The sequence below is a fragment of the uncultured Maribacter sp. genome (genome assembly GCF_947496775.1).
Lineage (GTDB): Bacteria > Bacteroidota > Bacteroidia > Flavobacteriales > Flavobacteriaceae > Maribacter_B.
Genome location: NZ_CANMDU010000007.1, coordinates 1 through 57,671, shown reverse-complemented (window position 1 = coordinate 57,671; position 57,671 = coordinate 1). Strand labels below are relative to the sequence as shown.

At 32.5% G+C, this 57,671-nt stretch carries 53 protein-coding genes (1 of these 53 running past the window's edge); 23 read left to right on the top strand and 30 right to left on the bottom strand.

What is annotated here, in order from left to right:
• Positions 1–2,061, top strand: the 3' portion of a protein-coding gene (locus Q0856_RS12055) for a S8 family serine peptidase (protein ID WP_298505336.1). Its footprint begins 99 nt before the window's first position; the window shows 2,061 of its 2,160 coding nt (coding positions 100–2,160); the start codon falls outside the window, past its left edge; the stop codon is at positions 2,059–2,061.
• Here Q0856_RS12055 and Q0856_RS12050 read toward each other — a convergent pair.
• Both Q0856_RS12050 and Q0856_RS12045 read right to left on the bottom strand, forming a co-directional pair.
• The gene (locus tag Q0856_RS12050) at positions 2,058–2,771 is read right to left on the bottom strand and encodes a 3'-5' exonuclease (protein ID WP_298505333.1); all 714 of its coding nucleotides are present in this window, start codon (positions 2,769–2,771) and stop codon (positions 2,058–2,060) included. The two genes, Q0856_RS12055 and Q0856_RS12050, sit on opposite strands and share 4 nt — an antisense overlap.
• Positions 2,772–2,774: 3 nt before the next feature.
• Positions 2,775–4,571, bottom strand: a complete 1,797-nt coding sequence (locus tag Q0856_RS12045) for a DUF4153 domain-containing protein (protein WP_298505331.1) — start codon at positions 4,569–4,571, stop codon at positions 2,775–2,777.
• A gap of 405 nt (positions 4,572–4,976) precedes the next feature.
• On the opposite strand from Q0856_RS12045, the gene Q0856_RS12040 reads away from it, so the two are divergent.
• Complete coding sequence (locus Q0856_RS12040; RefSeq protein ID WP_298505329.1) at positions 4,977–5,432, top strand: hypothetical protein; 456 nt, start codon at positions 4,977–4,979, stop codon at positions 5,430–5,432.
• Positions 5,433–5,542: 110 nt separating this feature from the next.
• Here Q0856_RS12040 and Q0856_RS12035 read toward each other — a convergent pair whose 3' ends face one another.
• The 8 genes from Q0856_RS12035 to hemB all read right to left on the bottom strand — a co-directional run bounded on the left by Q0856_RS12035 (position 5,543) and on the right by hemB (position 11,241).
• Positions 5,543–5,872: an OmpA family protein gene (locus Q0856_RS12035; protein WP_298505326.1), complete on the bottom strand. Its 330-nt coding sequence runs from the start codon at positions 5,870–5,872 to the stop codon at positions 5,543–5,545.
• A gap of 17 nt (positions 5,873–5,889) precedes the next feature.
• Positions 5,890–6,084, bottom strand: a complete 195-nt coding sequence (locus Q0856_RS12030) for a hypothetical protein (protein WP_298505323.1) — start codon at positions 6,082–6,084, stop codon at positions 5,890–5,892.
• Positions 6,085–6,347: 263 nt separating this feature from the next.
• Positions 6,348–6,971: a hypothetical protein gene (locus Q0856_RS12025; protein WP_298505320.1), complete on the bottom strand. Its 624-nt coding sequence runs from the start codon at positions 6,969–6,971 to the stop codon at positions 6,348–6,350.
• A gap of 217 nt (positions 6,972–7,188) precedes the next feature.
• A complete protein-coding gene (locus tag Q0856_RS12020; protein ID WP_298505317.1) occupies positions 7,189–7,668 on the bottom strand; it encodes a hypothetical protein in 480 nt (159 codons plus the stop codon).
• Between the two features lie 61 nt (positions 7,669–7,729).
• Positions 7,730–8,326 (bottom strand): Crp/Fnr family transcriptional regulator, encoded by a 597-nt coding sequence (locus Q0856_RS12015; RefSeq protein ID WP_298505315.1) that lies wholly within the window; start codon positions 8,324–8,326, stop codon positions 7,730–7,732.
• A 41-nt stretch (positions 8,327–8,367) separates the two neighbouring features.
• A complete protein-coding gene (locus Q0856_RS12010) occupies positions 8,368–8,841 on the bottom strand; it encodes a methylated-DNA--[protein]-cysteine S-methyltransferase (RefSeq protein WP_298474787.1) in 474 nt (157 codons plus the stop codon).
• 1 nt (position 8,842) lies between these two features.
• Positions 8,843–9,964, bottom strand: a complete 1,122-nt coding sequence (locus Q0856_RS12005; protein WP_298505312.1) for a hemolysin family protein — start codon at positions 9,962–9,964, stop codon at positions 8,843–8,845.
• A gap of 281 nt (positions 9,965–10,245) precedes the next feature.
• On the bottom strand, positions 10,246–11,241 hold the full coding sequence (hemB, locus tag Q0856_RS12000; protein WP_298505309.1) for a porphobilinogen synthase: 996 nt from the start codon (positions 11,239–11,241) through the stop codon (positions 10,246–10,248).
• A gap of 134 nt (positions 11,242–11,375) precedes the next feature.
• Between hemB and Q0856_RS11995 the strand changes: the two genes are divergently transcribed.
• Positions 11,376–14,012 (top strand): DEAD/DEAH box helicase family protein, encoded by a 2,637-nt coding sequence (locus tag Q0856_RS11995; protein WP_298505306.1) that lies wholly within the window; start codon positions 11,376–11,378, stop codon positions 14,010–14,012.
• A gap of 1 nt (position 14,013) precedes the next feature.
• On the opposite strand, the gene Q0856_RS11990 is transcribed toward Q0856_RS11995, so the two are convergent.
• The 10 genes from Q0856_RS11990 to hemA all read right to left on the bottom strand — a co-directional run bounded on the left by Q0856_RS11990 (position 14,014) and on the right by hemA (position 22,017).
• Positions 14,014–14,634 carry a hypothetical protein gene (locus Q0856_RS11990; RefSeq protein WP_298474779.1) on the bottom strand — a complete coding sequence of 207 codons (621 nt, stop codon included), beginning with the start codon at positions 14,632–14,634 and terminating at the stop codon, positions 14,014–14,016.
• Between the two features lie 2 nt (positions 14,635–14,636).
• Positions 14,637–15,029: a YchJ family metal-binding protein gene (locus Q0856_RS11985; protein WP_298505303.1), complete on the bottom strand. Its 393-nt coding sequence runs from the start codon at positions 15,027–15,029 to the stop codon at positions 14,637–14,639.
• Positions 15,029–15,187, bottom strand: a complete 159-nt coding sequence (locus tag Q0856_RS11980; protein ID WP_298505299.1) for a hypothetical protein — start codon at positions 15,185–15,187, stop codon at positions 15,029–15,031. Before Q0856_RS11980 ends, Q0856_RS11985 begins: the two co-directional genes overlap by 1 nt.
• Positions 15,188–15,196: 9 nt before the next feature.
• Entirely contained in the window at positions 15,197–16,099 is a 903-nt protein-coding gene (hemF, locus tag Q0856_RS11975; RefSeq protein WP_298505297.1) for an oxygen-dependent coproporphyrinogen oxidase, read from the bottom strand.
• The gene (locus Q0856_RS11970; protein WP_298505296.1) at positions 16,096–16,731 is read right to left on the bottom strand and encodes a hypothetical protein; all 636 of its coding nucleotides are present in this window, start codon (positions 16,729–16,731) and stop codon (positions 16,096–16,098) included. The genes hemF and Q0856_RS11970 overlap by 4 nt, the downstream gene beginning before the upstream one ends.
• Positions 16,731–17,273 (bottom strand): GNAT family N-acetyltransferase, encoded by a 543-nt coding sequence (locus Q0856_RS11965; protein ID WP_298505294.1) that lies wholly within the window; start codon positions 17,271–17,273, stop codon positions 16,731–16,733. The genes Q0856_RS11970 and Q0856_RS11965 overlap by 1 nt, the downstream gene beginning before the upstream one ends.
• Positions 17,274–17,277: 4 nt before the next feature.
• Complete coding sequence (locus tag Q0856_RS11960) at positions 17,278–18,021, bottom strand: EI24 domain-containing protein (RefSeq protein ID WP_298505293.1); 744 nt, start codon at positions 18,019–18,021, stop codon at positions 17,278–17,280.
• 43 nt (positions 18,022–18,064) lie between these two features.
• Positions 18,065–19,087: a uroporphyrinogen decarboxylase gene (hemE, locus tag Q0856_RS11955; RefSeq protein ID WP_298505291.1), complete on the bottom strand. Its 1,023-nt coding sequence runs from the start codon at positions 19,085–19,087 to the stop codon at positions 18,065–18,067.
• Between the two features lie 94 nt (positions 19,088–19,181).
• Entirely contained in the window at positions 19,182–20,765 is a 1,584-nt protein-coding gene (gene hemC, locus Q0856_RS11950; protein ID WP_298505289.1) for a hydroxymethylbilane synthase, read from the bottom strand.
• A complete protein-coding gene (gene hemA / locus Q0856_RS11945) occupies positions 20,758–22,017 on the bottom strand; it encodes a glutamyl-tRNA reductase (protein WP_298475148.1) in 1,260 nt (419 codons plus the stop codon). The genes hemC and hemA overlap by 8 nt, the downstream gene beginning before the upstream one ends.
• Positions 22,018–22,222: 205 nt before the next feature.
• On the opposite strand from hemA, the gene Q0856_RS11940 reads away from it, so the two are divergent.
• Together Q0856_RS11940 and Q0856_RS11935 are read left to right on the top strand one after the other, a co-directional pair.
• Positions 22,223–23,110 carry an AraC family transcriptional regulator gene (locus Q0856_RS11940; protein ID WP_298475146.1) on the top strand — a complete coding sequence of 296 codons (888 nt, stop codon included), beginning with the start codon at positions 22,223–22,225 and terminating at the stop codon, positions 23,108–23,110.
• A gap of 413 nt (positions 23,111–23,523) precedes the next feature.
• Positions 23,524–24,300, top strand: a complete 777-nt coding sequence (locus tag Q0856_RS11935; RefSeq protein ID WP_298474761.1) for a ThuA domain-containing protein — start codon at positions 23,524–23,526, stop codon at positions 24,298–24,300.
• 200 nt (positions 24,301–24,500) lie between these two features.
• On the opposite strand, the gene Q0856_RS11930 is transcribed toward Q0856_RS11935, so the two are convergent.
• Both Q0856_RS11930 and Q0856_RS11925 read right to left on the bottom strand, forming a co-directional pair.
• Positions 24,501–25,343 (bottom strand): N-acetylmuramoyl-L-alanine amidase-like domain-containing protein, encoded by an 843-nt coding sequence (locus Q0856_RS11930; protein WP_298505287.1) that lies wholly within the window; start codon positions 25,341–25,343, stop codon positions 24,501–24,503.
• A 32-nt stretch (positions 25,344–25,375) separates the two neighbouring features.
• Positions 25,376–28,885 (bottom strand): TraB/GumN family protein, encoded by a 3,510-nt coding sequence (locus tag Q0856_RS11925; RefSeq protein ID WP_298505284.1) that lies wholly within the window; start codon positions 28,883–28,885, stop codon positions 25,376–25,378.
• A 195-nt stretch (positions 28,886–29,080) separates the two neighbouring features.
• On the opposite strand from Q0856_RS11925, the gene hemH reads away from it, so the two are divergent.
• The 10 genes from hemH (at position 29,081) to Q0856_RS11875 (ending at position 42,489) form a co-directional block, all read left to right on the top strand.
• Positions 29,081–30,112 carry a ferrochelatase gene (gene hemH, locus Q0856_RS11920; RefSeq protein WP_298505281.1) on the top strand — a complete coding sequence of 344 codons (1,032 nt, stop codon included), beginning with the start codon at positions 29,081–29,083 and terminating at the stop codon, positions 30,110–30,112.
• Positions 30,112–31,503, top strand: coding sequence for an MATE family efflux transporter (locus Q0856_RS11915; RefSeq protein ID WP_298505277.1), 1,392 nt, complete (start codon positions 30,112–30,114; stop codon positions 31,501–31,503). The genes hemH and Q0856_RS11915 overlap by 1 nt, the downstream gene beginning before the upstream one ends.
• A gap of 1 nt (position 31,504) precedes the next feature.
• Positions 31,505–32,602 carry a lactonase family protein gene (locus tag Q0856_RS11910; RefSeq protein ID WP_298505274.1) on the top strand — a complete coding sequence of 366 codons (1,098 nt, stop codon included), beginning with the start codon at positions 31,505–31,507 and terminating at the stop codon, positions 32,600–32,602.
• 110 nt (positions 32,603–32,712) lie between these two features.
• Positions 32,713–35,850, top strand: a complete 3,138-nt coding sequence (locus Q0856_RS11905; RefSeq protein ID WP_298505272.1) for a glycosyl hydrolase — start codon at positions 32,713–32,715, stop codon at positions 35,848–35,850.
• A gap of 155 nt (positions 35,851–36,005) precedes the next feature.
• Positions 36,006–36,557: a CopD family protein gene (locus tag Q0856_RS11900; RefSeq protein WP_298505270.1), complete on the top strand. Its 552-nt coding sequence runs from the start codon at positions 36,006–36,008 to the stop codon at positions 36,555–36,557.
• A gap of 142 nt (positions 36,558–36,699) precedes the next feature.
• A complete protein-coding gene (locus Q0856_RS11895) occupies positions 36,700–38,109 on the top strand; it encodes an ATP-binding protein (protein WP_298474739.1) in 1,410 nt (469 codons plus the stop codon).
• Positions 38,110–38,120: 11 nt separating this feature from the next.
• Positions 38,121–38,903: an enoyl-CoA hydratase-related protein gene (locus tag Q0856_RS11890; RefSeq protein WP_298474737.1), complete on the top strand. Its 783-nt coding sequence runs from the start codon at positions 38,121–38,123 to the stop codon at positions 38,901–38,903.
• Between the two features lie 108 nt (positions 38,904–39,011).
• Entirely contained in the window at positions 39,012–40,565 is a 1,554-nt protein-coding gene (locus Q0856_RS11885; protein ID WP_298505267.1) for a hypothetical protein, read from the top strand.
• A 59-nt stretch (positions 40,566–40,624) separates the two neighbouring features.
• Entirely contained in the window at positions 40,625–41,698 is a 1,074-nt protein-coding gene (locus Q0856_RS11880; protein ID WP_298505265.1) for a PA0069 family radical SAM protein, read from the top strand.
• Between the two features lie 86 nt (positions 41,699–41,784).
• Positions 41,785–42,489 carry a DsbA family oxidoreductase gene (locus Q0856_RS11875; protein WP_298505263.1) on the top strand — a complete coding sequence of 235 codons (705 nt, stop codon included), beginning with the start codon at positions 41,785–41,787 and terminating at the stop codon, positions 42,487–42,489.
• Between the two features lie 46 nt (positions 42,490–42,535).
• Here Q0856_RS11875 and Q0856_RS11870 read toward each other — a convergent pair whose 3' ends face one another.
• From Q0856_RS11870 to Q0856_RS11855, 4 genes are all read right to left on the bottom strand, one after another.
• Positions 42,536–43,135 carry a hypothetical protein gene (locus tag Q0856_RS11870; RefSeq protein ID WP_298505260.1) on the bottom strand — a complete coding sequence of 200 codons (600 nt, stop codon included), beginning with the start codon at positions 43,133–43,135 and terminating at the stop codon, positions 42,536–42,538.
• Between the two features lie 37 nt (positions 43,136–43,172).
• Complete coding sequence (locus Q0856_RS11865) at positions 43,173–43,841, bottom strand: HD domain-containing protein (protein ID WP_298505257.1); 669 nt, start codon at positions 43,839–43,841, stop codon at positions 43,173–43,175.
• A gap of 11 nt (positions 43,842–43,852) precedes the next feature.
• Entirely contained in the window at positions 43,853–44,593 is a 741-nt protein-coding gene (locus Q0856_RS11860) for a lysophospholipid acyltransferase family protein (RefSeq protein ID WP_298505255.1), read from the bottom strand.
• 67 nt (positions 44,594–44,660) lie between these two features.
• On the bottom strand, positions 44,661–45,071 hold the full coding sequence (locus Q0856_RS11855) for a BrxA/BrxB family bacilliredoxin (RefSeq protein ID WP_298474724.1): 411 nt from the start codon (positions 45,069–45,071) through the stop codon (positions 44,661–44,663).
• Positions 45,072–45,218: 147 nt separating this feature from the next.
• Here Q0856_RS11855 and Q0856_RS11850 point away from each other — a divergent pair, with 147 nt between their 5' ends.
• The 4 genes from Q0856_RS11850 to Q0856_RS11835 all read left to right on the top strand — a co-directional run bounded on the left by Q0856_RS11850 (position 45,219) and on the right by Q0856_RS11835 (position 48,714).
• Entirely contained in the window at positions 45,219–45,953 is a 735-nt protein-coding gene (locus Q0856_RS11850; protein WP_298505253.1) for a TerB family tellurite resistance protein, read from the top strand.
• Positions 45,954–45,963: 10 nt separating this feature from the next.
• A complete protein-coding gene (locus tag Q0856_RS11845; protein WP_298505250.1) occupies positions 45,964–46,548 on the top strand; it encodes a HupE/UreJ family protein in 585 nt (194 codons plus the stop codon).
• Between the two features lie 93 nt (positions 46,549–46,641).
• Entirely contained in the window at positions 46,642–47,076 is a 435-nt protein-coding gene (locus Q0856_RS11840; protein WP_298474718.1) for a dCMP deaminase family protein, read from the top strand.
• A gap of 9 nt (positions 47,077–47,085) precedes the next feature.
• Positions 47,086–48,714, top strand: a complete 1,629-nt coding sequence (locus Q0856_RS11835; protein WP_298505248.1) for a S41 family peptidase — start codon at positions 47,086–47,088, stop codon at positions 48,712–48,714.
• On the opposite strand, the gene Q0856_RS11830 is transcribed toward Q0856_RS11835, so the two are convergent.
• Both Q0856_RS11830 and Q0856_RS11825 read right to left on the bottom strand, forming a co-directional pair.
• Complete coding sequence (locus Q0856_RS11830; protein ID WP_298474714.1) at positions 48,711–48,914, bottom strand: hypothetical protein; 204 nt, start codon at positions 48,912–48,914, stop codon at positions 48,711–48,713. The genes Q0856_RS11835 and Q0856_RS11830 overlap by 4 nt on opposite strands.
• A 21-nt stretch (positions 48,915–48,935) precedes the next feature.
• Positions 48,936–49,514: a MarC family protein gene (locus Q0856_RS11825; protein ID WP_298474712.1), complete on the bottom strand. Its 579-nt coding sequence runs from the start codon at positions 49,512–49,514 to the stop codon at positions 48,936–48,938.
• A 96-nt stretch (positions 49,515–49,610) separates the two neighbouring features.
• On the opposite strand from Q0856_RS11825, the gene Q0856_RS11820 reads away from it, so the two are divergent.
• A complete protein-coding gene (locus Q0856_RS11820; protein WP_298505246.1) occupies positions 49,611–50,183 on the top strand; it encodes a DUF3109 family protein in 573 nt (190 codons plus the stop codon).
• On the opposite strand, the gene Q0856_RS11815 is transcribed toward Q0856_RS11820, so the two are convergent.
• The gene (locus Q0856_RS11815) at positions 50,173–52,008 is read right to left on the bottom strand and encodes a tetratricopeptide repeat protein (RefSeq protein WP_298474708.1); all 1,836 of its coding nucleotides are present in this window, start codon (positions 52,006–52,008) and stop codon (positions 50,173–50,175) included. The genes Q0856_RS11820 and Q0856_RS11815 overlap by 11 nt on opposite strands.
• 149 nt (positions 52,009–52,157) lie before the next feature.
• The gene (locus Q0856_RS11810; RefSeq protein WP_298474707.1) at positions 52,158–52,892 is read right to left on the bottom strand and encodes a LytTR family DNA-binding domain-containing protein; all 735 of its coding nucleotides are present in this window, start codon (positions 52,890–52,892) and stop codon (positions 52,158–52,160) included.
• Between the two features lie 305 nt (positions 52,893–53,197).
• On the opposite strand from Q0856_RS11810, the gene Q0856_RS11805 reads away from it, so the two are divergent.
• The 3 genes from Q0856_RS11805 (at position 53,198) to Q0856_RS11795 (ending at position 57,584) form a co-directional block, all read left to right on the top strand.
• Complete coding sequence (locus Q0856_RS11805; RefSeq protein WP_298474705.1) at positions 53,198–53,341, top strand: hypothetical protein; 144 nt, start codon at positions 53,198–53,200, stop codon at positions 53,339–53,341.
• Between the two features lie 637 nt (positions 53,342–53,978).
• A complete protein-coding gene (locus Q0856_RS11800) occupies positions 53,979–54,965 on the top strand; it encodes a ribonucleotide-diphosphate reductase subunit beta (protein ID WP_298474703.1) in 987 nt (328 codons plus the stop codon).
• A 132-nt stretch (positions 54,966–55,097) separates the two neighbouring features.
• The gene (locus tag Q0856_RS11795) at positions 55,098–57,584 is read left to right on the top strand and encodes a ribonucleoside-diphosphate reductase subunit alpha (protein ID WP_298505243.1); all 2,487 of its coding nucleotides are present in this window, start codon (positions 55,098–55,100) and stop codon (positions 57,582–57,584) included.
• Positions 57,585–57,671 lie beyond the last annotated feature (87 nt).

The window sequence follows — 57,671 nt, the reverse complement described above, 5'->3', positions numbered from 1 at the left end:
AAAATGGTTTCTAAATTAGAAAGTCAATTTTCCCAAAAGCAAAAGCAAATAAAATCTTTAGCCCAAAAGAATGGATGGCAATTAAAAGAGGAGTTGCCAAATGGGAGTGCCATTGAGTTATTAGATATAGGAGAAGATGGAACCCCAATATACTACACTACGTTTTATGATCATGTAAGCGCTACTACTAGAGCAAATTCGCTTTATGAAGATGGATTATTGCATTTAGGTATTACAGGAAAAGGAATGCAAGTTGGAGTATGGGATTCTGGTGTTGCCCGTAAAACACATACAGAGTTCGATTCTCGGGTAACTATTGCGGATAAAACTACCAAACTTGGATCACATCCTACTATGGTAATGGGAACGTTAATTGCATCTGGTAAAAAAGATAGGGCCAGGGGGGTAGCTTACGAAGCAACAGGAATTACAAGCGACTGGAGTAGAGATAAAATTGAAGTGGCCGAAGCAGCTGCAAACGGACTTTTATTATCAAACCATTCTTATGGGATTATTACAGACCGTGTACCAGACTGGTATTTTGGCTCTTATTTACGTGTTACCAAAGATTGGGATAATATCATGTATAATGCTCCGTATTATCTTATGGTAACAGCAGCAGGAAATGCTCAGAAATCTGGAGATAATGAAGTACCAATTTCTGAGGCGATAGGCAAAGGTTACGACATGCTGTTAGGTTTTGCTACTTCTAAAAACGGAATTACTGTAGCTGCAGCGGAAGCAAAAATTGATACTGATGGCGCTTTGGTCAAAGCGACCGTAGCGGCATATAGTAGTTTTGGGCCTGTAGATGATGGTAGGATAAAGCCAGACATTGCTGGTCAAGGGACCAATGTTTATGCAGCATATTCTAATAGTGATACGAGTTACAATTCGTCTACTGGAACCTCTATGGCTACGCCTGGAATTACAGGTTCCATGTTATTGTTGCAACAGTACCACAATGATTTATATGGTTCTTTTATGAAAGCAGCTACATTAAAGGGGTTGGTGCTACATACAGCAGATGATGTTAATGAAGCCGGACCAGATTACCAAATGGGTTGGGGAGTAATGAATAGCAAAAGTGCCGCTGAGGTATTAGCAAATAAGGAGTTTAGCTCTATTATAAAAGAAGAAAGTATTGCCCAAGGAGAAACATATAGTGTTACAGTTACCATACCCGAAAACCAAAAACTAATGGCTTCTATCTCTTGGACAGATCCCGTTTCTAGTTTTATTAATAGAGATGTAGTTAATAATACTACTGCAGCATTAGTTAACGATTTAGATATAAGAATAACCCAAAACTTTGGCACATATTATCCATGGAAACTCAGTGCATCAGAGGCAACAAAAGCGGCTAGCAAGGGCGATAACAGAGTAGATAATTTTGAGAAAATTGATATTGAAAACGCCGTAGGAGAGTATACAATTACTATAACTCATAAAGGAGAGCTCACTAATGCTATGCAAAATTTTTCATTAGTTGTTTCTGGTATTTCAGTGACCGAGTGTAAGGTTTTTGCACCGTCTAATTTGCAATTACAAGGGGAGGCAGGTACTATTTCTTTGGAGTGGGATACGATTACAGATGCAATGTATGAAGTACAATATAAACCATCTAATTCCAAGGATTGGATTATAAAATATACCGATAAGAATATTATTGAACTACCTGGTTTAGTGAAGGATATGTCTTATGATGTTCGTTTACGCACCTTTTGTACGGAAAATAAAGCATCGGAGTTTTCTATGGTGTATTCTTTTGTTTTTGCCGGTTTAGAAACTATTTTGGAAGATATTAATGAGGAGAATTCTTTAAAGGAGACACTACCTAGTATATCTGTTTACCCGAATCCTACTACAGATATAATTCGTATTAATGGAGAGAAAGAAAAGGATAGTCATTTTCAGATTATTTCTACATCTGGCTTGGAAGTAGATAATGGAGAAGTGCCAGAAAAAGGTATTCCAGTCTCTAACTTATCCTCTGGGCTTTATATTTTGGTAATAGATACTTCTAAGGGAATATCTACTACAAAGTTTTATAAAGATTAAATACGTTTAATTTCTGAGTCTACCAGAAGGTTATCGTTTCGTAGTCTTAGAAAAACTTGAGCAGTAGTAATAACATCTAATTCGCAATATTTACAAATACGGTCTATATCCTTATCTTCATAGAATACTTGTCTAACCATGCTACCATCTATATCTTCCTTAGGAGAAGGAATACCTAATACATTCGCCATAAGCTTAAGAGAAGTAAAATGCTTATAGTCGCCAAATTTCCATAGTTCCATGGTATCTAAATGCGGAATTTCCCAGGGTTTTTTGCCAAACATATTTAGTTTATAAGGTAAATCTATACCATGTATTATCATTCTACGAGCTATATAAGGAAAATCGAATTCCTTACCATTATGCCCACAAAGTAAATGTTTTGTGCTACTAAAATGAGAGTTTAACAAGTTTTTAAATTCTTTTAAAAGGGTGTCTTCTTCCCCATGAAAAGTAGTAACTCTAAAAGTTCTTATGTCTCCTTTAAAATTAAAATATCCAACAGATATACAAACAATTTTACCAAACTCTGCCCAAATACCTGCACGATCGTAAAACTCCTCTGCAGTAAATTCATCTTTACGTTGGTATCTAGATTTTTGTTCCCAAAGTTCTTTTTTATCGGCATCTAAACTGCCAAAATGTTCTTGCTCAGGAACCGTTTCTATATCTAAAAATAGAATATACTCAAGGTTGGTTTTTTGCAACATAGCTTATTTTTCTTTTATAAATAAAAAGGCTTTAAAAGAGGTAAATGTAATTTTCTTATCGGTTTTAATGTTAAAACTTACCTCAGATAAAAATAAGTTAATTTTCATTGTTTTATTTTCCGTTGTGAAGTTAAAATTAGAGTCATCTAAATTATTTAGGTTGTCCGTTTTTTCAGATAATTCTAATAACTTTTGTTTAATAGGAATCCTTATGTGCTTTAAAGAATCCTTTTTAGTATAAATGTCTATTTCTATGGTATTCATGTCTAAAAGTATATCATATACTCCAGCATCAATAGTTTTATTGGTATTGTAATAATTGAGATAGGTAAAATAATCATAGTCAGCAATAGATGTGGATAGCTTAACATTGCTATAGTTACTTTTGTTATAATATATTCTGTTGCTAGAAGCGTTATTGGTTAGAGAGGCTGAATCAAGTTTAATATCTAGTTTTTTCCAAATTTTATATTTGTTTAAATAGCCAAACGTATTATACTCATAGCCTTCTTCTCTAAAGTCTTCTATATTTAATTGGGTAACGGAGTTTAAGTTTGTTACTTTTTTTCGTTCTTCTAAAAAGGTTAAAATAGATTTTAGTTGGTATAATTCTGATTGACTTGCAGTATTATTATTTTCTTTTACTTTATTAAATATTTCCTCGAATTGCCTTGTTTGGCTAGCGTTAGAGACACTATGCGCTCCCCAAAAACCAAATGAAGAAAAAATTGCAATTGCAAATAAAGAAATAGGAATTGTTCTTAAAGCTTTTTTCTTGCTAAGTAATATGTATGCTATCATGGCAACATTCCAAATAGCAATTGCTAATACAAAATATCTGTTTTCTGTAATTCCATAATCATTAATTCTCCTAAAAATGGCAACAAAGAGTAATATGTTTAACGGAATTAATAAGAGGTAAAACCAAGGAAAAAACCTATTGATTGTCCACGATTTTATACTTTTTTGAATGGGGTTTATTATTATTTGAATTACATATCCTAAAACAGATAGTGCAATTACTAAATAGGAAACCCAACCTTTAGGCAATTCCCATTCTATAACAATTTTGGCACTATATGCATATAATATTAATAGGTAAAGAATAACTAACGGTATTAATATATATTTTACCAATACCTCAATTGCTTTGTTAAGCTGTATGGTGGTATTCTGCATTACATTTTTAGGAAAATCTGCTAAATATATCCACGTATTTACAATACCTAGGCAAAATATAAACAACTGTCCATATCTTCTTCTTTTTATGTTTATATCAAAAAGAGCCTCAATAGCAATTAAGGCTAAAACTAACCCTAAGAAAAGAATACCTGAAAAAAACAGACTTCTAGTTATAGCTACTCCAGTTAGGTTTAAGTAATTCCAATAGGCATTTTTATCCCATTTAACTAGAAATGGAGCAAAAAGAACAAATAAATGCCCTGCAATAAGGTAAAGGAAAAATCTAGTAAGGTATATAGGGTTTTGTGTATAATGGTATACACTAGGGTAGTACCAGTAAAAAAGACCTAATAGAGCAAGGACTACTACTTTTAACCAGAGCCATTTTTTCTTGTTCTTAAATTGTTCTACAAAAAATTGAATGCCAATTAGCCAGCTTATACCCAAGCTTAGCGTGAGTAATACATTTGATTTGTCCTCAAATAAATCTAACGAAGAATCTCCTACAATACTCATACAATATAAAGAGCCTAGAATAGACCACACTAATGTAATAGGAAAACGTTTAAAAGCACTTTCTGCTTTAGTGGTAATTTCTGTTAAAGATGGTATTTTCATTATATTAAAAATAATGGTTTCAGTAACAAATTTACGGTTACTGTTAGGTTTAAAACACCCTGTTTACAGTTGTTTTATGGTACACTTTTAAATACGTTTGTTTATATGTAAATAAACTAGGTAGTCGGTTTTTAGTTTTTTAAAACCTATTGCTAATTACTAAAACTTCTTTTTTTGATGTTTTAGTATCGACGAAAAGTAAAAACTCCATTCTGTATGTAGTTATAAGGGTTTACAACAAACTAATTGGTTTGTAATAATTAAAAAATATTGCTTTCTTTTCTGCTTGTTTTCTATAAAATGTAAGATAAATCTCTTTAATCAAATAAGAAAAAAATATAATTTATACAATAATATGGTTGTAAGGCGTTTTATAGAACTCAATAATAAACCAAAATTATAACCATGAACTATTTTTTTAAATTACCATTAACTTTTTTATTACTTATTCTTTTTACTGCTTGTTCAGAAGAGGATGCAAATGTTGAAGATAAACTTGCAGATGTAGATCTTTTAATTGGCGAATGGAACTTTGTTTCTGAACATTCATATTATTGTGATACGGATGAAATTGAAACTTCAAGACCTGGAGATGTTGGTGTTATTAATACCTATACTTTTAAAGCAGATGGCACTTATATTGAAATAGTAGATGGGGAGTTTTATGAAAGCGGGGAGTGGAAAAAAAATGAGGATGGCACGTATAAAATTACACCTTTAGAAGATGCTTATGAAGATGATTTAGAAGCTTATGATATTAAGTCTGAATTTGATGGAAAGGATGTTTTAAAATGGGGAATGTACGGTTGCGAGGATAATGGTTCGGAAACCTATGAATATGCTAAATACGAAAGAAAATAAGCGTATTTCAGAATGTAAACATCTATACGTTTTATATATAAAGAGTTTAGTTTCTTTTTCTATTTTAATTAGAAAAGTCACTAAACTCTTTTTTTATTTTCTGTTAACTTTTATTTAAGAACAACTGCTACACGTCTATTTAAAGCTCTTCTAGTTTCTGTTGTATTAATGGCTAATGGAGATAGTTGTCCAACACCATGCGCAGATAATTGCGTAGAATTTACATGGTATTTTGATATTAAAGCTTTAGTTACGGCTTGCGCTCTTTTTTCAGATAATTTCTGGTTATTTATTAAAGATCCAATATTATCTGTAGGACCAACAATATAATAGGATTGTTTTTTATTTGAATTTAAATATGTAGCTAAGGTTTCTAATACCTTATAAGATTCTGGTGTAAGTGTATCACTACCAAAATCAAATAGAATATTGTGAAACACTTCTTTACCTTCGTTTTTTATTTTTCTTCTATAAAGGCTGCAGATACCTGTCCAGTTTCCATATCCTCTTTTTCTACAATTTGGGCTTGAACAAAGATGTTATCTTTTAAACCTTTCCAAGAACTTCTATTGTAATGTATAAATAAGGCTAGTGTATAAATTTTACCATCCTTTTTTCCTTGTGCAACAAAATAAGCGTCTATCGGTTTCAATATTACTATTATGATGAGCTAGGGAATATCTAAAGTAACTTTATGGGGTTTATGTGCCGGTATTCTTTTTATCCCAAAGCTTGGGTAAATAATTTCAAAGCCAACAGATTTTAAGGCTTGTTCGTAATTAAATTATACTTCTTATACCGTTGCTCTTCTAATAAATATGGAGTTTAGTTTTTCTAAGTTTATGGAAGCTATTTCTTATGGTATTAGTTGCTATAGCATTTATAATGGTGTTCCAATAATTAGAATTGGTGTACTTATTTTTTTAAATTATTTAGTATAAGTTTTCCAAGTTTTAATAATTCAGCATCGGAACTATAACAAGGATTCTCATTGTTATTTAGTATTTCAATAAAGGCTTGTACATTGCCTATTCTAAAATGTAATGCTTTATTTGTTTTGGCTTCGTTGAAGGTGAAAAAAGCTTTATCTCCTAAGGAAGCATCTTTATAACTAGCAAAGAGTTGTGTGTTTTTTTTACGTTTATCAAAACTATTTTCTATCAATTCTCTTACTTGTTGAGGTTTTTGGCGACCATTAAACCCGCCCGAGTTGTAATCAAAAAAAGTTAGAGTAATAGAAATATTTTTAGAATTTTCACCTGTAGAAATATTGTATTTACAAATATTAGCGGTTTCAGGGCTTTTAAGGTCGTAATCCGGTGTTTTATTTGTAGAAAAACAAAGAGAAGAAAAATCTATAGCATTAATAAAATTGGAGCAACTTGCGTTTTTTTCAAAATAGATATCCGGTTTATCTTGCTCAATATGTAACGTACTTTTTTCTGAGCTAGTTGTTACGTTTTCTTTTTTAGCTTCTTTACAACCAATAAAAAAAGTAGAAAATAAAATGGCTAAAATTAGTAGTTTGTAAGATTTCATATAAAAGTATTTATGTAAAAGTAGGTAAAGTTTCTTTTATAAATAGAAGTGTATGTTGTTGTTTTTAATACTATTAGCTCTCAGAAGTGCTATTCTTATAGACTATAAACCTATTGCATATACCTTTTACTTATAGCTTTAAACTTATATTGCGTTATAAAACTATAAGTAAAAGGGTATATGGTTTTTTTAAATGTTTTGCTAGACTAGTATTACATTAAAGCTCTTTAAATTTAATATTAAATGTACCTTGCGTAATAGTTATAGTAGATGTGTTCGCATTAAAAGTACCTTCAATAGTGTTGGTTGCATCATTAAAAGAAGTTATGGTTATATTTCCGCTGGTTAGGGGTTCAAAACTATCTACTGAAGTTACAGGGGAATAACTGCCTAAAATTTGAGGAGTGTTTAAGAGATCAAAAATTTTAAAAGTACCTTCAGTGATATCTCCTGGAAGAATAAACTGAATTACTTTTGAATCTTTAGACTCCGCCGTGATAGTAATTTTTTTTGAAGCACTTAATTGTACTGCCAGTATATCGGTAGATGTAAAATCTTCACCTTCTACGATAGCTGTAAAAGTGTTTGAATTTAATTCATTGCTACTATCATTAGAATCCTTTTTGCAAGCTGTAGATAATAAGATTAATAAAATTGCAGTAGTTTTAGAAATGTAGTTGTTTAATATTTGTTTCATAATGGTTTATTTGTAAGATGCAAATGTCCATCTATTAAAACAGTAAAACGATAACATTTGTTTAGGTTTTTAAATGTGCCTGCTTTTTTAGCCTGCTTAAATGAACAGAAGTTATATTAATATAGGAAGCTATCATATGTTGTGGTACTTTATTGTGAATATCAGGAAAAATGCTATTCATTAAATCAAATCGCTCTTGAGGTGTATGTGTATAAAAATGTTGCAATCTGTTATCAAAATAATAGAAATATTGATTTAAAATTTTTCGGCCTAAGAGTTCGCCTTCTTTTAAATTAGAATAGAGGTATTGTAAATTTTCATTACTAATTACTATCATTTTAGTGTCTTCTATTGCTTCCAAAGTATACATAGCAGGTAAGCCAGATGCTAAAGCAGTATAATCGGCAATAAACACATTTGGTATTGCAAAATGTGTGGTATGTTGTTTTCCTTTACTGTCTGTAATGAATAACCTTATAAAACCATCTTCAATGAAAAATAATTCTCTATCCGTATTTCCACTTTTTGAAATGGTTTCTTTTTTTTTGAAATGTTTAATTGTACAACGAGATATGGATTCATTTAGAACATTATCGTCTACATTTATTAAAGACTTAATGTATGGTATAATTTTTAAGTTATTACTATCTGTTTTCATAAAAGTTTTGATTGTAGTGTTAGTAATTGGTCTACTAAAAGTTAAAACAACGATTGTTGTTTTGCCGGGCTTTCTAATTCTAAAAGCCATTTTTTTCTATGCAGACCGCCAGCATAACCCGTAAGTGAGCCATCACTACCAATTACTCTATGACATGGAACAACAATCCAAAGAGGATTTTTACCATTTGCAGCTGCCACAGCACGTATTGCTTTTGGGTCTCCTAAGGTTTTAGATAAATCCATGTAGGAAATGGTTTTTCCATAGGGTATATCCTCTAAAGCTTTCCATACGCGTTTTTGAAAATCAGTACCTTCTGGGTTGAGGATTAGATTAAAGTCTTTGCGTTCTTCTTTAAAGTATTCCCTAAGTTGGTAAACGGTATCTTCTAAAACTTCAGGGATGACTTCTGTAATGGGTACGTCTGCATTGAGTACAGTAATCGAGACAATGCCATTTACATCGCCCGCGATTTTTGTTATTCCTAATGGTGTAGCAATGTATGCTTCTTCCATATTACTCTAACTCTGTATTTTCTTCTATAATTCCTAAACGCTTGGCACGTGCTTGCCAATTCTTACGTGCTAAATGTTGTAAATTATCTACCTTATCACTTTCATCTACTATTTCTAACCCAAGTAATGTTTCAATAACATCTTCCATAGTTACTAAACCACTAACAGAACCGTATTCATCGACCACCAAGGCAATATGTTCTCTTTTTTCAATAAGTGTCTCGAACAAATCTGGAATAGGAGTATTTCTATTAGTGATAATTATATCTCTTCGTATAGTCGCAAGGTTAGATTCTCCGTTTTTATGAATCATTTCCTCTAAAATATTATCCTTCAGCACATAACCAGTAATATGGTCTAGCTTATCACTATAGGTAGGAATTCTTGAGAAGCGCATTTTCGGGTTTTCTCTAAAGAACGAATCTATACTTTTACTTTCAGAAGCTGTTATCATTACAGAGCGAGGCGTCATGACATGTTTTACTAAAATTTCATCAAACTTTAATAAATTTTTAATCACTTTAGATTCGGATTCCTGAAAAACACCTTCTTCTTGGGCAATATCTGCCATGGCTGTAAAATCTTCTCTGCTTAAAACACTACCATGGTGCCCTTTACCCCCAACTAATTTTGTGAATAGTTGTAAAATCCAAAGTATGCCAGTCCATTTCAATAGCAATACCATTATTTTTAGAGATTTTGCTGTGAAACCAGAAAGTTGTTTCCAATACGTTGCACCAATAGTTTTAGGTACAATTTCAGAAGCAATTAAAATTAGCAATGTCATTATTGTAGAAACTACACCGACCATTAAATCTTCGGAAAATTCTATTCCAAGGATAGATTGTTGTGTTGCTCCGTACAATTCCTGGTATGCAACTTTGGCTTGTACACCGACTAGAATTGCACCAACAGTATGTGCAATAGTGTTTAAAGTAAGAATTGCTATTAGAGGTTGGTCTACATCTTTCTTTAGTTCTTCTAATGTTACAGCAAAATCTTTGCCTTCTTTTTTCTTAACATTAATAAAGGTTGATGTAACACTTAGTAAAACTGCTTCTAGAATTGAACATAGAAAGGAAAAGAAAATAGAGATAAGCGCATAAAAAATTAAAAGTCCCATGGAAAATGTTTAAAGAACTAAAATACATATAAATTCACAGATTGTATTTTTATTCTGTTATTATAACGATAAGTATTTTTTATAAATAAATCTACCGATTCTTTAAATTTGAAATACTTAAGGAAAATAGCTGTTTTTTAAAATATTGATATACAGTATCTTTTATTTTACAATAATCGTATACGATTATATTTAAATTGCTTATTGTAAGTGTGTTAAATGAATATTTGGCGTTTGTTTCTTTTTTGGATAAGAATTTAAAATAAACTAATAGGTATTCATTATAATTGGCCTAATAATTTAGCTACATCTTTTGCAAAATAGCTAGCTATTATATTTGCGCCGGCCCTTTTAATGGCAATTAGTTGCTCCATCATTACCGCATCATGGTCTAGCCACCCTTTTTCTGCCGCAGCTTTAAGCATAGCATATTCTCCAGAAACTTGGTAAACTGCAATAGGTACATCTACTTCGTTTTTAATTTCACGAACAATATCTAAGTAACATAAACCAGGTTTAACCATAACGATATCGGCACCTTCATCAATATCCATTTGGGTTTCTCTAATAGCTTCAAACCTATTAGCGTAATCCATTTGGTAGGTTTTTTTGTCTTTTGGAATATTTTTATTGTCTACTGGAGCAGAATCTAATGCATCTCTAAAAGGACCATAAAAGGCACTAGCGTATTTTGCACTGTAACTCATTATTCCAGTATTGGTATACCCTTCATCTTCTAAAGCCTCTCTAATGGTTAGTATTCTACCATCCATCATATCACTTGGTGCAACAAAATCTGCTCCAGCTTCTGCATGAGAAACACTCATTTCTGCAAGAACTTCGGAAGATGCATCATTTACTATTTCTCCGTTTTCAATAATACCATCATGACCGTATACAGAAAATGGGTCTAAAGCAACATCGGTCATTACCAACATCTCTGGACAAGCATTTTTTACAGCTTTTACAGCACGTTGCATTAGTCCGTCTGGATTTAAGGCTTCTGTTCCCTTATTATCTTTTAAATTATCTGGTACTTTGGCAAAAAGTAAAACTGAACAAAGACCAAGATTCCAAAGCTCTTTTACTTCTTTTTCTAAATTATCTAAACTTAGTTGAAATTGCCCTGGCATGGATGGAATTTCTTTTTTTATACCTTTTCCTTCCACAACAAATAGTGGCACGAGAAAATCATCCGGAGTTATTATGGTTTCACGAACTAACCTGCGAACAGCTGTATTACTACGTAATCTTCTATTTCTTATAAGTGGGTACATAAAGTTGTTTTACTGAAAATTTGTTTTAAAGTTACAAAGTAAAGAAAATGCACTATAGAAATTGCTTGTAAACCAATATAATTGGTATTTAAAACGTTCATTTGCTACTTTTATAACTTAAAACTATTTCTTTTTTGATTCTCAGCTTTACTTCTTTACGGTTTAAATTTCCTTGGCGTACCTACCAGGCTAAATTTTTAAATCATTTTGTAGAGCACATTAAAGACAATCATTTGCATGTTGTAGCCCCTCCCGGTTCAGGGAAAACAATATTAGGTCTAGAAATGGTTCGTTTGATTGGGAAGAAAACTCTAGTTTTAAGTCCTACTTTGACTATACGCAATCAATGGGAGAATAGGCTACAAGAGTTTTTTGCTGAAGAAAGCGACTATAAAGCATACTCTTTTGATGTTTCTAAGCCGTCTGATATTACTTTTAGCACCTACCAAGGGTTACATGCATTTTACAAAAAACAAGCCTCTAAGGAGGAGTTTTTGACTTTTTTTAGAAAACAAGGGATAGAGGCCTTGGTTCTAGATGAAGCACATCATTTAAAAAATGAATGGTGGAAATGTTTGTATGCCTTAAAATTAGACCAAAACCTTACTATGGTAGCACTAACAGCTACGCCACCTTACGACAGTGGAAGTATTGAGGTACAACGGTATTTTGATTTATGTGGTGCGGTAGACGATGAAATTGCTATCCCTGATTTGGTTAAAGAGGGTGATTTATGTCCGCACCAAGATTTTGTCCACTATTCCCTGCCCGATACGGTTACCATAAATTTTATTGTAGAATTTAGAAGAAAAGTAGGGCAGTTGTTACTAGATATTCAGAACGATAGTACTTTTCGTGATTTTGCACTTAATCATAGATTTTATAGTCGCACAGAGAGTTGTTTGGATGAAATTTATCAGAATCCCACCTATTTTTCTGCATTGTTAATTTACCTGCAATCTACTGGGGTAGATATTCCATACAAAAAAGTAAAGATTCTTGGTTTTGGTCGAATGGAAAAAATAGAATTTCCGTCTTTAAATAACCATTGGTTAGAGGTTTTGTTACAGCATTTGTTTTTTACAGATAGAAATCAATTTTTCGAATACGAATCTTTTTTAAAGCGATGGGAAAAGGAGTTGAGAACGCTAGGGGTTTTAAAAACAAAACGGGTAGACTTGATTGGGAGTGATGCGTTTTACAGAGCCTTGGCTACAAGCCCCAGTAAATTAAACAGTATTGTAACTATAACGGAAAACTCTTATGCGAACCTCAAAGAAAAACTACGCGGCGTAATACTGACGGATTATATTCGAAAGGAGTATTTAAATACCCAAGAAGAAGATGTTAAAGCGTTAGATAAGCTGGGGGTGCTTTCTATATTCCATAAGCTTAGATTGGCTGAAATAGACAAAAAATCAATTGGTATATTAACAGGAAGTATTGTTATTATCAGTAGACAAGTGCTTTTAGAATTGGAAACACTTTTTTCAGAAGAAAAAATAGGTTGTACTGCGTTGCGGTCAGATTCTGATTTTGTAATAATTCGGAAGGATAGCTCTAAAGGAATGTCACTAGTAGAAATGATAACAGAACTTTTTCAGAAGGGATATATTAATATACTTATTGGTACAAAATCGTTTTTAGGCGAGGGTTGGGATGCGCCAGCAATAAATACCCTAATTTTGGCTTCTTTTGTTGGTTCTTTTGTTTCGTCTAATCAGATGAGAGGAAGAGCTATCCGTTCCTTAAAAGGAGAAAAGAATAAAACCGCTGTTATTTGGCATTTAGCATGTTTAGAACCTTTTTCGGAAAGTGGTGGACGGGACTATGAAACTTTATCTCGCCGTTTTACTGCATTTATGGGTGTTTCTACCAGTGCCCCAGTTTATATAGAAAATGGTATGGATAGAATAGGCAGTATCCCAGAAATTACAGAAGAAGCAATAGAGCATGCAAATAGTATTGCATTACGGGCATCTGTGGAGAGAGCGAAAATTAGGGCCCATTGGAAGACAGCTATTGAAACTGGCAATGGCTTGGTATGGGAATTAAAGAAATATTTTAGGGGAAGTAGAAATTATAAAAGGCAGAAGGCTTTGCACTATAGAGATATGGTGGTCTATAGCTTTGCAGAAATTATAGCGGGCCTCTCTTTTTTCTTACCAGAGTTCCTCCTTAAAAATACCGAAGTTATTTTAACAAAAGGATGGTTAACATTTTTGTATGCCTTAATTACCGCTTTTGTAATGGGATTTGGAGTTAAAACCTGGAAAGCAATTAAATTATACATCACTTACGGAAAGGTACATAAGGATATAGAAAGTATGGGATGTGCAGTAGTGGCCATGATGACTAAATTAGGTTATATTACATCGGATGAAAAGGATTTAAATGTAGTGGCCAATGTAGATACTATGGGAACTGTTTCCTGTATGTTATTGGGTGCTACGGATTATGAGAGTGCCATTTTTATTAATGCGCTAGATGAAATAGTGGCGCCAATTGAGAACCCTCGTTATTTATTAGTTCGGGGCGGATGGGTACGAAAAGTTTTGGGAATAGATAGTTATTTTGTGGTTCCGACTATTTTTGGTGATAAAAAGGAGAAAGCAAACTTGTTTTTACAATTTTGGATAGAGAAGGTTGGAGGAGCAAAACTTCTGTATACTCGTAGTTTAGAGGGTAGAAAATTACTTTTAAAAGCGAGGATTTTACATATATCTAACACAACAGAAAAACCTACTAAAAAAGCCGTGATTTGGAAATAGGTTATTCTAGGGAATGCAAATTTTCCTGTTTGCACTTAATTATTTGATTTAGATTTTCATCCAAATCATATTTTTTCCAAGAATCTATATCTTTTCTAATTTTTATCGGGTTTAAATCCTTATCAATATATTTTTTGATGGATTGCACGATTGGATCCTCTAGACCAGACACTTTTAGAATAGATTTATTGCCAGGAACACTAAAATTGTCGTCATAATCATAGCAGATAACTAAGACTTTATCACCAACAACTAAATCTAAGCCATTGAAACAATCGGACTTAAAATAATTCTGATTGGTATATTTATTATCACCAAGATCCTTAATTTTAAAAACATTTTCTATTTGTATTATGCCTTCTTGAGAAGTGTATAAGGGGCCAGCTATATCAGAAGGGTTTTCAATATTTGTGACCGACCCTAAAAATGCTAAAGCAAATTCTTCACCGCATTGTCCTATAAAAGGACCAGATTCTGGCCACCAATACGTATAACCTACATTAAGAGTATCTGGGGTAAAAGTTATTTCTATATCGCTTTTGTGTTTTTTAGAATTACAGGAAGTAAGGCTACTTATTATGAAGCTGATGAAAAGAGGTATTATGTATATATTTCGTTGCATATTTATTCTGCTAATCCTAAATAAACCCAATGTCCATTTTCTTTTACAAAAGCAGATTTTTCATTTAAGATATTTACTTTCCCGTTTTCGTAATAATGGGCGTTAAAAGTTACAGTTCCTTGGGCATCTTCTTTTTTTCCTTCGGTAGTTTCCAAAACTTCTAGTTTAATCCAAGTTACAGACTCTGCCCATGCTACAATTTCTTTTTTATCTTCTAAAACTCTTGTTTTAGAATGGTGGCTTTTCATTAAATAATCGCCATTACCAGTTGCAAAAGCGGAATATCTAGAGCGCATTAGTTGTTCCGCAGTTTCTGCATTTAAAATGTTGTTATGTAGGATGTTACAACATATCGTATATGATTTTTTACTACCGCAAAAGCAATTTTTATTCATTAATTTTCTTTAGATTTTTCTTTACTGAGTTTTATTATAGCTTTTAGTCGCTCTTTCCTAGTTTCTTGTTCCTTTTTAAGTTTATTCTTTTTACGGTTCATCAGTTTGGTGTGTTTGGCCTTATTTACCGTATTTTTTTCTTTACCCTTTTTAGCCATAATCTAGTGTTAAACCCAATCTTTTGGAGTTGCTAAAACCTGTAATAACTTTTCTTCGGAGCTACCTTTTTCTGGATGGTGATTGTAATGCCATTGTACATGTGGAGGAAGACTCATGAGAATACTTTCTATACGGCCATTGGTGCGTAATCCGAATAAAGTTCCTTTATCATGTACTAAGTTAAATTCTACATAACGGCCACGCCTAACCTCTTGCCAGTCTCTTTGTTCTTTAGTATACGGTAAATCTTTTCTTTTTATAACAATTGGTATATATGCTTCTAAAAAGCTATTGCCAACTTCGGTTACAAAGTTATACCAATCTTGCATAGACATATCATCGGTTGCTTTACAATAATCAAAAAATAAGCCTCCTAAGCCTCTTGCTTCATTACGGTGTGCATTCCAAAAATAAGTATCACATCGTTCTTTATATTTTTTATGAAAAGATGGATTGTGTTTATCACAGGAGATTTTGCAAATATTATGAAAATGAATAGCGTCTTCCTCAAATAAATAATAGGGTGTAAGGTCTTGACCACCACCAAACCACTGATCTACAATGTTACCTTCTTTGTCATACATTTCAAAATAGCGCCAATTAGCATGTACTGTGGGAACCATTGGGTTTTTAGGGTGCAATACTAAACTTAGTCCGCAAGCAAAAAAATCGGCATCTTTAACACCAAAATAATTTTGCATGCTTTCTGGTAAAGCACCATGTACTGCAGAAATATTTACCCCCCCTTTTTCGAAAACAGCTCCATTTTCTATAACACGTGTTCTACCACCACCGCCTTCTGGTCTTTTCCAAAGGTCTTCTTTAAATGTGGCAACACCATCTATTTCTTCTAATTTAGTAGTTATAGTGTCTTGTAGTTGTTGAATATAGGCGTAGAAAGTATCTTTCATATATCAGGAATATTTATAGGCGGGTTTTTATTTTGTGGCTTATAAAGTAATAATACTTCAATTAGAACTAAAAAACAATAATAGATTAGTCCAAAAAAAATGGCAATATGTGGCGTGTCTATAAACACACCACCGGATGTTTTTGCGGCATTATAACCAGAAATTTCTAAGTACTCTTCATGTAAACCAAGTTCCGGAATGGAATTCATAGTAAACATGATTACAAAAATCAATATAAAATATATAATTGCAGCTAAAACAGAAGTTAATATTGCTCTATTTTTTAAAGCCGGACTTACATCTGAAAATGCAAAACGCATGCGGTTAAATATAACTACTAAGTAAGCTATTAATATAGTGTTATTCTCTGTTGCAGCATTAAAAGCAAGTGCAAAAAGACCATACACTGGAAATAATACGTATAAAGATATTTTTCTAGGCATTACAGCCATAAATACACCAGAATGGACCATAATAAACTCAAAAGCCATTAGTGCTGCCAAAGCGGAAACAGTAGAAGCATCATTTATAGTTGGATTACTCCAAATTTTATAAAATTGATAGGCTATTAAAAGATTAATTAGGATACCTAAATATTCAAACTGGCGATCATATTTTTCAATTATCTGCATTAGTTTATTGAATTGTAATGTTCGTATAACTCCATATCTAACGAATCTTCATTAGGAGGAGTATGTTCTTTAGGTAACGTTTTTTGCCATGTAAAGTTACTTTTTATAGCAACCTTAATACTTGCGGTATTTGTTTTATGTACTATTATTTGCAGCCTTTGTAATGCTTTTTGAATAAAAGCCCATTTTGTTAAAAGCGTAATGGCTTTACTTGTAATACCTTGCCCTTCATAATTATACCCAATGCAATAAGCTAACTCCCCTTGTTTAGTTTGCCAGTTTAGTTCTTTTAAATAAATTATACCGATTATGTTTTTTTCTAAATTACTTCGGAGAATAAATAGGTACTCTTGGTTGTTTAGAAACTCTTTTGCTTTTTTATTTGTAAAAATAGCAGCTAGTTCTGGAGTTACATTTGCTGCTAATGTTAGAGGGAAATAGCGTTTTAATCTATCCGAATTAGAGGTAACAAAATCGCATAAACCCCAAGCGTGTTTTTCTTGTATTGGTTCTAGGTAATAAGAATCAAAATTCAAGTCCACTAGATTAATGTTTTTGATTTTCTAAAATAGCTACAGTTTGTTTAGAAGCTGCTGTTACGGATAGAGGTAAGACTAAAATAATTCCGATAACAGGAATTAAAAGAAATAATATAAACACAATACCATTACCAATAGCAAACCCTTTATTCTTTTTTACAAATTGAATACTTTCTTTATACTTAAAATGACGTTCTAAGGTATAATCCATATTACCAAAACCTGCATAATATGCCTGAACCAAAAATATTAAAATGGTAGATGCAATACCAATTACTGGAATAAAGCCTAAGATTATAAGTGGAATAGTAAATAAAATCTCTTTCCAAAGATTTCTTAAGTTTATTCTAACACCTCTCCAAAGTTGGTCGTTAAAAGAAGTTTTTCTATGCTCGTGGTTTGTGTTTTTTGTAAAATGCGCTTCAATTTTTTCGGATACAGGACTCATAAAGGGAGCAGATAATGCCATTACAATATGCTTATAGAGTACAAGTCCAAGGAGAATTACCGTTGCACCACCAACAAAATTACTTATAGAGGTAAAAGTTTCTTTTCCCCAATCCCATATCCAAATTTTGGAGATAAAAGTGCCAATATCGTCCGCAAGTGTATAGCTAGTAAAGCCAATAAAAACAGCAGTTACAATACTAATACCAATGGGTATAAAAAAATATTTCCACAATTTTAATTGCGCAATAAGTTTAAAAGAATTGGCGTAAGAAGTAATGCCTTTTAAAATATTTTTTATCATAATTAGATATAATAATACAAAAAATAGGCAAAAGAAAAGAGTACTATTCTTTATACTCTTTTACGGCATCTATAAATGCTTTTGCGTTTTCTAATGGTATGTTAGGTAAAATTCCGTGGCCTAGATTAACAATGTATTTATCTTTACCAAACTCATTTATCATTTGGTGTACCATCTTTTTTATTTCTGCTGACGGTGATAATAAACGAGAAGGATCAAAGTTCCCTTGTAGTGTAATATTTCCTCCGGTTAAGTAGCGAGCATTACGTGCAGAACATGTCCAATCTACCCCTAATGCAGAGGCGCCAGATTTTGCCATATCATTTAAGGCAAACCAACACCCTTTACCAAAAGCAATTACAGGAGCTTCTTCTTTAAGTGTATCTATAATTTGTTGTATGTATTGCCAAGAAAATTCTTGATAATCTGTTGGCGAAAGCATTCCTCCCCAAGAATCAAACACTTGTACCGCATTAACTCCTGCTTTTACCTTTTCTTTAAGGTAAGCAATAGTAGTATCGGTTATTTTTTGCAATAGAGAATGTGCTACCACAGGTTGTGTAAAGCAAAGCTCTTTAGCTTTATCAAAGTTTTTACTTCCTTGTCCTTGTACACAATAGCATAAAATAGTCCAAGGAGAACCAGCAAAACCAATTAAAGGAATTTCATCATTTAATTTTTCTTTAGTCATTTTTATAGCATCCATAACATAGCCAAGGGTGTCTTGAATATCTGGAACAATAACACTGTCTAAATCTTTTTGCGAACGAATAGGGTTTGGTAAATATGGGCCAAAATTTGGTTTCATTTCTACCTCAATATTCATGGCTTGCGGTATTACTAAAATGTCAGAAAACAAAATAGCTGCATCCATACCATATCTACGTATAGGTTGTACCGTTATTTCAGAAGCTAGTTCTGGAGTTTGGCAACGAGTAAAAAAGTCATATTTAGCTTTAATTTCCATAAACTCAGGAAGGTAACGCCCTGCTTGTCTCATCATCCAAACTGGTGGCCTTTGTACAGTTTCTCCTTTTAATGCTTTTAGAAATAAGTCGTTCTTCATATTATATACTGCTATTGGTTACTTGCTATTGGCTAATGGCCTTTAGCTTTTTGCTTTTAGCTATTTTTAATTATAGTAATTGGACTATCATTATTTACTTGGTAATAAAATCAGAATTTGCCAACGTAATAACACTTTCTACGGTACGCATTTTAGCTACTTTAACTTCTGTAAAATGTTTTCTAGCTTCAGAAGCTGTGGTTTCTCCAATGCAATATGCAATTTTATTAGTGTCGTTAATCTTAATATAACTTTGCACGCCAGAAGGACTAAAAAATAAAACAATTTTAGTATCTTCTTCTACGGTTCTTGGCGCAAGTCTTGTTTGGTATGCTTCAATCTCTGTAACGGTAATATTACTCTCGGTTAATAAATTTGGTAAAGTATCTAAACGAATATCACCACAAAAATAAGTAACCTCTTTATCTTCAAGATTCTCTGATAAATATTCCGCAAGTTTTTCGGCATTTGGAGCGCAATAGGTTACTTCGCCAATTCGTCTTTCTATTAAACGCTTGGTTTTACGACCTACGCAATAAATATTATCAAATTGTAATTCGCTAGCCGTTGCATTTTGTATTAGTGCTTCAATACCATTTTTACTTGTAAAAATGACATTTTTATGGAGTGCTTTTAATTTAGGTCTTGGAATTCTGGTAAGCTTTATTTTTATAAAATCTTCAGAATCTACCTTGACAGTAGGGTCAAATAATTGTGCTTGCTCAGGAGTTAATTTTTTAGTAGCATATATATGTGGTGCTGTTGGGGCGTCATTAAGTTGCCCCATTAAACGTTTACCCCCTTTTTCTAAGACTTTATTTGCTAAATCTTCTCCAAGAGTTTCGTGTTTTCCTAGTTTTACAGATTTAGCAACCTCTATTTTTTGTTTTCCGTCTTTAGAAAGTAAAACCCCTTTAAAAACAACTTCTTCTTCCTTGTTTATATAGGCAAAAGCGCCTATAGGAGCAGTACAACCACCTTCTAAGGTTCTTAAAAATTCGCGTTCAATACCAACGCAGGTATCTGTAGCTTCATGATTTAATTCGGATAGGATTTTTCTTAATTCATCATTTTCTTCTTTGGCAACTACCATAATTGCCCCTTGTGCAGGAGCAGGAATCATCCAGGTAAGTCCAATAGTATTTTCTGGTTGTAAATTTATACGGTCTAATCCTGCTGCGGCAAAAATGGCACCATTCCAGTTGTTATTTTCTAATTTTTGTAATCTACTATTTACATTCCCTCTTAAATCTACCACAGTATGGGTAGGGTAGCGATTAAGCCACTGCGCTTTTCTTCTAAGACTACCAGTTGCAATAATACCCTCTGGTGCTCCTAAAAACTCTTCGTTATCCTTAAAAGCAAGAATGTCCATATAATTTGCGCGCTTTAAGACAGCGGCTTTTACAATTCCTTTGGGTAGCGCGGTTGGTACATCTTTCATAGAATGCACAGCAATATCTATATTGCCATTTAGCATAGCAATATCCAGTGTTTTAGTAAAAATACCTGTTATACCTAACTCGTAAAGAGGTTTGTCTAAAATTATATCTCCTGTAGATTTTACTGCAACTATTTTTGTATTATGCCCTAAGGCATCTAGTTGTCTTTTTACATAATTTGCTTGCCATAGTGCTAATTCACTATCGCGAGTACCAATACGTATAGTATTACTCATTTAAATTTACTTGTAATTGAAAAACTTTTTGAATTAGTTCTAAACTCTCATCTGCATCATTACCGGTTTCCTTTAAATGATTAGCAAATTGTTTTGTTATTTTTTGAATGATGCGATTGGAGATTGCATCTGCATGTTTGGAGTTAAAATCAGTCAGTTTTTTAGAATGATAATCTAATTCTTCCTCCTTCATGGTTTTTAACTTTTTATTTAAAGCTTTAATTACAGGAGCAAATTTGCGACTCTCTAACCATTGAATAAAATCATCTTTTACTTCTTCAATAATTTCCTCTGCTTGTGGAATAAACTGTTTTCTACGTTCTAAAGTTTCATCTGTCATTTGCGATAAATGGTCTAAATGAATAACAGTAACATTATCTAATTCTTCAACAGAATTATCTACATTTTTAGGGATGGATAAGTCTAAAATTAAAAGTGGTTTTTTTGGATAAAGAACTTCTTTTGAAATTGTAGGTTGCTTAGCACCTGTAGCAACTACCAGTACATCTGTAGTTCTAATTTCGGATTGTAAGTCGCCATAATCTTTCACCATTAAATTGAACTTTCCTGCTACTTTTTCGGCTTTATCCTTAGTTCTATTAATTAAAGTAATGTTGGGATTTTTAGTATGTTTTATTAGGTTTTCACAAGTGTTTCTTCCAATTTTTCCTGTTCCAAAGAGTAGAATATTTTTTTGAGAAATTTCTGGAATATTTTTTAGAATATATTGCACAGATGCGAATGCTACAGAAGTAGCTCCTGAGGATATTTGTGTTTCGTTTTTAATTCTTTTGCTCGCTTGAATAACGGAGTTGCATAAACGTTCTATAAACGGATTTGCAATTTTTAACTTTTTGGAACGATTAAAACTTTGTTTTAGTTGGCTAATAATTTCAAAATCTCCAAGAATTTGACTGTCTAAACCAGTACCTACTTTAAAAAGGTGCGAAATAGCATCATTGTTTTTATAAACATAAGCGACCTCTTGGAATTCTTCTATGGAACCGTTGGTATTATCACAAAGAAGTTTTATTAACTGAAAAGGATGTTGAGCAAAACCATGTAGTTCTGTTCGATTACAAGTAGATGTGGCTAAAAGTCCATCAATGCCATCTTCTTTGGCACTCGATAATAGGTTATTCATCGATATTTCATCCAAACTAAATTTTCCACGGATTACGGCATCGGCTTTCTTATAATTAAGGCCAATGGTGTAGAAAGAATTATGTTTAGAAATATGATAGTCCTTCATATGATTTTGGAATGCACGCAAAAATAATTTCATTGTTTGGATAAAAGTAACGCTAGAGGAACTATAAATATCGATTTAAGGGTTTTTTGTCTTTTATTCATAATTTGTAGGCTCAAAACCTGTATTTTAGCAGCAAATAGTAAGGTTTTTTGCTTTTTTATTTAGAAGCGTTCTAAATAAAATTTTAATTTTGATTTGTATTGCTATGGAAGAAAATGTCGCTTCAGGTTCCTTTAAAGAGGTTTTAATAGAACAGGGTTTTTATGTATTAAAAATACAGAACGATTCCGCTGAAACACAAAAAGTTATACGAGATATTAATAGCGCTTATATTCAATTTCATTTTTGTTTAAAAGGGCATGCTAAATTTGTTTTCAATGAAGGCCGTTATGCTTTAGACGTGTCGGAAGAGAATTCACTTTTACTATATAATACCCAAGTAGATTTACCTATGAATTTAGAATTGCATCCTAATTCTTGGTTGGTTTCTGTAGTAATGACCATTCGAAAGTTCCATTCTTTGTTTTCTAATGAAGCTAGTTACATTCCTTTTTTAAGTCAAGAATTTAAAGAAAAAAAGTACTACTCTCAAGACCCAGTGTCTCCTGCTATTGCTGTAGTACTAAGCCAGATAATGAATTATAACCTACATCCTTCTATTAAAGAGTTGTATATAAAAGGTAAAGTGTATGAGTTAATATCCCTTTATTTTAATAAAAGTACAGATGCCGATATAGAACAATGCCCATTTTTGGTAGATGAAGATAATGTTTTGCGAATTCGTAAGGCTAAGGAAATTATGATTAATCATATGGCCGAACCTCCAAGCTTACCAGATTTAGCAAAACAAGTGGGTATTAGTTTAAAGCGTTTAAAGGAGGGGTTTAAACAGATTTATGGCGATTCTGTTTATAGTTTTTTATTCGATTATAAAATGGAGCATGCTCGGCGTCTTCTAGAATCTGGTCAACATAATGTGAATGAGATAGGCCTTCGTATAGGTTACAGTACTTCTAGCCATTTTATTGCTGCTTTTAAAAAGAAGTATGGTACTACACCTAAAAAGTATGTAATGTCATTATCTAATGGGTAATTTGTGATTAAGGAGTTTCATGTGTTTTTTGCTTTTGATAATCGATGGTACTCTTCCTACACTAAGAAAAAATAGCATTAAATGTACGGCTAGTATCTCCTGTACAATTGCAATTAACATATTGGTAATAGTGATTGTCTCCATTTTTTTAAGCTAAAGCAGTATTTTAAATTATAAGTAAGAGGTTCTTAAATACAAAGATTTAGTGTTTAACGGTTAGCAGTCTTCCTGACAGGGTATACGGTTGTTTCGTTAGCTACCTATATTGCAATTAGAAAAATATTAAAACGTATTTTTTAAGCTTAAAAATTGCTTTTGGTATAATATGTAGTATAGATTGTGCAATTTGTTATAGTAGAAATTTTTTAAAATAGATATTTTTAAGACTTAATAATTATAAAGAAGTAAAATCAATGAAATTTATTGTTAATAGTGTATTTGTTATTTCGTGTGCATTACTTTTTGTTGCCTGTGGAACAACAAAGAAAAAGAACCAAGAAGAAAACCAGGCAATGGAAGTTAAGCAAAAAGTAGATCAAGTTTTAGTTTTTACCAAAACGGCTGGTTGGCGCCATAAATCTATTGAAAAAGGAGTAGAAACTTTAAAAGAACTTGGTGCAGAAAATTCGTTTCAAGTATTCCAAACGGAAGATTCGTTAGATTTTAATTCTACAAATCTTAATAAGTATAAGTTGGTGGTCTTTCTAAACACAACATTAAATATTCTTGATGAGAAACAACAAGGTGTTTTTGAGAAATATATTCAATCTGGAGGGAGCTTTATGGGAATACATGCTGCCTGTGATACGGAGTATGAGTGGCCTTGGTTTGGAAAATTAGTTGGAGCTTATTTTAACGGACATCCTAATAACCCGAATGTACGCGATGCTGTAATTAATGTGGTCGATAAAAAACATCCTGCAACCATGCATTTAAATGATACTTGGGCAAGAACAGATGAATGGTATAATTACAAAGAAATAAATCCAGATATTCATGTAATAATGGAATTAGATGAAAATTCTTATGAAGGAGGAACTAATGGTGATAATCATCCTATAGCATGGTATCATGAGTTTGATGGTGGACGTTCTTTTTACACTGGAGGAGGACATACTAAAGAGACCTTTGATGAACCCGATTTTAGAAAACACTTAGTAGGTGGCTTACTATATTGTCTGCGTAGATAGACAACTAAAACGAATATTGAAAATAAACTATTTGGTTTGTTTTAGAATTAAAAATAAAATGCCTTCAATATGTTTATGGAGGCGTTTTTAATTTATTATCCGACTAACGGTATTTTTTTAAATATATTTTTCGGAACTAAATAGGTTTACAAACTGGTTGGTCTTTAAATAAGTAGAGAATAGTAGTAATACAAAATGATTCATAATGGTCTGCAAACCATAATTCCGGTATTATTCTTTATTTTTTTTAGATAGTCTACTAATGGTTCTTTAGAGACTTTGACTTCTCCAGAGGAAGAGGCGTGTAGTAAATGAATTCTTCCATCTTTTTCTCGCGTTGCAATACCGGTATGAGTAATATCCAATCCTTTTATAGATGTTGTAAGTGCAATAATATCGCCAGATTTAATAAGGTGTTCATGGGCTTCAATTTTACCTTGTTCTAGAACGCACATAACTTCGTTGTTTAGGAATTTTTCAGAAGCTTTTATTTTATTGTAGTTCTTTTCGTTGTCTTTTAAAAAAGGATATAATTCGCGGTGGGTACTCATGAAATCTATTGTTTTTGCGATTTCAATTCCTCCAATATCAGAAGTTATGTTTTTAATCAATCCTTTCTCCTCGTTATTTACAATCCATTCTGAGAAATAATGTAATCTAGAAGCGTAGCCATCTCTGGAACCGTCTTTATATCTTATTTTTTCTAGTGTTTTAGTAAAATCAGAAAATTCTGTTTTAGAATCCTTTAATAGGTTACTAAAAGCCAAAACATTTTCTACAAAAGTGGTGCAGTCTAATCCTTGAAAATTGATTACCAAAGGTTCTTTCGCATCCACTTCTAGAGTTTTAGCAACATAAGGTGTTCCTAGGAATGTCTTCCCAACGGTGGTTATAGTCTTACCAAATTCACTTTCTAATAACCCATCTATCTCTATTATTTTACTTTCAAAAGCGTCTTTATCTTTAGTGGAGCATACTAGTTGTTGCGAAAAGCCCGTTTGGATTGTAAAAAGAGTGATTATGAGTTGTAATATAGGTTTCATTTATTTTAAAATTAGATTATAAAAGTGGCTATTTAAAATCCATAACCATTTGGTCTATATATAATTGCGCGATTATGGTTTTTTAGTAAAAACCGCTCCCTTACATAATTTATAGTCTCTTCATCGGTATCTGTATCCTCAATACGCATACCATTATTTTTGTAAAAGGGTTCTGTTTGTAATCCCTTTTTATTTTCAAATACTAGCATGTGCATCTTGTAATTTTTATCATAATCATGATTGCCTCCTTTTTTAAAATAGTAAGCAGTCATTGCTTTTCCCTGATACTGTAGTTGTTCTTGACATATATATTTTAATAAAGCTTTGTCATTAACATAATCGGTGTTAGTATATAGCAAAGTTTCTGCTAAATGTTTCTGCGTTTTATACATGCTCGGAAAAAATTGTAATTTGTTTATTGCTTTTAGCTTTTTAAATAATTTAGCTCTTGATTCTATGTTTTTGGCTAATTCTTTTAAAATGCCGGTAGGTATTATTTCGTTATTCTCTGCTAATAAAGCAATATGGGTAGTACGTATTTCTGGATTTTTTACCATTTGTAATTGCGTAAAAAATTGCTGTACTGTTTTTTCTTTTCTAAAAGGGAACAATAAAATTACATAATCTTCTAGAATGTTGCTTGTTCTTATTTGACCGGAATTATGGTTCGAAAATCTATTTTGAGTTTTTAAATCACTATCGACGCCTAGTTGTCTTTTAAGAAGGATTTTAGCATCGTTTAAAATTTGTTTTTTATATTTTTTGTAAACCTTTGTTTTAACGTATCCCTTTCCTTTTAATCTTGATAGAATAGAGAAAATCGGAGATTTGTATTCTTCAATGGCGCTATATTCTAGTATCTCGGGAAATAGCTTTTTACCTAAAGCAAGACTATCACTATACGGTTTAAAGATGGAGTTTATTTGATAATTATTAGATACCAATGGTAAATCTGTAGACATTAAATACAATAATAAATCTATAGAAGACTCGTCTTTTCGGTTTGCAATAGTTTTTAAAACTTTGGCTTGAGCGTTCGAATTACTGTAGGAATTCGCATAAAAAGTTTTAAAAAATGGAGCAAGGTTTACACCTTTAATTTCTCCTAACTCTTGAATTAAATGACTTTGTATATTTTTTTGCTGCTTTGTAAATTTATGTTTGGCAATATAAAATTTTAAGGAGTCTACATTTTTCTTGTCGAATTTTATGTATCGGTAACCATCTATTACTAAACTATCGTTTTGGCGTAATGCAGTAAAAAAAGCGTTGGTTTTATCTTGTAAAATATCTTTACCAATAACAGTGTCCATAGGTTTAAAATGGCGGTAAAAGTTCTCTACAAATTTGCTCGGCCTTACTACGGTATCTATTGGTGTTTTTAATTCCCATAGAAGGCCGTCTTTTACAATATTTTTAATTAAAATACCTCTAGTACTAGCTGTATCTGTAAGGGTTAATTGTAATTCGTAAATACCCTCCTTATATTTTTTCTGACTTATATTTTTAAGACCAAAAGTTTGTTTGGCATACAAACGCTTTCGTAAGGCCCAGACCGAATCTATGTTTTTAAACATCAATAAATCTTGCGACTTGTTTAATTGTACCCAAATAGATTCTTGGTTTTTATTGCTATAGATAGTTTTTTTAAGAAAGGCGTCGTAAGGTTTATTCTTTTTTTCATTATAGTAGTTGGCATTGCTGCTTTCTACGAATTTTGGAGGTTTAACAGTAGTTTTAGTACTAAAAAACATAGCAGTATCAATTACAGTTTTGAAAGGTTTTTGATACGTAGTTGTCATTAATTTTAAAGAAGATAAATAGGCAATAGCTTCTTCTTCATTTTTAGTAAGAACCCCTAAGAGGTAATAATTACCATTATTAAAAGTAGTTTTTAGATGAAGAAATTTCTGTTCGCCATTATTAAAAGGGGCTTTAGAAGTTAAGCTTCTACCATTAAAATCTTCATATTCTGGATTGAGTTTTAAATCTTGGTAAAAGCGTTTCTGTATTTGTTTTAGCTCAAAACTATCCTGTTCAATAAAATTAAAATCATTTAAAGATGCTTTTTTTAGAAAGTAGTACGAATCTGTAATAGAATCGTATCCTTCTACAAATCTGTTGCCAGCTCTAGAGCTGTTTGTAAAGTTGTGTAAGGAAGGCATGGTAATTTCAAAATCTTTAAAAGTAGAGTTTAATTTTAGTTTTTTAGAATCTAACTTTTTAAAAGAAATACTGTTGAAAATAGTGTCGGAAAATTGGGTTACAAAATTACCTTCACCACCCATTTTAAAAATTATAATCTCTAAAGGAGTTTTATATATATGATACCGCTGCTGGTCTCCATTTTTTAATTCATTTCTTATGTTCAATCCTTTAAAACCGTTTCGTTGAATTTCTGTTTTTTCTGTAATTTTTCCAGGAATGTTTTCAAAAAGTAATTGATCAATATCTTGTATAGAATAAAGGTCTTTTTGTTTAAGGAAAGAATGGGTAGGTATCCTATTGATTACTACAAAGCTTCCGTTGGCAAGATCAGGAGACACATAAGTAGTTTTGTTAAAAGATGTTATTGGGTAAATTTTATTGGGTAAGAGAATACTAAAAAAACGGTCTTCAACTTCATGATTTTGAAGAGTGTTTATTTTGATTTTGCGTTCTAATTTACTTTTTATTTGTTGCCCTTTTTTACCAGCTCTTGAGGTAAGTGCTTTTACGGTGTATCCTTTTTTTTGTAAAAGATCGATAACTCCGTTTTTTCCCGGCAAATGTGCAGCGCCAATACCAGCGAATACTTTGCCTAATTGCATAACAGAATCTAAACTTTTGGTCATGTTTCTATTACGTATGTGTAGCATGTTTTCTATATAATATGTGGTATACATAGCACGGTCAATAGAATCTAAAAGATTTATGTTTCTTTCTCTATACGCATCTTGTAACATAAACATAGGGTCCTGTAATTGCATCTTTTTTTGTAACCATTCATCTGGTTTTTGCTTTACAGGGTTAAGGCTAGCTCTACCAACTAAGGTTGCAGCTTCTTCCATGTCTTCTAAGGCGACAACTTTTTTATCGAATTTCTTAGCAGATTGGTATATAAACATGTCTAGATATGTTTCTTCTTCAAAATTTTGAGAATGTTCATTAGTTCTAAAGAGAATATTATTCACAATACGATCTTCTGAAGCTAAGTAAGAAGCAATAATTTCTTTTCTGGGATTATTTACTACAAAGGGATAGGTATAGAAACCTTTAGTTAAGAGTCCGTTACCATGTCTCTGCATAGAGCCTCCAATATCGTCACTATCTAGCCAGGTGTTCGGGTCAGATTCTAAAGCAATAATATCGCTCTTGTCTAGAGCTTCATAAAAAACATCATCTAAACGAAAAGCAATTTTCTTACTTACATGCATGGTACCATATAAATAGGAGCTTTGCTTAAGTCCGTTTCCTGATATTTCCCAAAGTAAACTGTTCTTTTCTTGGCCGTATAACCCTAAACATGCTAGAAGGAAGGTAAACGTAATTTTTAAGCGCATAAAGAATAAATATTTTATAAATTACATCTAAAAGACGCATAACTTATAGCGTTATTTGCTAATTAACTTTTTATTAGCAATTTAGAACATTGGGTCTAATAATTACTATTCCTTATATAACTATTAACAATGTCTAAGATAAAGCTAACGTATATTCAATACAAGTAGTATTTTTGCATTGGATAAAAAGAACAGATGAAAGGAGTATTATTAGTAAATCTTGGGTCTCCGGATAGCCCAACAGCTAAGGACGTAAAACCATATTTAGATGAATTTCTAATGGATGAAAGGGTAATAGACGTTTCTAAATGGTTGCGTAATATTATCGTTAGAGGTATTATTTTGCAGACAAGACCCAAAAAATCAGCAGAGGCTTATCAAAAAATCTGGTGGAAAGAAGGTTCTCCTTTGGTGGTTATTTCTGAAAGATTTACAGAAAAAGTACAGAAATTAGTGAATATGCCAGTAGCATTAGGAATGCGATATGGAAGTATGACTATTAAAAATGCTTTGCAAGAATTAAAAGAAAAAGGAGTAGATGATGTTTTGTTAGTTCCTTTGTATCCACAATATGCAATGTCTTCTTTTGAGACGGTAGTGGTAAAAACATTAGAAGATAGAGATGCTTTTTTTCCGGAAATGAAGGTGACTACATTACCTGCTTTTTATAAAAATGAAGATTATATAAAGGTACTTTCGGAAAGCATAGCAGACGGATTACAAGATTTTGATTATGATCACATTTTATTCTCCTATCATGGGATTCCGGAAAGACATATTAAAAAGAGTGATCCTACTAAATTTCATTGTAAAATTGATGGTAGTTGCTGCTCTACTAATTCTGTAGCACACCATAGTTGTTATAGGCATCAGTGTTTTGAAGTTACAAAGAAAGTAAAAGCCTATTTAGGTTTGCCAGAGGATAAAGTAAGCTTATCTTTTCAATCTAGACTACCAAATGATCCTTGGTTAAAACCGTATACCGATTTTGAATTTAAGCGTTTTCCTAAAGAAGGAAAGAAAAAACTAGCAGTGATAACTCCAGCATTTGTTGCAGATTGTTTAGAGACTCTAGAGGAAATTGCTATGGAAGGGAAACACCAATTTCAAGAAGCTGGTGGGGAAGATTACAAGCATATTTCTTGCTTAAATGATAGTGATGCATGGGTTAGGGTAATGGCAAATTGGTTAAAAGACTGGGAAACCACAGAAGCACTTCCAGCGTAATGGAAAAGGTCTCTTCAGAACAATTAGGTTCTGAGCCTATAGGCAAATTGTTGGTTAAACAAGCCGTGCCTGCAGCTATAGGGATTTTAGTAATGTCTTTGAATGTTTTAGTAGATTCCATTTTTGTTGGTAATTGGATTGGTTCTATTGCCATTGCTGCCATAAATGTAGTACTCCCTGTTTCTTTTTTTATAGCCGCTTTGGGAATGGCAATTGGTATTGGAGGTTCCAGTATAATATCTCGTGCCTTAGGTAGTAATAATTTAGAAAAAGCACTTAAAACTTTTGGTAATCAAATTACACTTACTTTTTCCATTACCCTAGTATTTATAGGGTTTGGGTTGTTCTTTGTAGATGATTTAATTCCTGCTTTTGGAGGAAAAGGAGGCATCTTTGATCCTGCAAAAATTTACTATGTAATTGTATTGTATGGCGTTCCTCTTTTGGGTTTTTCTATGATGGGAAGCTCTGTTATTAGGGCAGAAGGAAAGCCTAAATTTGCAATGGTAGCACTTATAATACCATCCATAGGAAACCTATTTATGGATTATATTTTTATCTACGTTTTAGATTGGGGAATGCATGGAGCAGCTTGGGCAACCAATATAGCATACCTTTTAAGCTGTAGTTATGTGGCTTATTTTTTTGTTTCAAAGAATTCAGAATTAAAATTAAAGTGGAAATATCTTAAATTAGATCTTGAGGTATTAAAACAAATAGCCTCTTTAGGTTTTGTTACACTTTCTAGACAGGCAGTAGTTAGTGTTATATATCTTTTAATGAATAATATCCTCTTTAATTTAGGAGGAGAAGCAATGGTTGCTGTTTATGCTATTATAGGAAGAATGTTAATGTTTGCTTTGTTTCCGGTATTTGGAATAACCCAAGGATTTTTGCCCATTGCAGGGTTTAATTATGGAGCTCAAAAGCTAGATAGGGTTCGGGAATCTATTAATACAGCTATACTATACGCTGCTATTTTGGCGACAGTAGTATTTATGGGTTTAATGGTATTCCCCGAAGAGATAGCTTCTTTATTTTTGAGCAATAATATTAACCTAACAGCAAAAGAGTTAACAATCAACGCTTTTGTTTTAGAACATACCCCTTCTGCTATGCGTTGGGTATTTGCTGCTACTCCGATAATTGCTATACAGTTAATTGGTGCAGCTTATTTTCAGGCAATTGGCAAAGCAGTGCCAGCTTTATTATTAACTTTAACCAGACAAGGCTTCTTTTTCATACCTTTAATTTTAGTTCTCCCTAATTTCTTAGGAGAGTTAGGAGTTTGGATTTCATTTCCTATTTCTGATGTTTTAGCGACATTAGTAACAGGCTATTATTTAAGAAAAGAAGTAGTAAAAACTTTGGTTAAAAAAGCTGATTTGTAGTATGAAAAAATGGTATTTAGTATCTGTTCTGTGTTGTTTAATATTATTTATTTCTTGTAAAGAGGAATCTAACAGCAAGTTGTTTGTTGGCACATTTTCTGAAAATGGTAGTGAGGGTTTATACAGTTATTCTTTTAATACAAAGACAGGAAAACTTGCTAATAAAAAAGTAGAAGCTAACATCAAAGACCCTTCTTTTTTGGCAATTTCTAGTAATAAGAAATATTTATATGCGATAGAAAAAACCACAGAGTTTAAGGGTTCTAAAGGTGCTGTAATTGCTTATGAAATAGAAAAAGATGGATTAAAAGAAATTAATACTGTGGGTACTGGTGGTGGCTACCCTTGCCATGTAGGTATTTCTGAAAAAGGAGATTTTTTGGCGGCGTCATGCTATTCAGACGGAAGTTTATCTATTTATAAAATAGGAGAAAACGGTTCTTTACAACAGAATCCGCAATATATTGACCATAAAATTTTAGACACTATAAAAACCTCCAGAGCCCATGCTTCTTTGTTTACTCCAGATGGACTTTTTACTGCTGACCTAGGGTTAGATGCGGTTAAAAGATATATTTATAATGGAGATAAATTTGTTAAAGGAAATCAGCGATCATTAAATCTACCTGATGGTGCGGGGCCAAGGCATTTTAAATTCGGGGTAAACGAAAAGTTTTTATATGTAATTAATGAGCTTAATTCTACTATTACCGTTTTTCAAAGAAAAGAGAACGGAGAATATATTTCGTTGGAAACAAAATCAACATTAGACAAAGATTTTAAAGGGGAAAATTTCTGTGCAGACATTCATTTATCTAAAGATGGTCGATTCTTGTATGGGTCTAATCGAGGAGAGAATACTATTGTAATTTTTAAAGTAGATACTGAAACAGGGAAACTTACTTTAATTGGTAGAGAAAGTGTGCAAGGAGATTGGCCACGAAATTTTGCGATTGATCCATCCAATGCTTTTCTATTAGTGGGTAATCAAAAAACAAATAATATCTCTGTTTTTAAACGAGATGTAGAACAGGGTACTCTAAAATTTCTAGATGAAGTTAAACTTCCTAGCCCGGTTTGTTTACTTTTTTTAGAATAGAAGGATCTTTTAGTTATTTAAGGAGTTCGTTCTTAGAATAATTGCTGAGTAAAAAGAATTACCTTGTAATATTCACTATTTTTAGGTTGACTAATTATAAGACCTTAAAAATGAAAATTATCTATTCTTGGGTGAGCTTTTTTCTGCTTGCTATTTTACTTTTGCCAGTTTCTATTTCCGCGCAAAAAAGAAAAAAATCAAAACCTATAAGTCCAACCTATCCGGAAGAATTATATTCCAGTTTGGAATATAGATTAATAGGCCCTTTTCGCGGGGGTCGCTCGGCTGCAGTAGCTGGTGTTTCTGGAGAGCCTAATCTTTTCTATTTTGGAGCTACAGGTGGCGGTGTTTGGAAAACAACGGATGGCGGTCGTACTTGGGGTAATATTTCAGATGGATTTTTTGGAGGGAGCATAGGTGCCATTGAGGTATCGAAAAGTGATAAAAATATTATTTATGCAGGCGGAGGAGAAAAGACCCTTAGAGGTAATGTTTCTTCGGGGTATGGTATTTGGAAAACAGAGAATGCAGGTAAAACTTGGGTTTTTGCAGGGCTTAAAAATAGTAGACATGTTCCTCGAATAAGAATTCACCCAACAAATCCGAACATTGTTTATGCAGCAGTTTTAGGGAACATTTATAAGCCAACGCAAGATAGAGGGGTTTATAAAAGTATAGATGGTGGTAAAACATGGAAAAAAACGTTATTTGTAAACCAACAATCTGGAGCGGTAGATTTAACATTCGACCCTACTAATCCACGTATTTTATATGCCTCTACCTGGAGAGCTAAAAGAACGCCGTATAGCTTAAGTAGTGGTGGTGATGGCTCCGCTCTTTGGAAAAGTACAGATAGTGGTGAGACATGGAAAGATATTTCTAAAAATGAAGGTTTCCCAAAGGATACTCTTGGAATTATTGGAGTAACCGTTTCCCCTAAAAATTCGGAACGGGTTTGGGCAATTGTAGAAAATAAAGAAAAGGGTGGACTTTATCGTTCTGATGATGGTGGAAAAAAATGGATCCAAGTCAATAGTGAACGTAAACTAAGACAAAGAGCTTGGTATTATACTCGAGTTTATGCAGATACAGAAGATGAAGATGTAGTTTATGTGTTGAACGTGCGCTACCATAAATCTACAGACGGTGGAAAGAGTTTTAACACTTTTAATGCTCCGCATGGTGATCATCACGATTTATGGATTTCTCCAGAAAATTCTGAACGGATGATTATTGGAGACGATGGTGGTGCACAAGTGTCTTATGACGGGGGAGAAACATGGAGTACCTATTATAACCAGCCAACAGCACAATTTTACAGAGTTACTACAGACAATGCTTTTCCATATAGAATATACGTGGCGCAGCAAGATAATTCTACCCTACGTATAAAACACCGTTCCGATAGTGGTAGTATCGGTGAAGACGATTGGGAACCAACTGCAGGAGGAGAATCCGCACATATTGCGGTGGACCCTACTAATAATGATATTGTTTATGGTGGTAGTTATGATGGATTCTTAACTCGCGTTAATCATGATAAAGGAACGATTCGTGGTATAAATGTTTGGCCAGATAACCCTATGGGGCATGGAGCGGAAGGAATGAAATACCGTTTTCAATGGAACTTCCCTATTCTATTTAGTAAGCATAATCCAAAAAAATTATATACTTTTTCTAACCATGTTCACGTCAGCGAAAATGAAGGGCAAAGTTGGAAACTTTTAAGCGAAGATTTAACAAGAAATGATCCAACAAAATTAGTCTCTAGTGGAGGGCCAATAACTCAAGACAATACAAGTGTAGAATATTATTGTACCATTTTTGCAGCTAATGAGAGCCCATTAAAAGAAGGGTTGCTTTGGGTTGGTAGTGATGATGGATTAATTCATATTTCTAAGGACGGTGGTGGTCATTGGGAAAATGTTACTCCAGTTAATATGCCAGAGTGGAGTATGATAAATAGTATAGAACCTTCTGCTTTTAATGAAGGAACTTGTTATGTGGCTGCCACTAGATATAAGTTAGGGGATTTTAATCCATATTTGTATAAAACAACGGATTATGGTAAAACTTGGAATAAAATAACAAATGGTATAAATAATGAACATTTTACTAGAGTAGTTCGGGAAGATCCAAAAAGAGAGGGCTTATTGTACGCAGGTACGGAAACAGGAATGTATGTTTCTTTTAATGATGGGGATAGCTGGGGTCCGTTTCAATTAAATTTGCCAATTGTTCCCATTACAGATTTAACAATAAAAGAAAACAATTTAATAGTGGCAACACAAGGGCGTAGTTTATGGATTATAGATGATTTAACGGTATTACACCAAATGAATGATGCAAAGAAAAATAGTTCTTCTGTTTTGTTTAAACCAAAGGATAGTTATAGAACAAAAGGAGGAACTCCTAAAATACCTTCAAAAACAGAAGGGACTAACCATCCGAATGGCGTAATTACTCATTTTTACCTTAAAAATTTAATCGAAAAAGATAGTGTAAGGCTAAGTTTTACTTCTATGTCTGGAGATACGTTGGCTACTTATAGTAATTCTGAAAAAGCAAAGGATAAAATATTAAAAGTAAAAGAAGGAGGTAATACTTTTGTTTGGAACACCAGAGGAAAAGGAGCTAAGAAGTTAGACGGAATGATTCTTTGGTGGGCTAACTTGGATGGTGCAAAAGCGGTACCAGGGAACTATAAAGTTTCGCTAAATCTTAATGGAGAAATACAGACCGAAGAGTTTAAAATTTTACCAGACCCAAGGGCAGAAGTTACCGTTGCAGATATGCAAAAACAATTCGATTTTATTACAGATGTAAATTCTACAATCGAAAAAGCGCATCAATCTATTACAAAAATCAGAAAAGTTACAAAGCAATTAGGCGTTTTCATGAAGCAATATAAAGGTAATGAAGAAACAAAAGCTCTGGTGGAAAAAGCTAAAAAAATGAAAGAAGATTTGGAGACGGTTGAAAAGGCATTATATCAAACAAAAAACAGAAGTGGTCAAGATCCTTTAAATTTTCCTATTCGTTTAAATAATAAATTGGGTCATTTAAATAGTTTAGTTGCCATAGACGATTTTCCTCCAACAGAGCAAGATGTTGCTGTTAAGAATGAACTTAAAGGTAAAATAGAAAAACAGTTAGAGGTTTTTAATGCAGTTTTAAATAAAGAGCTGCAAGAATTTAATGAGGAGTTTAATACTTTAAAATTGCATTACCTTTTTGTAGAAGAATAATTTATTTTAATACTGAATTTCTAAATTAAGTAATTACACATAAAAAGTAAAGGTTTTTCATTTAAAGTCTTGTGTACTTATTCTGTGATAGTTTATTTAAAGAACTGTAAATTTGTAGTTAAAGAGAGTATATATTTAAGGAATTCTTTAATGTTATGGGGGAATACTATAATTACATAAAGTCATTACATCTAATCTTTGTAATAACATGGTTTGCGGGTTTGTTTTACATCCCTAGACTCTTTATTTACCATATAGAAGCATGGCGCAAAGAATCCCCTGAAAAGGAAATTCTTTCCAAACAACTAAAATTAATGACCAAACGTTTGTGGTATATTATTACTTGGCCCTCCGCAGTGTTGAGTACTATTTTTGCTATTTGGTTATTAATTTTAATGCCTGCTTGGTTACAACAACCTTGGATGCATGTAAAGCTTACTTTTGTTTTGGTACTTTTTATATATCATGTTAAAAACCATCAAATATTTAAACAATTGCAAAGAGATGAGGTAAAATATAGTTCTAAGTTTATGAGAATTTGGAATGAAGGAGCTACGCTTATTTTGTTTGCCGTTGTTTTTCTGGTTATATTAAAAAGTACGTTTAATTGGATATTTGGTGTTGTCGGAATTATAGTTTTAGGTATTTTATTAATGTTGGGAATTAAACTTTATAAAAGTATTCAGGATAAAAACCCGGAAGCTTAAGGTTGGTGTAAAAGTTGTAGTGTTTGTTTTATAAACGGGAATTTATGCTGCAATTTAAACTTAGACAGAATCCGTATCTTTAACATTAAACAAGTAATCGTTGCTAAAAAAATTCTCTCTTCGTTCTCGGATTTTTATCTCTATGATTTTACTGGTGCTTATTGCTTCGGTATTAATCGCTGGGATTACTATTTATCAATATAGAGAGCAATCAAAAGATTATCACCAAGTGCGTTTAGAGCGTAAAGAGGGTCAGATTAAGCAGAGTATTAATTATACCCTACAACGAACGACGTATCCAGTTACAACTGAAAATTTAGGATATATTTTTAAAGAAGAAATTTATCAAATTGCCGATGTGCAAAATGTAAATTTTAATATTTACGATTTAGAAGGAGAGTTGATTAAAAGCTCCCGACCAAAGTTCGAGAAAGACTCTATTTCCAATTGTTTAGATGCCGTTATCCTTAATAACTTGTCTAATTCTGTAGAAAAACGCTTTGTGGAGCAGAATTCTACTGCTGGGGATAAGTATCAGGCATCTTACACTTACATTACGGATTACCAATTTAAACCAATCGGTATTTTAAATCTTCCGTATTTTGAGGACAACTCTCTTAATGATATGGAGCTCAAAGAGTTTTTAATGCGTCTAGGAGGAGTGTATTTGGTAATGCTTCTAATGGCAGTAAGTTTGGCTTATTTTATATCTAAATATATTACGAGGTCCTTAGAGACTATTTCAAATATGATTAGCCAGACGGATTTAACCAAAAGGAATAAGAAAATATTTATAGAAAATCCAGGAGAAGAAATGGAAAATTTAATTTCTTCTTATAATTCCATGATTGATGAGCTTGAGCAAAGTGCAGTAAAACTGGCAAAGAGCGAAAGAGAACAGGCGTGGCGAGAAATGGCTAAACAGGTAGCTCATGAAATAAAAAATCCGCTTACTCCAATGCGTTTAACGGTACAAAGTTTTGAGCGCAAGTTTAATCCAGAGGACCCTAAAATAAATGAAAAAGTAGAAGAGTATTCTAAAACATTAATCCAACAAATAGATACCATGAGCAGTATAGCCTCTGCATTTTCTAATTTTGCCGAAATGCCTGCACAACAGAATGAGACTTTAAATGTGGTAAAAATTGTAAAACTAGCGCTAGATATTTTCAATAAAGATTATATACATTTTATTTCGGAGGAAGAAGAAATTATCTCTAAGTTAGATCGTACGCAGTTAATTAGAGTAATCACTAATTTAATTAAAAATGCTATACAAGCCGTTCCTGAGGTTGCCTCACCAAGAATTTTAGTTTCTATGGCGAGTGAAGATAATTTTGTAAAAATTATGGTGGCAGATAATGGAATAGGAATATCAGACGAAAATAAAGATAAAATATTTGAACCTAAATTTACTACAAAAACTAGTGGAATGGGTCTTGGACTGGGTATGGTAAAAAATATTGTGGAGACGTATAAGGGTTCAATTGATTTTACATCACAACCAGGTAAAGGAACCGTTTTTACGGTAAAATTTCCTAAAGAGAACTAAAAATATATAATATGGAATTTAATACTATTCTTGTAGAGAGAGAAGAATTTTTGGCACAGGTAACCATTAATAGACCTACAAAATTAAATGCGTTAAACAGAGATACTATAAAGGAACTACATAGGGCATTTAAAGCTTTAGATAAAGATAAAAATACAAAAGTTATTATCTTAACAGGGAGTGGAGACAAAGCCTTTGTTGCTGGAGCAGATATATCGGAATTTGCGAATTTTTCAGTAAAAAAAGGAGAAGCGCTTGCAAAAAAAGGACAAGAACTACTTTTCAATTTTGTAGAAAACATGAAAACACCAGTTATTGCTGGGGTTAATGGATTTGCATTAGGAGGAGGGTTAGAGTTGGCTATGGCTTGCCATTTTAGAGTGGCAAGCGATAATGCAAAAATGGGCCTTCCAGAAGTTTCTTTAGGAGTTATTCCAGGATATGGGGGAACGCAACGATTACCACAATTAATTGGTAAAGGAATGGCCATGGAGCTTATTATGACTGCTGGTATGATAGATGCTCCTAAAGCCTTGTCTTGCGGTTTGGTGAACCATGTAGTAAAACAAGAAGAATTATTGCCCTTATGTAAAAAAATAGCTGCTAAAATAACGAATAATTCTTCCGTTGCAATTGGTCATGCAATAAAAGCAGTAAATGCTGGTTTTAATACTACTCTAGATGGGTATAATGCCGAGATAAAAGCTTTTGGAAAATGTTTTGGTACAGCCGATTTTAGAGAAGGAACAACTGCCTTTTTAGAAAAGAGAAAAGCAGATTTTCCAGGAAAGTAAATTACCTCTGGGCAAGCTCATGAGGCATTAATTGGAAACTAGTTTTGTTTTAAGGCAATCCTTGAAATATTATTTCCATTATTGATTAAATCACCAAATACCTACTTTATGATGCGTTTAAGAAATATTTTTGTGCTACTATGTATTTGTAGCTTTAGTTTACTTAAAGCACAAGAACTACCTGTAAATTATAGTTTAGGAGAAAATTATAACGATAGGTATAAATATTCTACAATTTTATCTATTGATGATGATCAAAAAGGACAAACTGTAATAGTAAGAAAGTATTATGGTGGTGTTCTATTGCGAGCAAAGGGGCATTATATTGAGATGTATGATGCCGACTTAAACTTAATTCAAGACTATAATTATAAATATTCTGCTATGCATATGGTTGATGGTTTTATAAGAAATGGCCAACTATATCTATTAGAATTAAAATATAATAACAAGAAAGAAGGGTACGAGTATATAATTCATCAAACTCCTTTGGACGATTTTAATTTTACAGAGCGTTCCATTCTTTTTGTTTCTTCTAAAGAAGTTACAAATCCTTTGGCAGTTAGCAAGTTTAATAGAAGTTTTAATAACGGTTTTTCAACAGCGGTTCATTTTAATGATAAAAAGAACGCTTTTGCTATTACTGTACAGCACAGGGAAGGAAAGAAAAAGAAATATGCCATGCATCTTTTTGGTACCGATTTAAAAAAACATATTACCTATGATTTTTCAACTGCCGCAGAAGACAAAAATTATGCTTTTGAGAATATAGAAGTATCACCCGATTTTCAGGCGCTATATTTTTCTGGTAAGGCTTATTTTAAGAAAAGAAGGTTCGACGCTAAAGAGCGTAGATTTCAGTATGAGGTGGTAAGAGTAACAAATAGTGGCCACCAAACGCAAGAGTTTAACGATGCCGGTAGGTACCCAGAATCTCTGAAACCTATTTTAATAGACAATAGTTTGGTTACTGTAGGTTTTTATGCAGACCGTAAGGATAATAGGTATAATGGGTTATGTTATTATAAATTAAATGCATCTTCTTTAGAGATACAATCGAAAAAATACAACGCTTTTTCGGAGCAATTTATGGTGGATAAATTTGGTAGAGAAGTAAATGCGGAAATTAAGAACCTAATTTTTAAAAGCATACATGTTACAGAACAAAATGCTTTAATTTTTAGTGCAGAAGAGTATTTTGTAACTAAGGGAATGGATGCTACTTCTACAGGAACCCGTTTAGAGGTAGAGCGTTTTCATTATAATGATATTGTTTGCGCAAAACTTAATTCGCAAGGAGATATGGAGTGGGCAAGAAATATTAATAAGGCAGAAGTTACACAAGGAGATGCTGCTTATGCATCTTATACCCCTTATGGAAAAGGTGAAACCATGTTTTTCTTTATTAACTCTGGCGAAAATCCACAAAAAATGAGTAAAAATAGAATTCTCTTTAAGCAAGGATTTAGCCGTAACCCTAACCTTTTCGTAATTCAGGTAAAACCAACGGGAGATTTGTCTTATAAAAAATTGGTGGATGATAAAGATGTTCGTTTACCTATAATGGTGTCTAAACCATTAATAAGAAAAACAGATAATGAGCTATTGTTCTATGCAAAAAGAGGTAGTAGAAAGCAGTTAGTAAAAGTAACTGTTAATTAATACATTGAAATTGTCAAAAAAGGAATATTTCCATAATTTTGGAATAAATCCAATCGACAATGATATCGAAACCCTACCTTAAAGGAAGAGGAGCGCAAGAAAATAAAACCAATAAATTCTCTGAATATATTTACGAAACTAGAAATGATTTTCTTGAATTTTGTAGAAAAGAAGGAGAACTAGCGGATAAAAATAAGACGCAATACGTTCCGATTTTCCCTAAAACCATTGTTAATAAAGTTATTAGTCCCGATGTTGGAATGGCATTTTCCATGAATCCGTATCAAGGTTGTGAGCATGGTTGCATATATTGTTATGCTAGGAATACACATGAATTTTGGGGGTATAGTGCAGGTTTAGATTTTGAAAGAAAAATTTTGATTAAAAAGGATGCTCCTAAGTTATTAGAGGCAAAATTAAAAAGTAAACGTTGGTCTGCTAAAACTATAGTACTTTCAGGGAATACAGATTGTTACCAACCAGCAGAAAAAGAGTTTGGTATTACCGGAGCATGTTTAGAGCTGTTTTTGAAGTACAAACACCCTGTTGGCATAATTACTAAAAATGCTCTAATTCTAAGAGATTTAGAAATACTTAAAGAACTTGCTAAAGATAATTTAATAGGCGTTACTATTTCTGTAACATCACTATCAGAAGAAACCAGGCGTATTTTGGAACCTAGAACAGTAAGTATTAAAAAACGCTTAAAAACTATTAAATTACTTTCAGAAAATAACATCCCTGTAAAGGCTATGCTAGCCCCAATTATTCCAGGGATTAACAGTCATGAGATTCTTAATTTAGCAAAAGCGGTATCGGAAAATGGAGCGTTGTCATTTGCTTTTACTGTAGTACGCTTAAATGGTGCTATTGGTCAAATTTTTACAGATTGGATTTATAAAACATTGCCCGATAAAGCGGAAAAGGTATTACGTCAAATAGAAGAATGCCATGGTGGAACCTTAAATGACAGTCGTTTTGGAGTTCGGTCTAGGGGTGAAGGTAAAATAGCTACACAGATTCATGATTTAATACGTATTGCTAAAAAGAAGTATTTTAGGGACAAAGTGTTTCCAGAACTTAATATTAGCTTACATGAGCAATATAAAGACGGACAAATGAAATTGTTTTAGGTAATTGTATTTTTAAATAGAAAGTAAGCTTTTAGGTAAATAAGCGTCTATTTTATTGGATAGTAGGTTTGCGAAATTATAAGAGTATGAAAGTAAGTATTTGGTCCGATATTAGATGTCCATTTTGTTATATAGGAAAAAGAAAATTTGAAGCGGCTTTGGATAAATTTCCATATAAAGAAGAGGTTATTGTTGAGTGGAAAAGTTTTGAGTTAGATCCTTATATAGAAACGAAGCTAAATGTAGATTATATAGAGCGTTTTATGGAAGTAAAAAACATTGACAAAGATACTGCTTTGGGTATGTTTGATCGTGTAACAGCCATGGCAAGTGAGGTGGGTCTTAATTTTAATATAGAGAAAGCAATAACAGCAAACTCATTAAATGCACACCGTTTATTACATTTTGCAAAAACAAAAAATAAAGCAGATGCTACAAAAGAGGCACTTTTAAAAGCACATTTAGAAGATGCCAAAAATATTGACGCTATAGATGTACTATTACAAATAGCAAAAGAGGTTGGTTTAGATTTCGATAAGGTTAAAACTATGTTTTTATCTGATGCTTTAACGTATGAAGTAAGACAGGATGAATTGGAAGCACGAAATTTAGGCATTAGCGGTGTTCCTTTCTTTGTACTAGACGGTAAATATGGACTTTCAGGAGCCCAGCCAGAGGAAGTTTTTACTGAAGCCTTAGAAAATACTTGGAAAAAACATGAGCAAGAAAAATTAACCATATTAAATACTGGAGAGGGAAGTGCTTGCGATTTAGATGGTAATTGTGATTAAATTTTGGGGAATAAAAAGGGTGTTTATAATAAAGTATAAGACTTTTTTATTCTCTGTATTCTTCGTTTTTTCTTTTGAAATTGGAACTTATTCTAAAGCTTAAACCAATAGATTGGGTGTTATTAATTTTTAACTGTTCAACATTAACCCTACTCATTGTAGGCTTAGCATTAAAACCGTTATAGATAAGATAAACACCCCATTTTTCTCTATTAGAACTGTTGTAATTGGATTTAATTTCTAAGCCAATTGCAAAAGACCAAAAATTAATTTTGTCTTTATGTTTTATTGCATTGTTATTGGAATCAAAATTTTCAGCGGTTATGTTTCCAAAATGATATTTGGGTATAAAAACCCATCTTGATTTTTCTTCTTGGAAAACTAGTTTAGGGCTAAAACCAAAGGCAATACTGGTAAATGGAATTTCAGATTTTTCATGAGTTCCAAAGTTATAGGCAATTTCAATTTCTGGAGATAGATATTTAAATGAAAATAGTTCACTCCCTGCTGTTATTTTATGATTTGTAAATGACTTTAAATCTCCATTATAAAATGCACCGTATTCTGCAAAAATTTCAGGGCCAGAAACTTGGCTATAGATTAGGTACGGTAAAATTAGAGATAGGAATAAATAAACTTTTTTCATTCAAAGTGTGTAGCAATAATCGTACCAACTCATTTCGCTACGATTGGCCATTCCACTCAGAATAAAATTGATTGAGGTAATTAACCATGAACAGGTGTCTTTTTTCCGCTAGTTTCTTGCCGCTATTGGTATTCATTTTGTCTTTTAATAAAAGTAGTTTCTCGTAAAAGTGATTAATAGTCGGGGCGGTCGATTTTTTGTACTCTTCTTTCGTTATTTCCAAATTAGGAAGAATATTTGGGTTGTATAGGGGTCTATTCTTAAATCCACCATAGTTAAAAGTTCTTGCGATACCTATGGCACCAATAGCATCTAAACGATCCGCGTCTTGTACTACTTGTAATTCTAGAGAATTAAACCTTTCCTTCTTCGGATTACCTTTATCTAAAGAAGATTTAAAAGAAATATTTTCTATAATGGCTACCACATGGTGTATTACTTCTGGAATAACCTCTTTAGAGTGTAAAAAATCGCTGGCTATTTTAGGACCAATACTCTCATCGCCATTATAAAATTTAGCATCTGCAATATCATGTAACAAAGCACCAAGAGAAACAATAAGCATATCTACCTTTTCTTCTTTTGCTATTAACAGGCTGTTTTTGTAAACACGTTCTATATGAAACCAATCATGTCCGCCTTCGGCGCCATCTAAAGTTTTTTTTACAAAGGAAATGGTTTCTTGTATTACGTTTTCATCTTTCAAAATAGGATACTTTATGCTTTAAAAGAATTTACGCCTTGTGCAACAGTCTTTTCTATTGTGGCAATTAAATCATCAATATTACCTTCTATTTCTAACGGTTTGTGTACATCTATAGTAATGTGGCTACCTAGACCATTAGGAAATTTACCATACCGTAACATTTTCCATGAATCGTTTACACTAATAGGTACTATTAACGCGGAGGGTGCTTTTTTAATTAATATTTTGAGTCCCATAGTTTGGAACTTTTTTGGATGCCCAGTTCTACTACGAGTACCTTCGGGGAATATTACAGCACTTCGGTTATGCTCTTCTATATAAGAGCCTAGTTTTGCAATTTCTTTAATAGCTTGTTTGCCATCGTTGCGATCTATAAGAACAGAACCACCATGTTTTAAATTGTAAGAAACACTAGGAATACCTTTTCCTAATTCTTTTTTGCTCACAAACTTTGGATGATGTTTACGCATCCACCAGCTTATAGGAGAAATCTCATACATGCTTTGGTGGTTAGATACTATTATTAAAGGTCTGTTTGTTGGTATGTTGTGAGGATTGTTAAACTTATAAGTTGTACCTATAATATGGGTGCATCTTATTAAACATAAATTAAAGTAGTTTACACTAATACTATGCGCTTTATAACCAAATACATTGAAACAAATCCATTGAATTGGTTGAAAAACCAATAAAATAAGCATAAAAAAGAATGCAAATATTGGAGTTAGTATGTAGGCAAAAAATTTTCCCATAGTGTAAAAATAAAAAAACCGTTCTTTTAAAAAGAGCGGTTTTTCCAATAATGTTTAAAATTATTTTTTAGCAGAACTCATTATAAGCCTCGGCCAAATTTTCTGCAATCATTTCTGCAGGTCTTCCTTCAATATGATGGCGTTCAATCATATGAACTAATTCGCCATTTTTAAAAAGGGCCATAGAAGGAGATGATGGAGGAAAAGGAATCATTAAATCCCTAGCCGCATTCACTGCTTCTGTATCTACTCCAGCAAAAACCGTAACAGTATGATTAGGTTTTTTATCATTTTGCAAACTCATTTTAGCAGCTGGCCTTGCGTTAGCAGCAGCACATCCACAAACTGAGTTTACAACAACTAAAGTTGTTCCTTCTTTTGCTATCGCATTTTCTACCTCTTGGGCAGTATATAATTCTTGAAAACCAGCAGATGCTAGGTCTTCTCTCATTGGTTTAACTAATTCTGCAGGATACATAATGTATTATTTTAATTAATAAGGACAAAGATATACAATTTGTCGTACTTAGTTAATTTTCATTACTTTTCATTACTTTTCATTACTTTTCATTAGATTATATTTTTTACAGTAATAGCATATCTTTGATAAAAAATTAATGGATTTATGATTAAGTGGTTTGCTGCCATTTTAGGGTATTCTTTTTTACGATTTCCCGGCGCAATTTTAGGATTTCTTGTTGGCAGTTTTATAGATAATTTGAGTTCTGGTCATGGAAACGGAAATACTGTTTTTAGCGATATAACAAGACAGAAGGTATCGCCAGCCGATTTTGAACTTAATTTACTCTCTTTATGTTCCTTAGTAATTAAGGCAGATGGTAAGGTTTCGCAAACAGAAATGAACTATGTACAGCAATATTTTGTTAGTACATACGGTAAGGAAAGAGCAAATGCTATTTTTAGAACCTTTAATGATATTAATAAGAAAAGCGAAATTTCTGCCCAACGCATTTGTGCCTATCTAAACCAAAGAACCAGATATGAAGTACGACTGCAATTACTACATTTTCTATTCGGAATAGCTCAGGCCGATGGTAATGTAAGTAGTTCGGAGGTGGATAAAATAAAGGAAATTGCTGGTTATCTAAGAGTGGGTGTAAGAGATTTCGATAGTATAAAAGCTATGTTTGTAAAATCGGCGGATACGGCATATAAGATTTTAGAAATAGAAAAAACAGCCACCGATGATGAAGTTAAAAAAGCATATAGAACCATGGCTAAGAAGTATCACCCGGATAAGGTTATTACAGAAAATGAAGCTATAAAGAAAGGGGCAGAAGAAAAATTTAAACGTGTTCAAAAAGCATATGAAAATATTCAGAAAGAACGAGGAATTTGAGATATAGGATATGGATAATTTATGGTTTTATGTTACATTAGGTTTAGATCATGTGTTAGATTTTTCGGCCTATGATCACATTCTATTTTTAACGGCTCTTACCCTTCCTTTTACTTTTAAAAATTGGAAAAATGTATTGTTGTTAGCTACTGTTTTTACTATAGCGCATTGCACTTCCCTAGTTTTTTCTGTGTTTGAGGTAGTTGTAATGGATGTAACTTTTATAGAGTTTTTAATTCCAGTAACCATATTTATTACTGTTATTTTTAATTTGCTTTATGCTAAAACGCAACAGCAACAAAAAAGTATCCTGTTGCTAGTAATAGCGACTTCTTTTTTTGGGTTAATTCATGGATTTGGATTTTCTAATTATTTTAAGATGTTAATGGCTGGGGAAGAAGAAAAAATAACGCCACTCTTTGGTTTTGCTTTTGGAATAGAATTTTCTCAGATTATTATTGTACTAAGTGTTCTAGCAATAGCCTTTAGTGTGCAAACTTGGCTTCACGTAAAGCAACGATATTTTGTAATAATTGGTTCTATTGCGGCTCTTTTAATTACGATTCCCATGTTAATTAATACGTTTCCTTGGTAAGCTTTGTTAATTATACCTTAATAGGTTGTTGTTGTTTTATAAAGCAGGTATCTTAGTAGTTTGCTATACTTAACTATGTTAGTAGTTTTTTAGATGAAAGAGATAAAACAAAAAAAATACGATAAAGCTTACCTGAGAATGGCTAAGGAATGGGGGCTTTTATCTAATTGCGAACGAAAAAAAGTGGGAGCAATTATTGTAAAGGATAGAATGATAATTTCTGATGGTTATAATGGTACACCAACGGGGTTTAATAATGTTTGTGAGGATGAAGAGGGTTATACAAAATGGTACGTGTTACACGCCGAAGCAAATGCAATTTCTAAGGTCGCTTCTTCTACACAATCTTGTAATGGAGCTACATTATATATTACGCTATCTCCGTGTAAAGAATGTAGCAAACTTATACATCAATCAGGTATAAAACGGGTGGTTTATCAAGTCGCTTATAAAGATGATTCAGGACTTAAATTTTTAGAAAAAGCAGGCGTAGAATTGGTTCATATGCCAAAAATATCTAACAAATAAGAATAGTAAATGAAACGAATCAACACCTATTTGTGGCCAACGATTATTGCTGTAGCTCTTGCTTTAGGCATATTCATAGGTGGAAAATTGAGTTTTAATCATTCTCCAGAAAGACTTTTTACGACCAATTCTAAAAAAGATAAACTTAACAAACTTATTGATTATATAGATTATGAGTATGTAGATGATATTAATACGGATAGTATAGTAGATATTACTGTAAATAATATTTTGGAAAAGCTAGATCCACATTCGGTATATATTCCTAGCGCAGAAATGGATAAAGTCTCTGAAAATATGAAAGGAGATTTTGTAGGTATTGGGATAAATTTTTATCCGTACCAAGACACTATAGCCGTTATCCGAGCAATACCAGAAGGACCCAGCTTTAAGAAAGGAATTAAGGCGGGAGATAGGATCCTTATGGCAGATGAAGATACACTGTATGGGAAGAATCTTGGAAGTAATAATATTGTAGAAAAACTAAAAGGAAAAAAAGGAACTAAGGTAAATTTACAGGTTTACCGCAAGGAGGAAAACAGAGTTTTTTCTGTAAAGGTTAAAAGAGATTTAGTGCCCATTAAAAGTGTAGTGGCTTATTTTATGCTCACGGATGAAATGGGTTACTTAAAAGTAAATCGTTTTGCAGAATCTACTTTTAAAGAGTTTAAGTCTGCTTTGGGGGCATTAGGAAAACTAGGGGCAAAGAAACTAACGCTAGATTTGCGAGATAATCCTGGTGGCTATCTAGGAATTGCAGAGGAGATGGCAGATGAGTTTTTAAAAGACGGTAAACTAATTTTATTTACAAAAAATAAGAAAGGAAAGGTCGAAAAGGTATTTGCAACGGATAAAGGAGAGTTTGAAGATAAACCAGTTTATGTTTTAATTAATGAAAGATCCGCTTCTGCCAGTGAAATAATAGCAGGGGCATTACAAGATAATGATATAGGTACTATCGTAGGAAGAAGATCTTTTGGAAAAGGGTTAGTGCAAAGAGAAATGGATTTAGGAGATGGCTCTGCAGTACGACTTACGGTTTCAAGATACTATACACCAACAGGAAGAAGCATACAAAAAACATATAAAAACGGACATAAAGATTATTATAAAAAGTTTACAGAACGCTATAATAATGGGGAATTAATGTCCGCGGATAGTATTAAAGTCGCAGATTCTTTAAAATTTAAAACACCAAAAGGAAAGATTGTTTATGGCGGTGGCGGAATAATTCCCGATGTTTTTGTACCAATTGGTACTAATGAGGAAGAGGCGATAGAGAGTATGGATAGTTATGGTTTTTTATCTTATTTTGCCTTTGAACATTTAGATGAAGACCGTAAAAGGTATGATTATTATACCCAAGAAGAATTTATTAATGATTTTAGAGTAGACGACATTCTTTTTGAGAATTTCGTAGAGTACGCTATGACAAGAAATTTAAAAATGAATTTCTATGATTTAGAGGGTGGGATAAAACTATATTTAAAAGCAGCATTGGCCGATCAGTTATATGGACCAAATGTTTATGCTAAAATTAAAAGTGTAGAAGACCCTATGTTAAATAAGGTGCTGCAATTAGACAACCCTTCTTTAGTGCAAAATATAGAAGAACAAGAAACAGAAGAACAGAACTAATTTTCGTTCATCTTTTTTTGTATTTTCTTGCTGGTATTAAAAACTAATATTAATACAATAGCTACTAAAGATGCCATGATGCCAATAAGAGCAATAATACTATTACCTTCAAACAAATTATTAAAATCTAAAAGGGTAACGTTGTAGGATATTAATGCTATTGCTAATGCAATTAAGACTAAGGTTAGGGTTTTGTTCATTTTTTATAATTTTTATGTCTTCTAAAAGAGCTGATTTATATTTGCAGCAAACAATTTAACTGCGATAGCTAATAGTATAACTCCAAATACTTTACGAATAACATTTATACCGTTTTTCCCTAAAATGTGTTCTATTTTTTTGGAAGATTTTAATACTATATATACAAAGATAATATTTACTACAATGGCAACAATTATATTCTCTACATGATATTCGGCACGGAGAGATAATATAGATGTCATAGTACCAGCGCCGGCTATTAAAGGAAAAGCAATGGGGACAATAGAGGCAGTTTCGGGTTCGTCATCTTTGTATAGTGTAATTCCTAAAATCATTTCTAAGGCCATAAAAAATAATATAAAAGCCCCTGCAACAGCAAAGGAATTTACATCAATACCGATAAGTTTTAATATTTCTTCTCCAATAAATAGAAAAGCAATCATAATAGAAGCTGCTACGAGAGAAGCTTTCTCGGATTGTATGTGCCCTACTTTTTTTCGTAAACCAATTATAATAGGAATACTTCCAATAATATCTATTACGGCAAAAAGAATCATTCCTGAAGAAGCAATTTCCCGAAAATCAAAATTTAATGACATAACGTTTATTGTTTTTTTTCAAATGTACACTTATTCTTGAATTATAGATGTTATAGAATATGTAAGAAAACGTATCTTGCCATTTTAATTTTGAGTATGTTTCAAATAGGAAAAACTATAGTATCCGAGGAGATAATAGAAAATGATTTTGTGTGTAATTTAAATGCGTGCAAAGGACAATGTTGTATTGATGGGGAAGCAGGAGCACCTGTTGCAGATGATGAGACTGAAATTATGGTGGATATTTATAGTAAAGTAAAACCGTATTTAAGCCCCGAAGGTATAGTGGAAATTGAAAAGCAAGGAGCTTTTGTTAAAGGAGAAGACGGAGAATGGGAAACCCCCTTAGTAAATGGGAATGCCTGCGCATATGTAATTTTGGATGAAAAGAAAACTGCAAAGTGTGGTATAGAGGAGGCATATAATGACGGGGTAATTGATTGGAAAAAACCTGTTTCTTGCCATTTGTACCCTGTTAGGGTGCGAGAGTATACAGAGCTAACTGCTGTAAATTATCATAAATGGGAAATATGTGATGATGCATGTTCGTTAGGAACAGAATTACAGGTGCCTATTTATAAATTTGTGAAAGAATCTCTAATACGAAAATTTGGGAAAGAGTGGTATGCGGAGTTGGAGGAAGTAGCTAAGGAACATGTTAAAAGGTAGGAATATTGAGTATTATTTTAGTTCCTAGTGATTTTTTATCTTCATCAAACAAATCTAATATTTCTATATCAAAAGAATTTTGGTAATCTTTGGAGAAATTACTTAAACGTTCTTTGGTAATATCTATGCCTACAGATTTTCGTTTTAAGACTTTATTTTTTTTAATTTTTTCAGCAGCGTTTCTTCCAACTCCGTTATCGATAATAGAAATAGTAATAAACCCTTTTTTTCCTGGATTTGCGGTAAGGGTTAATTTTTTTTCTCCTTCTTTGGAAGATAGTCCATGCCATATAGCGTTTTCTAGAAAAGGCTGAAGAATTAAAGAAGGAATCTTCACAGTATGTATATCTATGTCTTCATCTATAGAAATAGTGTAATTAATTTCATTGGAAAAACGAATATTTTCAATATTTAAGTATAGTTCTACGGTTTCTAATTCTTCAGCAAGTGTAATTTCTTTTAGGGTAGATGCTTCTAATATTTTACGTACTAGTTTAGAAAATTTATTTAGATAATAAACTGCATTTTTCTTTTCATTATTAATAATGTATAGTTTAATAGAGTTTAAGGAATTAAATAGAAAGTGCGGATTCATTTGGCTTCGTAGCATCGTTTGTTCTAGTGTAAGAAGCTTTTTTTCATTTTTTAATTGGTATTGTCGGTATAGAATAAAAAATATGCCTGCTAAAAGAGATAAGGCAATACCACTTATAAGTAAAGTGGTCTGGTTTTTTCTAAGTTTTAGTTTTACAATTTCGTTTTCTTTAGCAAGAACCTCTATCTGGCTGTTTTTTTTCTCCGTATCATACCTAATAATCATATCGTTTACGTAACGTAGGTTCCGAACATTAGATATTTCCTCATTGAATTTTTGAGCTTTTTTGTAATAGGTTAAAGATTTTTTATGTTGTCCTTGCCTTCCATATAGTTCGGATAAGTTTAGGTTGGCCTGCGAGATTCCGCTTGGGAGATTGTGCTTTTTTGCAAGTTGTAGTCCCTCTAGGATGTTCTTTTCTGCTTCAGAATAACGATTAATTTGCATTAAGGCTTTCCCTAAATTAATTTGTACCGCTGATGTAATGTATTTATCACCCAAGGATTTTGAGTCTCGTAGTGCTGGTTCTAATATAGCTAATGCTTTATTTATCTTATTCTGTTTTATAAAGATTTGAGCAATGCTATTTTTACAAATAATACGACCCATATCACTATTTATTTTCTCATTGTAAGCTAAAGATGTGCGGTAGCTCTGCAGTGCAGCAGTTAAGTCGAGTTGAGCCTCTTGGCATTCCCCTATATTCTGATGATTAATAGCGATGCCTAGCTCATTACCAAGATCTTTTTCTAATTGCATAGATCTTTGAAACTGTTTTATGGCTAAATCGTATTGTTCTAAAGTTTGGTATAAATTACCGATTCCGTTTAAAGATACATTAATACTTCTCTTTAAATTGTCGGACGGGTTTTCTACAGTTTCTGCGAGTTCTAACGCTTCTTGATTATAGTCTAATGCTGTTTTAATAGCGTCTGTTCTGCGGTAAACAACACTGAGCATATTTAGGCTATAGACTTTGAATTCTAAATTGTTAGCTGTATTGGCAGCATATAATGCTTGGTTATGTAAAGAAATAGCCTTGCTAAATTGAGAATAAGCCCGGTACCTCCTACCGAGTTGATTTAAGGCATAAGATTGACCCGTTAAATACTCTTTGTTTAAAGCCCTTTGAGCAAAGAAACGCATATGAATAGTGTCTTTTCTTTTGCTTCTTAGTACTTTATCAATGGCCTTGTAGGTAATAGGAGATTCTTTAATAAGACTGTCCATTTTCAAGAGAAAAGCAGGAGAAATATCTTGACTCGATATAGAGATGCTAAAAAAAAGAATAAGTAAAACAAATGCCTTTCTAATTTTAGGGAAAAGAAAATAAAATAAGATGTGAAAAAATGTAGACGTATTTATTTGCATGTAATGGTCTATATTAAATCTAAGAAATCTGATTTTTTTTGACGAGAAACTGGAATCTTATGGTTTGATTTTAAAATAACGTATCCATCTGTTTTTAAAAACTCTTTTATTTTGTTTAGATTAATAATGTACGAGTTATGAATTCTAAAGAAAGTCTCTTGCGGTAGAAGTTCGTTAACTTCTTTAAGTTTTTTAGTAAGAACTAGTTTGTTGCCATCTGTTAAAAAAAGGGTGCTATAGTTGCCATCAGATTCTGCATAAAGGATTTCATCACTTTCCAAAAAGACAAGTTTACCATCGGTATTAATAGTAATTTTTTTTTGAATATTATTGGCGTTAAAATTTAAAAGAATCTTTTCTAGCTTGTTAGATGTGTAATTATTGTAGTTAAACTTTTTAATCTTAACAATAGTCTCTTTTAAATCATCAGTGTCGATAGGTTTTAATAGATAATCTATTGCTTCGTTTTTTAAGGCTTTTATAGCGTATTGGTTATAAGCTGTGGTAATTACAACAGGAAAATTTTTGTTTTGTAGTTTTTGAATAAACTGAAAACCATCCATTGTAGGCATTTCAATATCTAAAAAAAGACAATCAGGAGTGTTTTTTTCTAAATACTCTAGTGCGGCAAATGGATCTGTAAAAGAAGCTTCTACATTAATTTCTTTACTAAAATTGGTTAGCTCCCAAGATAAACTTTGAAGAGCTTTAATTTCATCATCAACTATTACGGCTTCTAACATAGGTTGCTTAATATGTTTAGAGGTAAGTTACTTAAAAAAATAATTCTCTAGTTACATTTTAAAAAAAGATGTATTAATGGTAATTATTTAGGTATGAATAACAATATATATTTAAAAAATATAAAATTATCGGTTTGGATTTTTAGAAGACTTTGCTGGGGTGTCAATTATACATTAAAAACTACCATTTATACATTTATATATTTTTGGTCATTTTCATTAGTATAAATTTGATATACATGGATTTATACATGTGTTTCATTGACTATTAATCGAATGTTTAGATAAACTAAAAAAAACCTAAGATGAAAAAGTGCTTAATAATGTTTGGGCTTTTACTGTCTTTGTTATTAGTAGCTGTAGTGGTTGAAAAAAGGAATAGCTCCAAGATTGTAAAAGATAATATTGCTGTGAATGTTACTTTGAAAAATTTAGACATAAATGAATAAATTGTGATTTTAACCGAAATCATATAAAATAGAGGGAAAATCCGTCAGTTTTAATGTAGTTATTTGGTTATTTTTGTATGTAAATACGGTAATACTTAGTAAGTATTTAATTTTTTATCAATATTAAAAGGTACGGCTCTAGGACACGTTATAATAAAAAGATCGTGTACTTTAATTAGTATTTCCGTCCAATGTTTTACTACACAAAAATACAAGGTCTAATTTTGTTAGAGATTGTATTACGTTGATTATAGGTTTCGGGGGAACTACCTGAATTAGCATTATTGTAGTATTTATCTTTAATTAGATGCATTGGAAGGGCCGTACAATTGATAAGTACTGTAAATAAGAGGATTAGAAAAATATTGAAACGTTTTTTAATAAACCAAAAAGTATATAATTTTAATACTTTTTGGTTTATTTTTTTAGAATTATTTCTAGGTAATATTTTATCTTAAAAGTATTTCTTTGTTAAGGCTAATAAACATTATAGCTAAACATACATTTCAACATTTTGTGTTAAAAACTTTGTAACGATATAACAAAATTACCTCTTTTATTTTGGCTGTAATTTTACATCTTTGCTAATATATACGAAAGAGCATATTCCGTATTAACACTAAATTCATTTATAATTATGTCTGTAGCCATAGAGCCTATTTTAGCCGAAAATAAAGATCGGTTTGTAATATTTCCAATTCAACACAATGATTTATGGGATTGGTATAAGAAACAGGAGGCTTGTATTTGGACTGCAGAAGAAATCGATTTACACGAGGATTTAACAGATTGGAAGAATAAGTTAAATGACGATGAACGTTTTTTTATAAAACACATTCTTGCATTTTTTGCTGCTTCTGATGGGATTGTAAATGAAAACTTGGCAGAGAATTTTGTAAATGAAGTACAATATTCCGAGGCAAAGTTTTTCTATGGTTTCCAAATAATGATGGAAAACATTCATTCCGAAACGTATTCTCTTTTAATAGATACATATGTAAAAGATGAAAAAGAAAAAACTATTCTTTTTCAGGCCATAGAAAATTTCCCAGCAATAAAGAAAAAAGCAGATTGGGCTTTAAAATGGATAGAATCTCCAAGTTTCGCAGAACGCTTAATTGCTTTTGCGGCTGTAGAAGGTATTTTCTTTTCTGGTTCTTTTTGCTCTATATATTGGCTTAAAAAGAGAGGTTTAATGCCAGGATTAACATTTTCTAATGAGTTAATCTCAAGAGATGAAGGTATGCATTGCGATTTTGCAGTTCATTTGCATAATCACCATATCATAAATAAAGTGCCTAAAGAAAGAATCAAAGAGATTTTAGTAGATGCACTTAATATCGAAAGAGAATTCATTACCGAGTCGCTACCAGTAAGTCTAATCGGGATGAATGCTAAATTAATGACGCAATATCTGGAATTCGTCACGGATCGTTTGTTAGTAGAATTAGAATGCGATAAAGTATACAATTCTACCAATCCGTTCGATTTTATGGATATGATTTCCTTACAAGGAAAGACAAATTTCTTTGAAAAGCGCGTTTCTGAATATCAAAAAGCAGGCGTGTTGAATACAGAGGATGATGAAGATTCTCAAAAAATTAGCTTCGATGCTGATTTTTAATTAGTAAGTCGACTTTATAGTTGCCTTACACCCCTTTAGCTTAATAGTAAACCTACAGAAAACTCGGATTTGCACGGTTATATGACCCTGCGACCCTAAAATTTAACGAACCACTAAAACCATTGTAGCAATATGTATGTAGTAAAAAGAGACGGAAGAAAAGAAATGATAATGTTCGATAAAATAACTGCGAGAGTTCGTAAGTTATGTTACGGACTAAATGCTTTAGTAGATCCACTTAAAGTGGCTATGCGAGTAATAGAAGGTTTGTATGATGGGGTAACTACTTCGGAGTTAGATAATTTAGCAGCAGAAACTGCAGCTACTATGACAACTACACACCCAGATTATGCCAAACTTGCGGCTCGTATATCTGTTTCTAACCTACATAAAAACACAAAAAAATCTTTCTCAGAAACAATGAAAGATTTGTATTTATATGTAAACCCTAGAACAACAAAGGAAGCTCCATTGTTATCTGATGAGGTGTATAATGTAATTATGGAGAATGCTGAGAAATTAGATTCTACTATAATTTATAACCGAGATTTTGGCTACGACTATTTTGGTTTTAAAACATTAGAGCGTTCGTATTTATTAAAAATCAATGGTAAAATTGCAGAACGACCACAGCATATGCTTATGCGTGTTTCTATTGGGATTCATTTAAATGATTTAGATGCAGCTATAGAAACCTATGAGTTAATGTCTAAAAAATATTTTACACATGCTACACCAACACTCTTTAACTCAGGTACACCAAAACCACAAATGTCTTCTTGCTTTTTGTTAGCAATGAAAGATGATAGTATTGATGGTATTTATGATACATTAAAGCAAACTGCAAAAATCTCGCAATCTGCGGGTGGTATAGGTTTATCAATCCATAACATAAGAGCTACAGGATCCTATATTGCAGGAACAAATGGTACTTCTAATGGTATTGTTCCAATGCTACAGGTTTTTAATGATACTGCAAGATATGTGGATCAAGGTGGAGGAAAACGTAAAGGAAGTTTTGCCATTTATATGGAGCCATGGCATGCCGATATTTTTGAGTTTTTAGATCTTAAAAAGAACCATGGTAAAGAAGAAATGCGTGCAAGAGATTTATTCTATGCAATGTGGATTTCGGATTTATTTATGAAAAGGGTAGAGGCTAATGAAGATTGGACATTAATGTGCCCTAATGAATGCCCAGGTCTTTTTGAATGCCATAGTGAGGAGTTTGAGAAGTTGTATACTTCATATGAAGAGCAAGGAAAAGGACGCAAGACGGTAAAAGCACGTGAACTTTGGGAGAAAATATTAGAATCTCAAATAGAAACTGGTACACCTTATATGTTGTATAAAGATGCGGCTAACCGTAAGAGTAACCAAAAGAATTTAGGAACAATACGTTCTTCTAACTTGTGTACGGAAATAATGGAGTATACTTCTCCAGATGAAGTAGCAGTGTGTAACTTAGCTTCTATAGCATTGCCAATGTTTGTTAAAAACGGGACATTTGATCATAAAGAATTATTTAAAGTAACAAAGAGAGTAACCAAAAATTTAAATAAAGTAATAGATAGAAATTATTACCCGGTAAAAGAAGCGGAAAATTCTAATATGCGTCATAGACCAATTGGTTTAGGTGTGCAGGGTCTTGCAGATGCTTTTATTATGTTACGTATGCCTTTTACCAGTGATGAGGCAAAAAAGTTAAACCAAGAGATTTTTGAAACATTATATTTTGCTGCACTAACTGCTTCTATGGAAATGGCTAAAGAAGAAGGTCCATATTCCACATATGAAGGCTCGCCAATGTCCCAAGGAGAATTTCAGCACAATTTATGGGGAATAAAAGATGAGGAACTTTCTGGTAGATGGAATTGGGAAAAGTTAAGAAAAGATGTGGCTAAAAACGGAGTTCGTAATTCTTTATTAGTAGCACCTATGCCTACGGCTTCTACTTCCCAAATTTTAGGGAATAATGAATGTTTTGAACCGTATACATCTAATATTTATACAAGAAGAGTACTTTCAGGAGAGTTTATTGTGGTAAATAAGCATTTGTTGGAAGATTTAGTGGCTCTCGGAATGTGGGATGAGGGTATGAAGCAAGAATTAATGCGTGCTAACGGATCTATACAGCATATAGAAACGATACCTCAGGATATAAGAGATTTATATAAAACAGTTTGGGAATTGAGCATGAAAGATATTATTGATATGAGTCGCCAAAGGGGTTACTTTATTGATCAAAGTCAGTCGTTGAACTTATTTATGCAAAATGCGAATAATGCCAAGCTGACTTCTATGCACTTTTACGCATGGAAAAGTGGCTTAAAAACGGGAATGTATTATTTACGTACTAAGGCAGCTGTTGACGCCATTAAATTTACTTTGGATAATACGAAGAAAAAGGAAGTTCCTGTTAGCATTGCTGCACAAGCAGAAGTTGTTGCTGCTACACCAACACCAGCAGCTGAAGAAGCAGCTACTATGGAAGTTAAACCAACGCCTGTGCAACAAGAACTAGATATAAAGCCGTTAACACCTGCGGAGATGAAAGAAATGATAGCAAGAGCAAAGGAAGGACAAGCAGATGATGATTGTTTAATGTGTGGATCTTAAATAGATAGTGTTGAGTCGTCCTAAAATAGGTTGACAATTTATTAAATAATTAAATTAATCCAGCGAAGCTAGCTTCGCTGGATTTTT

Excerpts from the sequence above, each read along its gene's own strand:
- Q0856_RS12050 (WP_298505333.1), bottom strand. The coding sequence starts at position 2,771 with ATGTTGCAAAAAACCAACCTTGAGTATATTCTATTTTTAGATATAGAA.
- Q0856_RS12045 (WP_298505331.1), bottom strand. The coding sequence starts at position 4,571 with ATGAAAATACCATCTTTAACAGAAATTACCACTAAAGCAGAAAGTGCT.
- Q0856_RS12040 (WP_298505329.1), top strand. The coding sequence starts at position 4,977 with ATGAACTATTTTTTTAAATTACCATTAACTTTTTTATTACTTATTCTT.
- Q0856_RS12025 (WP_298505320.1), bottom strand. The coding sequence starts at position 6,971 with ATGAAATCTTACAAACTACTAATTTTAGCCATTTTATTTTCTACTTTT.
- Q0856_RS12020 (WP_298505317.1), bottom strand. The coding sequence starts at position 7,668 with ATGAAACAAATATTAAACAACTACATTTCTAAAACTACTGCAATTTTA.
- Q0856_RS12015 (WP_298505315.1), bottom strand. The coding sequence starts at position 8,326 with ATGAAAACAGATAGTAATAACTTAAAAATTATACCATACATTAAGTCT.
- Q0856_RS12010 (WP_298474787.1), bottom strand. The coding sequence starts at position 8,841 with ATGGAAGAAGCATACATTGCTACACCATTAGGAATAACAAAAATCGCG.
- Q0856_RS12005 (WP_298505312.1), bottom strand. The coding sequence starts at position 9,964 with ATGGGACTTTTAATTTTTTATGCGCTTATCTCTATTTTCTTTTCCTTT.
- hemB (WP_298505309.1), bottom strand. The coding sequence starts at position 11,241 with ATGTACCCACTTATAAGAAATAGAAGATTACGTAGTAATACAGCTGTT.
- Q0856_RS11990 (WP_298474779.1), bottom strand. The coding sequence starts at position 14,634 with ATGCAACGAAATATATACATAATACCTCTTTTCATCAGCTTCATAATA.
- Q0856_RS11985 (WP_298505303.1), bottom strand. The coding sequence starts at position 15,029 with ATGAATAAAAATTGCTTTTGCGGTAGTAAAAAATCATATACGATATGT.
- Q0856_RS11980 (WP_298505299.1), bottom strand. The coding sequence starts at position 15,187 with ATGGCTAAAAAGGGTAAAGAAAAAAATACGGTAAATAAGGCCAAACAC.
- hemF (WP_298505297.1), bottom strand. The coding sequence starts at position 16,099 with ATGAAAGATACTTTCTACGCCTATATTCAACAACTACAAGACACTATA.
- Q0856_RS11970 (WP_298505296.1), bottom strand. The coding sequence starts at position 16,731 with ATGCAGATAATTGAAAAATATGATCGCCAGTTTGAATATTTAGGTATC.
- Q0856_RS11960 (WP_298505293.1), bottom strand. The coding sequence starts at position 18,021 with ATGATAAAAAATATTTTAAAAGGCATTACTTCTTACGCCAATTCTTTT.
- hemE (WP_298505291.1), bottom strand. The coding sequence starts at position 19,087 with ATGAAGAACGACTTATTTCTAAAAGCATTAAAAGGAGAAACTGTACAA.
- hemC (WP_298505289.1), bottom strand. The coding sequence starts at position 20,765 with ATGAGTAATACTATACGTATTGGTACTCGCGATAGTGAATTAGCACTA.
- hemA (WP_298475148.1), bottom strand. The coding sequence starts at position 22,017 with ATGAAGGACTATCATATTTCTAAACATAATTCTTTCTACACCATTGGC.
- Q0856_RS11940 (WP_298475146.1), top strand. The coding sequence starts at position 22,223 with ATGGAAGAAAATGTCGCTTCAGGTTCCTTTAAAGAGGTTTTAATAGAA.
- Q0856_RS11935 (WP_298474761.1), top strand. The coding sequence starts at position 23,524 with ATGAAATTTATTGTTAATAGTGTATTTGTTATTTCGTGTGCATTACTT.
- Q0856_RS11930 (WP_298505287.1), bottom strand. The coding sequence starts at position 25,343 with ATGAAACCTATATTACAACTCATAATCACTCTTTTTACAATCCAAACG.
- Q0856_RS11925 (WP_298505284.1), bottom strand. The coding sequence starts at position 28,885 with ATGCGCTTAAAAATTACGTTTACCTTCCTTCTAGCATGTTTAGGGTTA.
- hemH (WP_298505281.1), top strand. The coding sequence starts at position 29,081 with ATGAAAGGAGTATTATTAGTAAATCTTGGGTCTCCGGATAGCCCAACA.
- Q0856_RS11915 (WP_298505277.1), top strand. The coding sequence starts at position 30,112 with ATGGAAAAGGTCTCTTCAGAACAATTAGGTTCTGAGCCTATAGGCAAA.
- Q0856_RS11910 (WP_298505274.1), top strand. The coding sequence starts at position 31,505 with ATGAAAAAATGGTATTTAGTATCTGTTCTGTGTTGTTTAATATTATTT.
- Q0856_RS11905 (WP_298505272.1), top strand. The coding sequence starts at position 32,713 with ATGAAAATTATCTATTCTTGGGTGAGCTTTTTTCTGCTTGCTATTTTA.
- Q0856_RS11900 (WP_298505270.1), top strand. The coding sequence starts at position 36,006 with ATGGGGGAATACTATAATTACATAAAGTCATTACATCTAATCTTTGTA.
- Q0856_RS11895 (WP_298474739.1), top strand. The coding sequence starts at position 36,700 with ATGATTTTACTGGTGCTTATTGCTTCGGTATTAATCGCTGGGATTACT.
- Q0856_RS11890 (WP_298474737.1), top strand. The coding sequence starts at position 38,121 with ATGGAATTTAATACTATTCTTGTAGAGAGAGAAGAATTTTTGGCACAG.
- Q0856_RS11885 (WP_298505267.1), top strand. The coding sequence starts at position 39,012 with ATGATGCGTTTAAGAAATATTTTTGTGCTACTATGTATTTGTAGCTTT.
- Q0856_RS11880 (WP_298505265.1), top strand. The coding sequence starts at position 40,625 with ATGATATCGAAACCCTACCTTAAAGGAAGAGGAGCGCAAGAAAATAAA.
- Q0856_RS11875 (WP_298505263.1), top strand. The coding sequence starts at position 41,785 with ATGAAAGTAAGTATTTGGTCCGATATTAGATGTCCATTTTGTTATATA.
- Q0856_RS11870 (WP_298505260.1), bottom strand. The coding sequence starts at position 43,135 with ATGAAAAAAGTTTATTTATTCCTATCTCTAATTTTACCGTACCTAATC.
- Q0856_RS11860 (WP_298505255.1), bottom strand. The coding sequence starts at position 44,593 with ATGGGAAAATTTTTTGCCTACATACTAACTCCAATATTTGCATTCTTT.
- Q0856_RS11855 (WP_298474724.1), bottom strand. The coding sequence starts at position 45,071 with ATGTATCCTGCAGAATTAGTTAAACCAATGAGAGAAGACCTAGCATCT.
- Q0856_RS11850 (WP_298505253.1), top strand. The coding sequence starts at position 45,219 with ATGATTAAGTGGTTTGCTGCCATTTTAGGGTATTCTTTTTTACGATTT.
- Q0856_RS11845 (WP_298505250.1), top strand. The coding sequence starts at position 45,964 with ATGGATAATTTATGGTTTTATGTTACATTAGGTTTAGATCATGTGTTA.
- Q0856_RS11840 (WP_298474718.1), top strand. The coding sequence starts at position 46,642 with ATGAAAGAGATAAAACAAAAAAAATACGATAAAGCTTACCTGAGAATG.
- Q0856_RS11835 (WP_298505248.1), top strand. The coding sequence starts at position 47,086 with ATGAAACGAATCAACACCTATTTGTGGCCAACGATTATTGCTGTAGCT.
- Q0856_RS11830 (WP_298474714.1), bottom strand. The coding sequence starts at position 48,914 with ATGAACAAAACCCTAACCTTAGTCTTAATTGCATTAGCAATAGCATTA.
- Q0856_RS11825 (WP_298474712.1), bottom strand. The coding sequence starts at position 49,514 with ATGTCATTAAATTTTGATTTTCGGGAAATTGCTTCTTCAGGAATGATT.
- Q0856_RS11820 (WP_298505246.1), top strand. The coding sequence starts at position 49,611 with ATGTTTCAAATAGGAAAAACTATAGTATCCGAGGAGATAATAGAAAAT.
- Q0856_RS11815 (WP_298474708.1), bottom strand. The coding sequence starts at position 52,008 with ATGGACAGTCTTATTAAAGAATCTCCTATTACCTACAAGGCCATTGAT.
- Q0856_RS11810 (WP_298474707.1), bottom strand. The coding sequence starts at position 52,892 with ATGTTAGAAGCCGTAATAGTTGATGATGAAATTAAAGCTCTTCAAAGT.
- Q0856_RS11805 (WP_298474705.1), top strand. The coding sequence starts at position 53,198 with ATGAAAAAGTGCTTAATAATGTTTGGGCTTTTACTGTCTTTGTTATTA.
- Q0856_RS11800 (WP_298474703.1), top strand. The coding sequence starts at position 53,979 with ATGTCTGTAGCCATAGAGCCTATTTTAGCCGAAAATAAAGATCGGTTT.
- Q0856_RS11795 (WP_298505243.1), top strand. The coding sequence starts at position 55,098 with ATGTATGTAGTAAAAAGAGACGGAAGAAAAGAAATGATAATGTTCGAT.